General features: G+C 37.6%; 53 protein-coding genes and 1 other annotated feature (1 of these 54 cut by a window edge). Of the genes, 41 read left to right on the forward strand and 12 right to left on the reverse strand.

The window, feature by feature from the left end:
• The first annotated feature begins 57 nt into the window (after window positions 1-57).
• Window positions 58-303 (forward strand) — a binding site (T-box leader).
• 85 nt (window positions 304-388) lie between these two features.
• Window positions 389-1,612, forward strand: coding sequence for a tyrosine--tRNA ligase (tyrS, locus tag BHF68_RS07885; protein WP_069643106.1), 1,224 nt, complete (start codon window positions 389-391; stop codon window positions 1,610-1,612).
• Between the two features lie 85 nt (window positions 1,613-1,697).
• Here the strand turns inward: tyrS and BHF68_RS07890 are convergent, their stop codons facing one another.
• The gene (locus BHF68_RS07890; RefSeq protein WP_084019292.1) at window positions 1,698-2,417 is read right to left on the reverse strand and encodes a polysaccharide deacetylase family protein; all 720 of its coding nucleotides are present in this window, start codon (window positions 2,415-2,417) and stop codon (window positions 1,698-1,700) included.
• A complete protein-coding gene (locus tag BHF68_RS07895; RefSeq protein ID WP_069643108.1) occupies window positions 2,414-2,752 on the reverse strand; it encodes a hypothetical protein in 339 nt (112 codons plus the stop codon). The genes BHF68_RS07890 and BHF68_RS07895 overlap by 4 nt, the downstream gene beginning before the upstream one ends.
• Before the next feature lie 196 nt (window positions 2,753-2,948).
• Between BHF68_RS07895 and BHF68_RS07900 the strand changes: the two genes are divergently transcribed.
• The 14 genes from BHF68_RS07900 to BHF68_RS07970 all read left to right on the forward strand — a co-directional run bounded on the left by BHF68_RS07900 (window position 2,949) and on the right by BHF68_RS07970 (window position 16,717).
• Window positions 2,949-4,127: a sensor histidine kinase gene (locus BHF68_RS07900; protein ID WP_069643109.1), complete on the forward strand. Its 1,179-nt coding sequence runs from the start codon at window positions 2,949-2,951 to the stop codon at window positions 4,125-4,127.
• Entirely contained in the window at window positions 4,114-4,803 is a 690-nt protein-coding gene (locus BHF68_RS07905) for a response regulator transcription factor (protein ID WP_069643110.1), read from the forward strand. The genes BHF68_RS07900 and BHF68_RS07905 overlap by 14 nt, the downstream gene beginning before the upstream one ends.
• A 114-nt stretch (window positions 4,804-4,917) precedes the next feature.
• Window positions 4,918-6,900, forward strand: a complete 1,983-nt coding sequence (locus BHF68_RS07910; RefSeq protein WP_069643111.1) for a serine hydrolase domain-containing protein — start codon at window positions 4,918-4,920, stop codon at window positions 6,898-6,900.
• A 53-nt stretch (window positions 6,901-6,953) separates the two neighbouring features.
• Entirely contained in the window at window positions 6,954-8,156 is a 1,203-nt protein-coding gene (locus BHF68_RS07915; RefSeq protein ID WP_069643112.1) for a flavodoxin family protein, read from the forward strand.
• 170 nt (window positions 8,157-8,326) lie between these two features.
• Complete coding sequence (locus BHF68_RS07920) at window positions 8,327-8,797, forward strand: DUF2975 domain-containing protein (RefSeq protein ID WP_069643113.1); 471 nt, start codon at window positions 8,327-8,329, stop codon at window positions 8,795-8,797.
• A gap of 12 nt (window positions 8,798-8,809) precedes the next feature.
• Complete coding sequence (locus tag BHF68_RS07925) at window positions 8,810-9,022, forward strand: helix-turn-helix domain-containing protein (protein WP_069643114.1); 213 nt, start codon at window positions 8,810-8,812, stop codon at window positions 9,020-9,022.
• 98 nt (window positions 9,023-9,120) lie between these two features.
• Window positions 9,121-10,248 (forward strand): PQQ-dependent sugar dehydrogenase, encoded by a 1,128-nt coding sequence (locus BHF68_RS07930; RefSeq protein WP_176719901.1) that lies wholly within the window; start codon window positions 9,121-9,123, stop codon window positions 10,246-10,248.
• A gap of 338 nt (window positions 10,249-10,586) precedes the next feature.
• Window positions 10,587-11,906, forward strand: coding sequence for a GTPase HflX (gene hflX / locus BHF68_RS07935; protein ID WP_069643116.1), 1,320 nt, complete (start codon window positions 10,587-10,589; stop codon window positions 11,904-11,906).
• 81 nt (window positions 11,907-11,987) lie between these two features.
• Complete coding sequence (locus tag BHF68_RS07940) at window positions 11,988-12,860, forward strand: AraC family transcriptional regulator (RefSeq protein ID WP_069643117.1); 873 nt, start codon at window positions 11,988-11,990, stop codon at window positions 12,858-12,860.
• A 529-nt stretch (window positions 12,861-13,389) separates the two neighbouring features.
• The gene (locus tag BHF68_RS07950) at window positions 13,390-13,770 is read left to right on the forward strand and encodes a GntR family transcriptional regulator (RefSeq protein WP_069643119.1); all 381 of its coding nucleotides are present in this window, start codon (window positions 13,390-13,392) and stop codon (window positions 13,768-13,770) included.
• Window positions 13,763-14,653 carry an ATP-binding cassette domain-containing protein gene (locus BHF68_RS07955; RefSeq protein WP_069643120.1) on the forward strand — a complete coding sequence of 297 codons (891 nt, stop codon included), beginning with the start codon at window positions 13,763-13,765 and terminating at the stop codon, window positions 14,651-14,653. Before BHF68_RS07950 ends, BHF68_RS07955 begins: the two co-directional genes overlap by 8 nt.
• Complete coding sequence (locus tag BHF68_RS07960; RefSeq protein ID WP_069643121.1) at window positions 14,654-15,358, forward strand: hypothetical protein; 705 nt, start codon at window positions 14,654-14,656, stop codon at window positions 15,356-15,358. It begins immediately after the preceding gene.
• 75 nt (window positions 15,359-15,433) lie between these two features.
• Window positions 15,434-16,138: a DNA alkylation repair protein gene (locus BHF68_RS07965; protein ID WP_069643122.1), complete on the forward strand. Its 705-nt coding sequence runs from the start codon at window positions 15,434-15,436 to the stop codon at window positions 16,136-16,138.
• Window positions 16,139-16,186: 48 nt separating this feature from the next.
• Window positions 16,187-16,717 carry a methylated-DNA--[protein]-cysteine S-methyltransferase gene (locus BHF68_RS07970; protein WP_436796440.1) on the forward strand — a complete coding sequence of 177 codons (531 nt, stop codon included), beginning with the start codon at window positions 16,187-16,189 and terminating at the stop codon, window positions 16,715-16,717.
• Window positions 16,718-16,762: 45 nt separating this feature from the next.
• Here BHF68_RS07970 and BHF68_RS07975 read toward each other — a convergent pair whose 3' ends face one another.
• Window positions 16,763-17,785: a polysaccharide deacetylase family protein gene (locus BHF68_RS07975; RefSeq protein ID WP_245669649.1), complete on the reverse strand. Its 1,023-nt coding sequence runs from the start codon at window positions 17,783-17,785 to the stop codon at window positions 16,763-16,765.
• A 220-nt stretch (window positions 17,786-18,005) separates the two neighbouring features.
• Between BHF68_RS07975 and BHF68_RS07980 the strand changes: the two genes are divergently transcribed.
• Entirely contained in the window at window positions 18,006-19,508 is a 1,503-nt protein-coding gene (locus BHF68_RS07980; RefSeq protein ID WP_069643124.1) for a protein adenylyltransferase SelO, read from the forward strand.
• An 89-nt stretch (window positions 19,509-19,597) separates the two neighbouring features.
• Entirely contained in the window at window positions 19,598-21,250 is a 1,653-nt protein-coding gene (gene hcp / locus BHF68_RS07985) for a hydroxylamine reductase (RefSeq protein WP_069643125.1), read from the forward strand.
• Between the two features lie 102 nt (window positions 21,251-21,352).
• On the opposite strand, the gene ilvA is transcribed toward hcp, so the two are convergent.
• A complete protein-coding gene (gene ilvA / locus BHF68_RS07990) occupies window positions 21,353-22,555 on the reverse strand; it encodes a threonine ammonia-lyase (RefSeq protein ID WP_084019295.1) in 1,203 nt (400 codons plus the stop codon).
• Window positions 22,556-22,771: 216 nt separating this feature from the next.
• Between ilvA and BHF68_RS07995 the strand changes: the two genes are divergently transcribed.
• From BHF68_RS07995 to BHF68_RS08010, 4 genes are all read left to right on the forward strand, one after another.
• Window positions 22,772-23,215 (forward strand): MarR family winged helix-turn-helix transcriptional regulator, encoded by a 444-nt coding sequence (locus BHF68_RS07995; RefSeq protein ID WP_069643126.1) that lies wholly within the window; start codon window positions 22,772-22,774, stop codon window positions 23,213-23,215.
• 67 nt (window positions 23,216-23,282) lie between these two features.
• On the forward strand, window positions 23,283-24,647 hold the full coding sequence (locus BHF68_RS08000; RefSeq protein WP_069643127.1) for a citrate/2-methylcitrate synthase: 1,365 nt from the start codon (window positions 23,283-23,285) through the stop codon (window positions 24,645-24,647).
• 185 nt (window positions 24,648-24,832) lie between these two features.
• A complete protein-coding gene (locus BHF68_RS08005; protein ID WP_069643128.1) occupies window positions 24,833-25,666 on the forward strand; it encodes a histidine racemase CntK family protein in 834 nt (277 codons plus the stop codon).
• Window positions 25,667-25,683: 17 nt separating this feature from the next.
• Complete coding sequence (locus BHF68_RS08010) at window positions 25,684-27,549, forward strand: diguanylate cyclase domain-containing protein (protein WP_069643129.1); 1,866 nt, start codon at window positions 25,684-25,686, stop codon at window positions 27,547-27,549.
• An 18-nt stretch (window positions 27,550-27,567) separates the two neighbouring features.
• Here the strand turns inward: BHF68_RS08010 and BHF68_RS08015 are convergent, their stop codons facing one another.
• Together BHF68_RS08015 and BHF68_RS08020 are read right to left on the reverse strand one after the other, a co-directional pair.
• Entirely contained in the window at window positions 27,568-28,764 is a 1,197-nt protein-coding gene (locus BHF68_RS08015) for a chromate transporter (RefSeq protein ID WP_069643130.1), read from the reverse strand.
• A gap of 116 nt (window positions 28,765-28,880) precedes the next feature.
• Window positions 28,881-31,055, reverse strand: coding sequence for a sensor histidine kinase (locus BHF68_RS08020; protein WP_069643131.1), 2,175 nt, complete (start codon window positions 31,053-31,055; stop codon window positions 28,881-28,883).
• Window positions 31,056-31,264: 209 nt separating this feature from the next.
• Between BHF68_RS08020 and BHF68_RS08025 the strand changes: the two genes are divergently transcribed.
• The 4 genes from BHF68_RS08025 to BHF68_RS08040 all read left to right on the forward strand — a co-directional run bounded on the left by BHF68_RS08025 (window position 31,265) and on the right by BHF68_RS08040 (window position 34,801).
• A complete protein-coding gene (locus BHF68_RS08025) occupies window positions 31,265-31,711 on the forward strand; it encodes a hypothetical protein (protein ID WP_069643132.1) in 447 nt (148 codons plus the stop codon).
• Between the two features lie 50 nt (window positions 31,712-31,761).
• Entirely contained in the window at window positions 31,762-32,919 is a 1,158-nt protein-coding gene (locus tag BHF68_RS08030; RefSeq protein WP_069643133.1) for an ABC transporter permease, read from the forward strand.
• Entirely contained in the window at window positions 32,912-33,619 is a 708-nt protein-coding gene (locus BHF68_RS08035) for an ABC transporter ATP-binding protein (RefSeq protein ID WP_245669650.1), read from the forward strand. The genes BHF68_RS08030 and BHF68_RS08035 overlap by 8 nt, the downstream gene beginning before the upstream one ends.
• 105 nt (window positions 33,620-33,724) lie before the next feature.
• Window positions 33,725-34,801, forward strand: coding sequence for a YkvI family membrane protein (locus BHF68_RS08040; protein WP_069643134.1), 1,077 nt, complete (start codon window positions 33,725-33,727; stop codon window positions 34,799-34,801).
• On the opposite strand, the gene BHF68_RS08045 is transcribed toward BHF68_RS08040, so the two are convergent.
• Window positions 34,775-36,286, reverse strand: coding sequence for a hypothetical protein (locus BHF68_RS08045; RefSeq protein WP_069643135.1), 1,512 nt, complete (start codon window positions 36,284-36,286; stop codon window positions 34,775-34,777). The genes BHF68_RS08040 and BHF68_RS08045 overlap by 27 nt on opposite strands.
• A gap of 175 nt (window positions 36,287-36,461) precedes the next feature.
• On the opposite strand from BHF68_RS08045, the gene BHF68_RS08050 reads away from it, so the two are divergent.
• Complete coding sequence (locus BHF68_RS08050; protein WP_069643136.1) at window positions 36,462-37,181, forward strand: HAD family hydrolase; 720 nt, start codon at window positions 36,462-36,464, stop codon at window positions 37,179-37,181.
• A gap of 116 nt (window positions 37,182-37,297) precedes the next feature.
• Here the strand turns inward: BHF68_RS08050 and BHF68_RS08055 are convergent, their stop codons facing one another.
• Window positions 37,298-38,857, reverse strand: coding sequence for a bifunctional GNAT family N-acetyltransferase/carbon-nitrogen hydrolase family protein (locus BHF68_RS08055; RefSeq protein WP_069643137.1), 1,560 nt, complete (start codon window positions 38,855-38,857; stop codon window positions 37,298-37,300).
• Between the two features lie 162 nt (window positions 38,858-39,019).
• Window positions 39,020-39,202, reverse strand: a complete 183-nt coding sequence (locus BHF68_RS08060; protein WP_069643138.1) for a small acid-soluble spore protein H — start codon at window positions 39,200-39,202, stop codon at window positions 39,020-39,022.
• A 122-nt stretch (window positions 39,203-39,324) separates the two neighbouring features.
• On the opposite strand from BHF68_RS08060, the gene BHF68_RS08065 reads away from it, so the two are divergent.
• The 4 genes from BHF68_RS08065 (at window position 39,325) to BHF68_RS08080 (ending at window position 42,256) form a co-directional block, all read left to right on the forward strand.
• On the forward strand, window positions 39,325-39,717 hold the full coding sequence (locus BHF68_RS08065; protein ID WP_069643139.1) for a hypothetical protein: 393 nt from the start codon (window positions 39,325-39,327) through the stop codon (window positions 39,715-39,717).
• A 150-nt stretch (window positions 39,718-39,867) separates the two neighbouring features.
• Window positions 39,868-40,383 (forward strand): CBO0543 family protein, encoded by a 516-nt coding sequence (locus BHF68_RS08070; protein WP_069643140.1) that lies wholly within the window; start codon window positions 39,868-39,870, stop codon window positions 40,381-40,383.
• A 2-nt stretch (window positions 40,384-40,385) separates the two neighbouring features.
• Window positions 40,386-40,910, forward strand: a complete 525-nt coding sequence (locus BHF68_RS08075) for a CBO0543 family protein (RefSeq protein ID WP_069643141.1) — start codon at window positions 40,386-40,388, stop codon at window positions 40,908-40,910.
• Window positions 40,911-40,927: 17 nt separating this feature from the next.
• Window positions 40,928-42,256 (forward strand): M23 family metallopeptidase, encoded by a 1,329-nt coding sequence (locus BHF68_RS08080; protein ID WP_069643142.1) that lies wholly within the window; start codon window positions 40,928-40,930, stop codon window positions 42,254-42,256.
• On the opposite strand, the gene BHF68_RS08085 is transcribed toward BHF68_RS08080, so the two are convergent.
• The 3 genes from BHF68_RS08085 to BHF68_RS08095 form a co-directional block, all read right to left on the reverse strand.
• The gene (locus BHF68_RS08085; RefSeq protein WP_069643143.1) at window positions 42,231-43,409 is read right to left on the reverse strand and encodes an alpha/beta hydrolase family protein; all 1,179 of its coding nucleotides are present in this window, start codon (window positions 43,407-43,409) and stop codon (window positions 42,231-42,233) included. The genes BHF68_RS08080 and BHF68_RS08085 overlap by 26 nt on opposite strands.
• A 149-nt stretch (window positions 43,410-43,558) precedes the next feature.
• Complete coding sequence (locus BHF68_RS08090) at window positions 43,559-44,149, reverse strand: cupin domain-containing protein (protein ID WP_218070336.1); 591 nt, start codon at window positions 44,147-44,149, stop codon at window positions 43,559-43,561.
• A gap of 135 nt (window positions 44,150-44,284) precedes the next feature.
• Window positions 44,285-45,265 carry a hypothetical protein gene (locus BHF68_RS08095; RefSeq protein ID WP_176719903.1) on the reverse strand — a complete coding sequence of 327 codons (981 nt, stop codon included), beginning with the start codon at window positions 45,263-45,265 and terminating at the stop codon, window positions 44,285-44,287.
• Between the two features lie 204 nt (window positions 45,266-45,469).
• Between BHF68_RS08095 and BHF68_RS08100 the strand changes: the two genes are divergently transcribed.
• The 11 genes from BHF68_RS08100 to BHF68_RS08150 all read left to right on the forward strand — a co-directional run.
• Window positions 45,470-45,916, forward strand: a complete 447-nt coding sequence (locus BHF68_RS08100) for a MarR family winged helix-turn-helix transcriptional regulator (RefSeq protein WP_069643145.1) — start codon at window positions 45,470-45,472, stop codon at window positions 45,914-45,916.
• A 47-nt stretch (window positions 45,917-45,963) separates the two neighbouring features.
• On the forward strand, window positions 45,964-46,779 hold the full coding sequence (locus BHF68_RS08105; RefSeq protein WP_069643146.1) for a hypothetical protein: 816 nt from the start codon (window positions 45,964-45,966) through the stop codon (window positions 46,777-46,779).
• A gap of 158 nt (window positions 46,780-46,937) precedes the next feature.
• On the forward strand, window positions 46,938-47,507 hold the full coding sequence (locus BHF68_RS08110; RefSeq protein ID WP_069643147.1) for a TetR/AcrR family transcriptional regulator: 570 nt from the start codon (window positions 46,938-46,940) through the stop codon (window positions 47,505-47,507).
• 22 nt (window positions 47,508-47,529) lie between these two features.
• Window positions 47,530-48,462, forward strand: a complete 933-nt coding sequence (locus BHF68_RS08115) for an alpha/beta fold hydrolase (RefSeq protein WP_084019298.1) — start codon at window positions 47,530-47,532, stop codon at window positions 48,460-48,462.
• Window positions 48,463-48,557: 95 nt separating this feature from the next.
• The gene (locus BHF68_RS08120) at window positions 48,558-49,229 is read left to right on the forward strand and encodes a TetR/AcrR family transcriptional regulator (protein WP_069643148.1); all 672 of its coding nucleotides are present in this window, start codon (window positions 48,558-48,560) and stop codon (window positions 49,227-49,229) included.
• A 98-nt stretch (window positions 49,230-49,327) separates the two neighbouring features.
• On the forward strand, window positions 49,328-51,931 hold the full coding sequence (locus BHF68_RS08125) for a PEP/pyruvate-binding domain-containing protein (RefSeq protein WP_069643149.1): 2,604 nt from the start codon (window positions 49,328-49,330) through the stop codon (window positions 51,929-51,931).
• Window positions 51,928-53,112 carry an MFS transporter gene (locus BHF68_RS08130; RefSeq protein ID WP_084019299.1) on the forward strand — a complete coding sequence of 395 codons (1,185 nt, stop codon included), beginning with the start codon at window positions 51,928-51,930 and terminating at the stop codon, window positions 53,110-53,112. Before BHF68_RS08125 ends, BHF68_RS08130 begins: the two co-directional genes overlap by 4 nt.
• A gap of 114 nt (window positions 53,113-53,226) precedes the next feature.
• Window positions 53,227-54,468 carry an S-layer homology domain-containing protein gene (locus BHF68_RS08135; protein ID WP_069643150.1) on the forward strand — a complete coding sequence of 414 codons (1,242 nt, stop codon included), beginning with the start codon at window positions 53,227-53,229 and terminating at the stop codon, window positions 54,466-54,468.
• A gap of 90 nt (window positions 54,469-54,558) precedes the next feature.
• Window positions 54,559-55,722, forward strand: a complete 1,164-nt coding sequence (locus BHF68_RS08140) for an aldo/keto reductase (protein WP_069643151.1) — start codon at window positions 54,559-54,561, stop codon at window positions 55,720-55,722.
• Between the two features lie 131 nt (window positions 55,723-55,853).
• Complete coding sequence (locus BHF68_RS08145) at window positions 55,854-56,717, forward strand: NAD(P)-dependent oxidoreductase (protein WP_069643152.1); 864 nt, start codon at window positions 55,854-55,856, stop codon at window positions 56,715-56,717.
• A 276-nt stretch (window positions 56,718-56,993) separates the two neighbouring features.
• Window positions 56,994-57,671, forward strand: the 5' end (the start) of a protein-coding gene (locus BHF68_RS08150) for a hypothetical protein (protein ID WP_069643153.1). Its footprint extends 4,785 nt past the window's final position; 678 of the gene's 5,463 nt are visible here — the first part of the coding sequence; its start codon is at window positions 56,994-56,996; the stop codon falls past the right edge of the window.

A 57,671-nucleotide genomic window follows, 5' to 3' on the forward strand; every position in this document is an offset into this window, starting at 1 on the left:
TCTATAAAACCTTTACTTTTGTCGCAGTTTAAGTTAAACTATAGTTTAATTAAAATATTATAGACTATGATGGGAAGAGTAGGTCAAAGTCACGTCTTTAAGAGAGCTGCCGGTAGGTGAGAGGCTGCAGATGTGCTGATGCGAAATACATCCTGGAGTCTCAGCCTGAAATAGTAGTAGGGTTTGGCGGGGTACGCCCGATATAGCGTATTAAGTGTATTTACATTGTAATATACACTTAACGAGGGAAATTCTGTGAGGGATTTCCAATTTAGAGGTGGTACCGCAATTTCTGCCCTCTGTTCCTATTGATTAGGAACAGAGGGTTTTTTAATGTAAATTATATAAGCAAAGAACCAGAAAAAAATGAAAAGGAAGGGTTGTTGTAATGAAAATTTATGATGAACTAATAGCTCGTGGCTTAATAGCACAGGTAACAGACGAAGAAGAGATTAAGGAGCTTGTTAATACTGGTAAGGCAACATTTTATATTGGTTTTGACCCTACTGCTGATTCTCTACACGTTGGTCATTTTATGGCTTTATGCCTAATGAAGCGCCTGCAAATGGCAGGGAACAAACCAATAGTATTAATTGGAGGTGGGACTGGCTATATCGGTGATCCTTCTGGTCGAACCGATATGCGTAACATGATGACATCAGAAATAATCCAACATAACTGTGACTGCTTTAAGAAACAGATGGAAAGATTTATAGAGTTCGGTGAAGATAAAGCAGTTATGGTTAATAATGCAGACTGGCTCTTGAAGTTGAATTACATTGAATTGCTTCGTGAAGTAGGACCTCACTTCTCTATTAATAATATGTTGCGTGCTGAATGTTATAAGCAGAGAATGGAGAAGGGGTTATCATTCTTAGAGCTGAATTACATGATTATGCAATCCTATGACTTTTATTATCTATACCAGAATTATGGTTGTAATATGCAATTCGGCGGTGATGATCAGTGGTCTAATATGCTTGGAGGAACGGATTTGATTCGACGCAAATTAGGTGAAGATGCGTATGCTATGACAATCACCCTATTGTTGAATTCTGAAGGCAAGAAGATGGGCAAGACTGCTAAGGGAGCAGTATGGCTTGACCCTAACAAAACATCACCTTTTGAGTTTTATCAGTATTGGCGTAATGTAAGCGATGATGATGTTCTTAAGTGTATTCGCATGCTTACGTTCTTACCTCTAGAGCAAATTGACACAATGGATAAATGGGAAGGCAGTCAGCTAAATGAAGCTAAAGAAATTCTTGCCCATGAACTGACAAAAATGATTCATGGTGAAGAAGAGGCACAAAGGGCGAAGCAGGCATCCCACGCGCTATTTGCTAAAGGCTCTGATGACGCCAATATGCCGACAACAGAGATTGCATCTGAGCAATTAACGGATGGAGAGCTTAATATTGTAGATTTAATAGTCATATGTGGAATAGCTGCATCCAAGAGTGAAGTTAGACGCCTTATTAAGCAAGGTGGAATATATATTAATGACGAACAAGTAGAATCCTTTGATTACAATATTACTTCTGAGCATTTAACGGAAGGCGTTAAAATACGCAAAGGTAAGAAAACGTATCATAAAGCTTTATTGAAGTAAATAATATAATTAAATTATTGCTGCACCAGCATAAAGGTTTTAGAAAAGTAATAATGCGTAATGAATGCGTCCACTAGACTAATGTTTAGTGGATTTTTTTATTTGGATAATCTGCAACATATTCAAAGTGGATATAGTGGGAATATTTTGTCAAAGATTCGAAGGTGTACCCTCCTTCGATTAGATAATCTATTATTTCAGGTAAAGCTTCTGGTGTTGTTGTTTTAGCCCAACTATCATGAAATAAAATGTTAATGTTACTTCTATCTCCTATACGACTTATTACAGAGGTAACAATTTCATCCTTTGGCACGACCACTGCCCTAGCATCACCTGAATCGATATTCCAATCAAAGTATTGGTAGCCTCTACTCTTTAAATACTCTATAGCATCTAACATTATGGTTGGTGGCCCATACCTTTTATGGACACTGTTATTAGATCCACCTGGAAATCTAAAAATATCCATCTTAACTCCAGTAGTATCATAAATCAATATATCAAGGGCTTCAAAATTTTCAATAAATGAATCTAAGCTTGAATAATTAACAATATAAGAATGGTCAAATGTATGATTTCCAATCGCATGACCTTCGTCGATAATGCGTCTATAAACAAATTTACCGAATTCAGTATTATTGCCGTTCACAAAAAAAGTTGCATTAATATTATACCCCTCATTGTTGTAAGCTTTTAAGGTATCTAGGATGCGGACCGTATTATCACTGGGGCCGTCATCGAAGGTAAGGAAAACAACTTTTTCTTCAGTTGTATTTCCTGACCTAGGGGTCTTTCTAGTACCTATTGATGCTTTTTTCTTAAGGCGTAATTAGCCTCCTTCAAATGAGCGTTTTCATAAAGTATTTCTTCTATATTTAACCTTAACTCACCTATATATTTTTCTAAATGTGCGGTTTGATTCAGAAAGGTTTTATAGTCAGTACTTAGTATTTCGTTTTCTTCCCTTACCTCTACATAATCGGAAAAAAGATTTTCGTATTTTTCCTGCTGGCTATTATATAGTAAAAGGTTATACCATAAGGAAAAAACGAATATTACAATAAATGAAGAAATGGCAAGATTAAGCCAATTACAAAACATGTCATTAAATGTAAATTTTTCTCGAGAATTACCCAACATATAATTCCACCCTGCAAGTTTTTACTTTATAAATATTAAAGTGTTAGAGCAGGTATTACTCTAATTGCAAAAGAAAATTTATCATTAATTGCAAAAGAAAATTTATCATTGAGGATTTGTGAAAAGATGGTATTCTGTAATTACATAAAGAAGTGGAATATATAAGTGGCTTTATAAAGAACTATAGAGGTGTACTATGAATAAAAGAACTAAACGCACTTTAGATGCTTTGACTTTTATAATTATTGTCATCGTTTGCTTGATTACGGTTTTAGGTAATTATGAGAACAAGATGAGTATTCTTGCATTGTCTATTATTTTCATAGCGTTTTTTAGCTTTCGGACTTTTTTTCTGTTTGAAAGACAGGATTATAATAGATTTAAGATACCATCAATTCTTATTGAGCTAAGCTTGGTGCTTCTAATATTGTCTCTAGATACAACAAATGTATCTCAAATTTACTTAATTATACTCATTGTTGATGCAGTCTTTTCTTACTCTTTAAGATTCGGTATGTTTTTTGTTCTTATAGCCTACGTGTTTTTTTCCTTGAGAAATTTCTATCATTTTGATTTTGAAAATACTAGCACGTTTTTATTAACCACATTTGTTAATGGATTAGGATTTGTATTTCTCTTTTTTATAATCTTCTTTCTTAAACTACAAATTCAACAAAAACAGTTACTTGCTAAAACTATGAAAGAATTGGAGCATAAGAATAATAAACTGAGAGAAACATCCAAGGAATTAGAAGAAGTGATTATTATAAAAGAAAGAAATAGAATCGCTCATGAAATTCATGATACAGTCGGACATACACTAACTACAGTACTTATAGAAATGGAAGCTGGTAAAAGACTAATTGACGTTAATGGTGAGTTGGCTAAGGAAAAATTGTCGATGGCCCAAAGCCAGGTGAGAAAAGGATTAAATGATATTAGAACATCCGTAAGATCTATTAAAAACCACGATGATATACTCGATTTTCCAGGGGCAATTCGCAATTTAATAATAGAGACTGAAAAACATACTGGAATCAAGGTAGAACATGATATTTCCTTACATGATGAAATTCCTCCTACCTATAAAAAGATTCTTTTACGAGCTTTGCAGGAAGGTTTAACTAATGGAATCAAACATGGTAATAGTACTGCTTTTAAATTTCGTTTAACCAGAAACCAGGAAAGTGTAAGCTTTATGCTTAAAGATAATGGTGCTGGGACAGATAAAATAAATCTAGGGTTCGGTCTTCAAGCAATGAAGGAAAGGGTTAACGAATACAAAGGCAATTTTAAAGTAAGTTCATCTAAGGACGATGGTTTTTCTATAATGATAGAGTTACCTATAGAGGATGGTGCATATGCAAAACATTAAGGTGTTAATTGTTGATGACCAAAACCTTATGCGAGATGGTTTGAAAACGATAATAGATTTAGAGCCAGATATGGAAGTGGTGGGGACCTGTGAAAACGGTAGAATTGCAGTTGAAAAAGCTAAACTGCTTAGTCCTGATGTAATACTTATGGATATTAGAATGCCTGAAGTAACTGGCGTAGAGGCTACAAAGATAATAAAGAATAATTTTCCTGAAATTAAAATCATCATACTTACTACCTTTGATGATGATGAGTATATAATTGATGCTCTTTCCTATGGGGCCTGTGGATATCTATTAAAGGATATTGAAGGTGATAAACTAATTAACTCAATTAGAGATGCATACAAAGGAACACTACTGATGCCGGGGACAATTGCAGCTAAATTAGTAAACAGACTAAACGAAGCGAATATATCATCTATAGCATCGAATGATGTTAGTAAAACTGTAAATGACCAATACATTGCAAACGACCAATACTATGAAAAACTATCGGAAAGAGAAAAGGAAATTGCAAAGCTTATGGTAGAGGGACTAACTAATAAAGAGATTGCTTCTAAGCTGTTTATAACTCAAGGTACTGTTAAAAATTATATTAGTAGTATATATGGTAAGGTTGGTGTTAAAGACAGAACAAATGCAGTGTTATTTTTCAAAAATTATGGAATATAGTATGACCTGTGTCATCTAGTAATATTACTGTAGATACTAATAAAATGACTCCTTATTATGTATTATTATTGTAAACAAAGGAGTTGTTAGCTCCTGAAAGCGAGGAGATTGGAAATGAATAGATTAAGAAAATTGCTGTGTATTGTATTGGCTGTCAGTTTTGTAGTATTACCACCCTCTGGCATGCATTTTGCATTCGCTTCCGCAATAAACCTAGATGCTACAGATGTGGAGGCTTTTTTGGATACGGTTATCCGTCAACAAATGGAGGAGCATAATATCCCAAACCTGACTGCATCAGTAGTAGTAGACGGAGAAATTATTTTTGCAAAGGGTTATGGTTACGCTAATTATGAAACGGGCAAACCAGTAGACCCAGAACGAACACTTTTCAGAATTGGCTCATCAGCTAAGCTGTTCACTTGGACAGCTATTATGCAGCTTGCAGAGCAAGGAAAGGTGGATTTAGACACGGATGTTAATGAGTATTTAGATTTTGAGATACCCAATCATCTTGAATACAAAGGTAGAAAAGATGATGTCGAACCAATTACCATCAGACACCTTATGAATCACACACCTGGATTTGAGGATTATATGTCTGAGGTTTTTTCTATTTCCGAGGATAGCTTAATCCCTCTAGCTCAGCACGTGCGGGATAATAGACCTGCGAGGGTTTTCGTACCAGGAGAGGTTAGCGCATACTCGAACTATGGAACTGCATTAGCTGGTTATATTGTTGAATTGATTTCTGGAGTTCCTTATGCACAATATATCGAAGAAAATATCTATAGACCACTTAATATGAAAAATAGTACCTTCCGTCAACCAATCCCAGATGAGTTGACAGAGAATATGTCTAAACCTTATCGTTATCTAAATGGAGAATTTGTAGAGGGTAAGTTTGAGTTTATGACAGAGCCATCAGGAAGCATGAGTAGTAGTGCAGTTGATATGGCTAAGTTTATGCTAGCATATCTACAAGGGGGACAATATACGGATGCTAGTATTCTAATGCCAGAAACCGTTCACAAAATGTTTTCCGAGCAATTCACCCATCACCCGCAATTAGACGGCATGGCCCATGGGTTTATTAAAGCGACTTTTAATGGTAGAGAGACATTTCACCATCCAGGGGGGACGATGTTATATGATACGGGCCTTTATCTAATACCTGATAAAAATATAGGTTTTTTTATATCTCATAGCGGTGGGAATGTGCCCATAAATATAGAAATCTTCCAGGGATTTTTGAAACGTTACTTGTCGGCAGAGGCACCAGCCATACTAGAGCCGCCAGTAGGTATGGAAGAAAGGTCTCGAGCATTTGTTGGAGAGTATTATCAGAATCGGCGTTCTTTTACTAATGTCGATGCATTTTTAAGCTTGATGTTTGGTAGGATTTTAGTAGAGACAGATGAGAATGGATATTTATTAGTTGCAAATTCAGGAGAAACCCATAGATTTGTAGAAATAGAATCTGGGGTATATTCAAATCTGCAAGGTAGCAGTAGCTTTGGTGATTTTAGAACGATTGCCTTTGGAATAGATTCCTTAGGTAAAACTATGCTTATGACTGATGGTCCGATGAGCTATTCAAAGGCTGCATGGTATGAGACTAGCGGTTTGAATTTATTGATGCTTATAGCAGCAGTTTTATTCATTATTGCTAGTCTGCTATATTGGGTTATTAGGTCTATTATTAATAAAATACGTAGAGGTAAAACTCAAAACGCTGAAGCAGAGGCTGAGGCAGAGGCCGGGGCTCATGAAGGGGCAAAATGGGCGAAAAGAGTTGCCGTGCTTTTAGGTGTACTCACACTAATATTTATGCTTGGATTTCTTGTTGAAGGTGAGATTGATCCTGTATATGGTTTGCCCGCCCAGGCGTACACTCCAGTCTCAACATTTACTCTGATGCTAGATTTGATAGTGTCATATGCTATAGTTATTACGACACTAGGAGTTTTAGTATTTTCAGTGATTTCTTGGATTAAGGGATACTGGAAGCTAGCTGGCAGAATTCATTATACTCTGTTTGCGCTGTTTGCATTAGTTTTGTCGTGGATATTTTACTTCTGGAACGCAATTTTATAAAGCGAGGTTTATTTTCGAGGCTTGAAACTGAAGATAGAAGGGGTAATGTGTAAATGAAAACTGTATTTGATTTAAGGGCAAATAAAGATAGTGAGTTGATTGATGCCATCAATAATTTTTATGCTGACCCAGTGAAGGTTGTTGCTCTTGAGAAGCAAGCAATTAACGCCTGCACTGGTTGTTGGTGCTGCTGGCTTAAAACGCCTGGCAGATGTACCATGAAAGACCAGATGACAGAGTATTATTACGACTACGTAAACAGTGAGACTGTAATTATTTTAATGGATACATCTCAGGGATTTATTAATCATCAAGCTAAAGCTTTTATCGACCGAACAATACCCCACTATCATCCGTATATCGAGATTATCGGTGGAGAATGTCATCATGTTGCTAGATATAAGAGCTATCCAGATATGTTGTTCTACTATGATTCTACTGGCTTAACGAATCAAGAGGAGCAGATTATAGAGGATTACCTGTATCGAACAGCCTATCAATTTAAATCGAAAGCGTTTCGCATAGTTAGAGAAGATGGTTTTCAATTACGCCAGCTTGAGTCTCGGAAGCCTAAAAGACAGACGGTCGCATTTGCTACTACAGAACCGATGGAAAAGCTCGTTATATATAATGGGTCACCAAGAAAGTCTGGCAGTAACTCGGCAACGATTCTGAAAAAGATTGCAGAAGAACTTGGTGATAGAGTTGAGATTCGTGATTTGAAGCAGCGGGATAATTGGCAGATGTGGGCGGAGAATTTTAATAGCGACAGGCATGTAATGTTTTTCATGCCCCTATATGTTCACGCAATGCCATCTCATGTTATGAATTTTATTGAACAAATTGGAGCATCAGCAGGTACTATAAGCTTTTTCGTTCAGTCTGGTTTCCCTGAAAGCAGTCAATCATATTACTTAGAGGCATATTTTGAACAATTGGCTCTTAGGCTAGGGAGAACTTACTTGGGAACAGCCATCAAAGGCGGGGTGGAAGGGTTACTTATGAGGCCGCCTCAAAATCAACAAAAAATGATTGCGCCAATAGTACGGGCAATTGCTAATCTAGTATCTGAGGGTGCTTTCAAAACAGCAGATGTTAGTCAGATGGCGAAACCAATCCGACTGGACAAAGGTATGAATAATATTTATAGGGTGTTAATCAATTTTGGAGTCATAAATTATTTTTTCTGGAACTTACAATTAAAGAAAAACGGTGCGTATGAAAAACGTTTTGATCGTCCGTATAAGATAGTATAGGTACTTGTGTACTTGTACTATTTTTTTGAAGTTTTACACAAATTTCAACTCTGGATGCTAGCTTGCATTTCCGTTAAACAGAAAATTATTATTTATAATAAATAAATATTTATTGAAAAACGATAAATATCATGTTAATATGATATTAATCAGGATTAAGGAGTGATATCATGGTAAAGAATAAATCGTTTTTCAATATGATGAGAGTAATTCTAAATATCTCAATAATAGTATTAGCAATGACAGTTGTTGGTGCGATTCTAACGGCATTATTTTCGGAGATAGACAATTTATCACGTATTAGCAATGTAGTAATGAGTATTATAGGTGGAGCATTAATACTTTATATACTTATATCGTTAAAAAGTATAGTTAAAACAGTGGAAGAACGAAATCCATTTATTGCTTCCAATATAAAAAAGTTTAAGCATATTGCTTACAGCATTTTTGCAATTGCATTCCTATATACGATTGCAACATATCCTCAGTCTAATTCAGGTATAGAATTAATTGCTACACCATACGGTTCGATAAAAATATCAGTATTTATTTTTATCGTATTAGGTTTCCTGGCCCTTTTATTGGCAGAAATCTTTTCTCAGGCTATCAAGATTAAAGATGAAAATGATATGACGATATAAGGGGTGTAAGAGATGGCTATCAGAGTTAATCTAGATGTCATGATGGCAAAAAGAAAAATATCCTCTACAGAATTAGCTGAGGCTATTGGAATAACTAACGCGAATTTATCTATATTAAAAACAGGAAAAGCGAAGGCGGTGCGTTTTTCAACACTGGATGCTATTTGTCGTGTGCTAAAGTGTCAGCCTGGAGATTTGTTAGAATTTTGTGAGGAAGATGAATAGAGTCTGTACAACACGTAAAGATTAGCTGATAATGCTAAGTAACGATAAAATAGCAATAGATACAGAGCTTATTCAGAAGACGTATGGAGGTGCTTAACATGAATAAGAAATGGCTATTGCTATTTTTATTAATTCCGGCATTATTACTAGCGTTTTGGCAAGTGGGTATTATCAATCATAACGATGATGAAGCTGATAACGATATGAACGGCACGTCATCAACGGATATAGTCAGTAAAGAATATGAAATAGAAGTATTAGCTGAAGGATTGGAGATACCGTGGGAGATTGTTCCCCTACCTGACGGAAGGGTAATTATAACTGAGCGTCCTGGTCGCATAGTAATGTTAGGGGTAGGCGAGATAGCAACTATACAGAATGTAGAACATATAGGTGAAGGTGGATTATTAGGGATGGTGCTAAGCCCTAATTTCAGCGAAAATAATTACGTATATATCTATTATACTTACAGGGAAGGTAGTCAAATTTATAATAGAGTTTCTCGCTTAACGCTATTAGAAGAAACTTTATTTGAAGAAACAGTTATAATAGATGAAATACCTGGAGCTAGAGTTCATAATGGTGGAAGAATTAAGTTCGGGCCAGATGATAAGCTATATGTTACTACGGGTGATGCACAGCAGCCTTCTTTGTCTCAAGACCTAGAATCGTTGGCAGGCAAGATTTTAAGACTAAATGAAGATGGTAGCATACCTGAAGATAACCCACTCCCTGACAGCCCTATTTACGCATATGGTTTAAGAAACCCTCAAGGGTTGGCATGGCAGCCAGAATCAGGGCAGTTATTTGCGAGTGATCATGGTCCTACAATGCAGGATGAAATAAATATAATTACTCCAGGGGCAAATTATGGTTGGCCTATTGTTTCCTGTAGCGATTGGGATAATGAATATGAGTATCCCTTTATTTGTTATTTGGACTTTACGCTAGCACCTTCAGGCATGGATTTTTACAAGACTGCTGCAGGAGAAACTATGCATTCGTTATATGTTGCTGGTCTAAGGGGCAACATGATTATGCGTATTAATATAGATAGCCAAACAAGCTCGCGTAGTCAAACTCCGATATTACAGGATTGGGGACGGTTACGTACTGTTGTTTACCACGAGGGGGCACTCTATATAGCTACCAATAACAGAGATGGTCGAGGAGTGCCGAGTGATAATAATGACAAGGTTTTAAAGGTTACACGTATAAACGAGTAGTTGCAATTGCCAAACAATGTATGTTACTATGAAAACATCTTAATGAACGGAGGGTTTCTTAAAATGTGGATTTATTTGATGAGATTTCGTTTTGCAACTATTTGTGACTAACTGAATAGTGAGGCTCTGTCTGTGTACAGAGAAAACGGGATTCGTCTGCCTATTTTTAAGAATACCTATTAACGATAAAATAATACCAAATTAGCGTTAAAGAGGGGGCACAAATCTACCCTCTTTTTTGTGTACAAAAAAATAGTCAAACGTTTTCTTGTGTTATCTCTGCGGCTGATAACAGTAGAGCCTTCGTTTTTAAATTCGAATTAACGGGGGAATAAAATATGGAACAATTATTAAAACAAACACAAAAACAAACCGCGATGGTAGCGGGTGTTAACCTAAAGAATAAAGAAAGCATGGAAAACTTTGAAAATTCAATAGAAGAACTAATCAACTTAGCAGATGCATGCGATATCAGTGTCGTTGGTCAGATAACGCAAAGAGCAGAAAAAGTGAATATTGCTCATTATCTAGGCAAAGGGAAAATTGATGAACTGATAGCCTTAATTGCAGAAAAAAACACAGATATGGTCATCTTCAACGATGAGTTATCTGGCTCGCAAATACGCAATCTAGAAGAAATGTTAGACTGTAGAGTCATAGACCGTACCGTTCTAATACTCGATATTTTTGCCCAACGAGCAAAAACAAAGGAAGCAAAACTGCAGGTAGAAGTAGCAAAGTTACAATATATGCTGCCACGACTAACTGGTCAAGGAGAAGCATTAAGTCGTCAAGGTGGTGGCTCTGGTTTGAAAAACAGAGGTGCTGGCGAGACGAAGCTAGAGCTGGATCGAAGAAAGATTGGCGAACAGATAAATATCCTTAACAAAGAATTGGAGCAGCTGGTGTCTAGGCGAAAAAACCAGCGTGCAAAGCGTGCGAAAAGGGAAATACCTGTGGTTGCATTAGTGGGATATACGAATGCTGGGAAGTCAACGGTTATGAATGCGATGATTGATTTGTTTCATCCGTCAACTGATAAAACATCAACCGATAAAAAAGTGTTCGAAAAGAATATGTTGTTTGCAACCTTGGAAACATCAGTTAGAAGTATAAAGTTACCAGATAATAAAAAGTTTTTATTAACTGATACTGTAGGCTTTATTAGCAAATTGCCACATAATCTTGTTAAGGCATTTCGTTCGACTTTAGAAGAAGTTGCAGAAGCTGATTTACTAATTCACGTGGTTGATTTCTCAAATCCTAACTACGAGCAGCAGATTCAAGTGACAAATACGACATTGAAGGACATAGGGATTGACGATATTCCAATGATTTACGCATGCAACAAAACAGATTTACTAGATGATAACATTTCAACTATCAATATAGATATCAACACAGAAAATTCAGACCAAATCTATATTTCCGCTAAATATAAAAAAGGAGTTTCAGAGCTAGTAGATGCTATTAAAGAAAAAGTATTTACGGATTATATTGATTGTAGGTTGTTAATACCCCATGACAAAGGGAACATCGTATCTTACCTGAACGAACATGCACATATAAAAGAAACCAAGTATGAGAATGAAGGTACACTCATTTCGTTGGAATGTAAACAAGCCGACTATCAACGATACCAACAGTATTTAGTTTGAGTCATCCTACAAAATCTGGCAATAAAAGTCGGATAATTCATTTTTGTTTCTGCTACGCTATAGATATGAGGAGGTCAGAGGATGGATTCACTGAAAAGAATGAATGAAGCGCTTAGCTATATTGAAGAAAAGCTCACAGACGAAATAGACTTAAAAGAAGTTGCTAGAATTGCCTTTTGCTCAGAGTATCATTTTCAGAGAATGTTCTCGTTTCTAGCGGGGGTTACACTATCGGAGTATATTAGGCGCAGACGACTTACCCTAGCTGCATTTGAGCTTATGGAAGATAACATAAGAGTGATTGATGTTGCTGTAAAATATGGGTATCGCTCAGCGGACTCTTTTACAAGGGCTTTTCAAGAGCTACATGGGATTGTACCTTCTAAGGCTAGAAGCGAGGGGCAATTGCTAAAAGCGTATCCAAAAATGACCTTCCAATTATCTATTAAAGGTGGTAGCGAGATGAACTATCGAATTGTAGAAAAAGAAGCATTTAGTATTGTTGGAATTATGAAAAGGGTACCTATTATTTTCAATGGAGTTAACCCAGAAATTGCTGAGATGTGGAAAAGCTTAAATAATGAAACCATAAGTAAACTAAAAGAATTATCAAACATAGAACCGATTGGTATGCTTAGCGCATCTACTAACTTTTCCGAAGGTAGAATGGAAGAGAAGGGAGAACTGGACCATTACATTGGTGTAGCAACAACGAATGAATGTCCAGATGATTTAGTAGAGTTGAAAGTAGCAGCTTCAACATGGGTAGTTTTCGAAGCCGTAGGTCCTTTTCCAGAGACACTTCAAGATGTCTGGGGACGTATCTATTCTGAATGGTTTCCAGCATCAAATTATGAAATAGCAGTAGGACCAGAAATCTTATGGAATGAGAATAAAGATTTAACAGCACCAAACTTCAAAAGTGAAATATGGATTCCAGTTATTAAAAGATAGTTAAGTTTTACATCTTTAATTGATTTTCAAAGCTTTAAAGACATACAATAAACAACTGAAGTGTTACACAGGAGGTATTATTATGAGAAGCTGGATGAACGAAATATTTGAGTCTACAAAGCAATATACTATGTTAGATTTTAGCTTTTTGAAAATTTGTCTAATTTCTTTGGGTATACTCTTGGGAGTCTATTTTTCAGAACTCTTTTTGTCTTATATTTTTATAGTGTGGACTATAGCCATAGTTTCATATGTTTTCATAATGTATAAAACATTTGGAAAATATCTTAGGAGCAATAGTTCAAGATAACAACTTAACTTAATCTTACGTTGTATATGTTAACAAGAGGCAATTCCTATTTTGATTAGGGTTGCCTTTTTCATTTTGTAGAAAATGACTTTATGACTGTCTTTTTATTGACAAATAACTGCGCGTCTTATATAGTTATATACACAACTATATAACTATATAAGAATGCAACTATACAGTGATTCAACTATATAACAATGAGCGGAGGTGACTCGAACATTGAGTAAATCTTTAGATGATAAAAAGCCAATATTTATTCAAATAAAAGAAGTTATAGAAGACCAGATCATTAATGAACAACTAAAAGAACACGATCAAATCCCATCAACGAACCAACTCGTTCAGTTTTATAAGGTGAATCACATCACTGTTTCGAAGGGAATTAACCTCCTTGTGGAAGAAGAGGTTGTTTACAAAAAGAGGGGTGTTGGAATGTATGTGGCAGAAGGGGCAAAAGAAAAATTGGTGCTACAACGAAGAGAAGGTTTTGCTGAGGAATTTGTTCTACCAATGTTAAAAGAAGCGAAAAAACTGAAATTGTCAGACGACGAAATCGTGAGAATAATGAAGAAGTTGAAGGGGAGTGTGAAAGTTGACTAGGAAAGTGGAGGCAAAGAATGTAAGTGTTTCTTATAAAGAATTTGAAGCATTGAGTGATATTAACTTTTCGTTAGAAAACGGTAAAATTTATGGGTTAATCGGTAGAAATGGTGCTGGGAAAACGAGTCTACTATCTGTAGTAGCTGGATACCGAAATGTGACTAGTGGAGAAATGCAAATAGATGGAGAAAGTGTTTTTGAAAATGAGAAAGCAATGTCTCAAATTACATTCGTTCATCAAACAGACTATAAGGACGAATATGATACAATAAATGAGTTTTTTGAACTGGCAGAGCGCTATCGTCATACCTTTGATCGAAAATATGCAGAGCAATTAGTAGAATTATTTCAACTTCCAAAAGACAAAGCATTAAGAAAGTTTTCTACGGGAATGCAGTCGGCTTTTAATGTAACAATCGGGCTAGCGAATAGAACTCCAATCACCATATTCGATGAGGCATACCAAGGTATGGATGCACCAACGCGAGAAATTTTTTACAAAGAAATACTAGAAGAGCAAGCACGTTACCCTCGACTTTTCATTTTAGCTACTCACCTAGTATCTGAAATGGAGTACTTGTTTGACGAGGTTATTATTATTCATAAAGGAAAACTATTAGTTCAAGAGGAAATGGATTCTTTCATACAAAAAGGGTTCTCTTTGACAGGTGCTATTAGTGATGTAGACGAAGTAATCTCTGGACTTGACGCATTAGCTGGACTTAACGTATTAAGTGAACAACAGCTTGGGGGAACAAAGTCAGTGATGGTGTACGGAAAATTACCGAAAGAAAAAGAAGATGATGTTAAACGAAAAGGTTTAGAAATAGGAAATGTTTCACTTCATGATTTGTTTATTCAATTAACAAAGGGGGGAGAGTAAATGAACGAAATGGGCAAAAAGGTAACTGTTGACCTATATTTGGTGCAAATGAAATGGGTGGCGTGGTACTTGCCAATTGTTTATGTTATTTACTTTGCAGTTGTTTGGTTCCTAGGATTAGAGATGAGATCGATGTCGCTACTCACATTCACTTTTCAAACAGCAACGATGTTTATGCTCATTTGTGGAATTCTTTCCAGCTTAGCTTTTCTACCAATGTATGTGAAGCATGGTGTTACTAGAAAATCGTACTTTCAAGGTGCAATTCTTTCATCAATCGGATTAGCAATAAGTATCATTGGAATTACTGCTGTTGTGACATGGGTAATAAGTTTATTTGAAATAGCAATATTCGCGGAGGTTGAGTTATCGTCACTCGGAGTGAATAGTTGGCTATTAACTACTCTCTCATATATCATTGTAGTCATGATATATTTTCTAGTTGGATGGCTTGTTGGATTAGGTTTTTATCGATATGGAGGTGCTGGAGGATTTGCTTCAATATTGATTGCCATCGTCATAGTATCTCTAAGTGATTTATTATGGGCTTTTGGTACACCTAAACCAATTATGGTAGGGTTCCTTAACTTAAATATTGCTACGCCTAATCTTGCCGTTGCGTTTGTAGGATCCATCGTTTTAGCAGCGATATCTATGATGTTAGTTCACAAACTAGTAAAAGACACACCGATTAAAATCGAGTAACTCTAAACTAGCGAATGATAGTTTTTAAACTCACTAACACATAAATGGAATAAAATGAAAAGGAGGGGAAAATATATGCTAACAGCAGAAGGGTTCATTAAAGAACTACAAAAGCACTATGATGAGAAGGAATTGGTTAAAATTGACCGTTTCTTCAAGGGGAATGATTATGAAACCAAAGCATTAGGAGTGCGTTTCGGAAACGTATTTGCAATTGCTAAAACCTATAAAAATCTTACAATTGAAGAAATTGAAAAGCTTTTAGACAGTAACTATTATGAAGTGCGGATGGGTGCTGTGACAATTATGCGTCATAAAGCTCGTCAGAAGCAAACAACAGAAGAAGTAAAAGAACAACTGTATCATCTCTACTTTCGTCGTCATGATCGGATTAATAATTGGGACCTGGTTGATGCTGCCGCAGCCGATGTAATAGGTGGGTATCTTTACGAGAAAGATCGTAGCCCCCTTTATCAATTGGCGCAATCTGAAAATGTTTGGGAACGAAGAACTGCCATTGTGAGCACACATTACTTTATAAAGCAAGGTGATGTTCAAGAAACTTTTGCACTAGCAGAAATACTACGTAACGATGACAATGAATACATCAACAAAGCCGTAGGAAGTTGGGTGCGAGAAGCTGGGAAAAAAGATGAAAAAGCCCTATTAAAGTTTCTAGAATCCTACGCATCTAGCTTGCCAAGAGTTACCCTGCGCTTTGCAGTTGAAAAGCTTAGTGCCGAACAGAAAAAATATTATATGAGCAAGAAAGAAAATTAATGCGCCTGACTTTATTCTAATCCAATGCAGAGGATGAAAATAATGAAAATACAGTATTTATACAAATACAATGCACATATTGGGACACTAACTATAACCAGTGATGGTGAACACATCATTGGATTATGGTTGAATGATATAGATCTTAAAGAAAGTACAGAAATAAAAGAGGTGGGCCCAACCGAAATAGCAGTTTTCAAGGAAGCTAAAAGCTGGCTCGATCTTTATTTTGATGGCAAAGTTCCAGGGTTTATGCCACCAATACTTACTAATGGAACAGCGTTTCGCCAGTCTGTATGGAAGATTCTTTGTGAAATTCCGTATGGGGAAGTAATAACATATGGAGATATAGCTAAGAAGATTGCGTTACAACTTGGCAAACAACGAATGTCCGCGCAAGCCGTTGGAGGCGCAGTTGGGAGTAATCCTATCTCAATCCTAATTCCGTGTCACCGAGTGGTTGGGGCCAGTGGTAATCTGACGGGCTACGTTGGCGGATTAGATAAAAAAGCACGTCTACTAGAATTAGAAGGTTTAGATATGAATAGATTTTTCATACCAAACTCCCCTAAACGTTGATTAGGGGAGTTTTTAAAATAATATCAATTGTTTTGGGCGGTGTTACTATTGCTGACTGTCTAATAACGTTTGTACGGTTACAAATCTATAACCCTGCGCTCTAAGCTCATCAATTATCCTTGGAAGGGCTTCGACTGTACCATCTAATATATTCGCATGTGGATTATAATTATGCTGCAGGATAATCCCACCAGGTGATATGTCGCGACGGACGATTTTTAATATTTCATCTGCAGATAAGCCACTCCAATCAAGTGTATCCACTGACCAAAAGATATTTCTCATTCCGAGTTCATTTAAAATAGCTATATCAGCTTTTGTAGTGATTCCATACGGAGCTCGGAATATATCTGGTCTTCTACCCACAACTCTTTGTAGCTCTTGTTGCGTAGAAACTATTTCATTCCTTACTGCTGATGACCACTGGTTTCGAAGATTAGGGTGGCTCCAAGTATGGTTTGCAATTCCATGACCTTCATTCACAATACGTCTCATCATATCTGGATGAGCATTAATTTGCTGCCCTACGACAAAAAATGTTGCAGGCACACCTTTTTCTTTTAAAATATCCAATATCATAGGTGTATAGTGGTCGTCTGGTCCGTCATCAAATGTTAAAGCAACGAGCTTTTCGTTTGTCCTAGCCCGAATAATTTGGTTTCTTTGAACTGGTAGGTTAGTCGTGATAAAGGTACGTCTCAGTGTTTGGTCATACCTTACATCCATGCCTAACTTTCTTGCAACATCTACTAAGGGGACAAATGGTTCTCCACCAAAATCTAGGGTATGAGTTGCAAGGGTACCCCTTGTCCATTGACCAGTTGCCCGGTTCAAGTCATCAGTATAATTTTTGCCAATCAGCAAAGCAAAATATTTGTCTTTTGCTCTAAATACGACTGATTGATATTGTTCGTTCCAATCTACATAAGTACCGGTATGTTTGAAGAATAATGCAGGCACTAATAAGTTATCATCACGCATGATATATCTTGTGTTGAATGATTGTCCATCTATAAAAATTGGCGCTTCGGCAAGCCTCGATTCCTGTGCGCTTGTTGAGGGATTCAATATTAGTAGACAAACAGATAAAGTAAATAACAACACGAGTAAAGTTTTTAGTTTTTTAATTTTTTCTCATCTCCTTTTTAAAGTCTACAATCTTATATCCAGTAACATTATCATTCCCTAAACATTTAAATATTTAAAATCCAATAATTGCTTCCAGTGCATTTCTTAATTTTGTAAAAGCTATAACTAAGTGTAAAGTTAAATACAGGAGGTGCTGTAAATGTCTAAGGATAATAAATGTCCACCAATTGGTTGGAATTTTGATAACAGCTATGCCGAATTGCCAGAAACATTCTATAGCAAAGTAAAGCCTACTCCAGTGCGGTCTCCACAGCTTGTAATATTAAATGATTCATTAGCTATTTCTCTGGGACTTGACATTCAGGGGCTAAAGAGTAATGAAGGTATTGAAGTATTAGCTGGAAATAAACTTCTCGAAGGATTTTTTCCACTAGCGCAAGCATATGCAGGGCATCAATTTGGTCATTTTACGATGCTTGGAGACGGTCGTGCGATTCTTCTAGGGGAACAATTAAATGCTAAAGGAGAACGTTTTGATATTCAACTAAAAGGTCCAGGAAGAACACCATACTCACGTGGAGGAGATGGACGGGCTGGGCTTGGACCAATGCTACGTGAATATATAATCAGTGAAGCAATGAATGCTTTAGGGATACCTACAACCCGTAGTTTAACTGTTGTGACAACGGGTGAGTCAGTCGTTCGAGAAACGCTCCAGCCGGGAGCCATACTTACGCGTACTGCATCGAGCCATATACGTGTTGGAACGTTTCAATATATTGCAAACTGGGGTAGCGTTGAAGAACTTAAACAGTTGGCTGATTACACAATCAATAGGCATTTTCCAAATATTAAAGATAGCGATGATAAATACCTAGGATTACTGAGAGAAGTAAGTAAGCGCCAAGCTGAATTAATTGCAAAATGGCAGCTTGTTGGATTTATTCATGGAGTAATGAACACTGATAACATGGCAATTGGTGGAGAAACGATTGATTATGGACCGTGTGCATTCATGGACACTTATGACACGAAAACGGTGTTCAGCTCAATCGATAGACATGGACGCTACGCCTATGAAAATCAGCCTAAGATAGGTGCTTGGAACTTGGCACGGTTTGCCGAAACGCTGTTGCCATTATTACATCAGGAAGAATCTCAAGCCATCACTATTGCACAACAGGAGCTTGAAAAGTTTATGCCACAATATGAAAGTATTTGGCTTAAAGGAATGCGAGCGAAATTAGGATTATTCGGTGAAGTGCCAGAAGATGAGGCTTTGATAAATAGTCTCTTAAGCATTATGGAAAAGCACAAAGCAGACTATACTAATACGTTTCGCACATTAACTTTAAATTCTAAGGATAAGAAAGATATTACGGACATGAACAACAAGTATGGGATTTTTAAAGCTACTGAATTTATTCAGTGGCAGGAAAAGTGGATGGGAAGAAAAGCTAGGCAACAAGAAAAAATGGAATCTTCGTATCAATTAATGAAAAGCTCTAACCCTGCAGTTATTCCACGAAACCATAGAGTCGAAGAAGCATTAGAAGCTGCAGTAGGCGAGCAGGACTATCGTGTAATGGAAGAACTTCTCGAAGTGCTTAAAGACCCCTATGCTTATACTTCAGACCAAATTCCGTATTCTGCCTTACCTTCTGAATCAAGTCAACCCTATAAAACGTTTTGTGGTACATAATGCTGGAATATACATACTAATTTTTAAAATGGAAAAAATATTTTAGAAATACAGCATTATACTAAATTTTTATTAAAGGGGCGAAAATTTTGGAACATTCAATGTTTTGTTATCAATGTGAACAGGCTATGGGTGGTAAAGGCTGTACTAAGTATGGTGTATGTGGTAAATCTCCAGAAATATCAAATTTGCAAGACTTAATTATTTATCAGCTGAAGGGGATAGCTTGCTATGCAAAACCTTTACTTGAAAAAGGGGAGCACATCGATAAGGAAATCGTTAAGTTTGTCGAGAATGCATTGTTTACGACACTGACAAATGTAAACTTTGATCTCGATTTTCACTTAGAAATGTTAAAAGAATCGCAGCAAGTAAAGGAAACGTTAAGAAACAAAGCACCTCATGGTAACTACCCCGAAGCTGCAACGTATAATCTCAGTGCGACAAAGGAAGAGATGATTAGAGATGCAGTAATAGCAGGTGTTATGTATGAGGTTGACCTTGACCCTGATATTCGCTCATTACGCTCAACTGTCCTTTATGGTTTGAAGGGTATAAGCGCATATGGCCACCAAGCTAGATATATTGGTCATCATAGTGATCAAGTAGACCAGTTTTATTTTATAGCGCTTGAAGCAATAAATAATAACAATTTGACATTAGAAGAATTAATACAGATGGCTATGAGAGCTGGAGATATGAGTGTAGAGGTCATGAGTGTACTGGATGAGGCTAACACAACAAGATATGAAAACCCTTCTCCACAAAAGGTAAATGTAAATATCAAGAAGGGCCCGTTTATTATTGTTTCGGGACATGATTTGCGAGATTTAGAATTATTGCTTCAACAAACTGAAGGAAAAGGCATAAACATCTATACTCACGGTGAAATGCTGCCTGCACATGGTTATCCAGGGCTAAGAAAATATAAGCATCTGATTGGAAACTTCGGATCAGCTTGGCAAAATCAGCAGCAAGAATTCGATGGAATACCGGGTTGTATCCTGATGACAACCAACTGTCTGATGAAACCGAGGGATACATATAAAGATCGTTTGTATGTGACAAATGTTGTAGGTTGGGATGGTATTAAGAAAATTGAACTAAAAGAGGATAACACTAAAGATTTTACAGAAATTATTGATAAGGCCATTGAACTCGGCGGCTTTGAGAAAAATGAGAAGGAAAAAGAAATTCTAGTCGGATTTGGCCACCATGAAACCCTATCTCACGCGGATACTATTATAAAGGCAGTTAAGGATGGGAAAATCCGTCACTTCTTCGTGATAGGAGGCTGTGATGGTGCTAAACCAGGTAGAAACTACTTTACGGAATTTGCTGAAAAAGTACCAGATGATTGTGTTATTCTTACGCTAGCTTGCGGCAAGTATCGTTTTAACAAGCTTGAATTTGGTACAGTAGCTGGCCTGCCAAGACTTTTAGATATTGGACAATGTAATGATGCCTATTCAGCGGTTCGAATTGCTACTGCCTTAGCAGATGCCTTTGAGACAGATGTAAACTCACTACCGCTTACTATCGTACTTTCATGGTATGAGCAGAAGGCTGTAGCTGACTTATTAGCGTTACTATCATTAGGGATCAAAGGCATGTACCTAGGGCCAACATTACCTGCATTTATTTCACCGAATGTATTACAATACCTAGTTGATACCTTTGATATTAAGCCAATTAGTACAGCAGACGACGATTTAAGAAATTCATTACAACAAGCTAACTAGCAAAGCAAGCAAGACAAGCAAATTAGTCAAGTAAATTAGTCAAATAAATTATAGCAATTAAGAAACGCCCTCCAGAGTTCAAGTTTGGAGGGCGTTCACTAATTATTCAATAGTTACCTTATAGCCATTTTGTTCAAGCGCTTGAACAAGCTCCTTACCATGCTTAGGACTACTTACTTCAAAATTCACATGTAGAATTGCTTCGTTGATATTTAAATCTGCATCAAGTCTGTCGTGCTGAACCATTATAATATTTGCTCCACACTTAGAAGCGATAGAAGCAAATTTCTCCAGGCTGCCAGGTTTGTCAAGCATAACTGTTCGTAGCTTCAGTTGTCTGCCACGAGAGACTAGGCCTTTCTCGACAATTTTGTGAATAAAGCTAACGTCGATATTACCACCAGAAAGTACACAGGCAGCCTTTTTATCTGCTAAATCTAAGCGATTGCTCAGGACAGCAGCTAAGGAAGCAGCACCTGCCGGCTCAACAACCTGTTTGTCACGTTCTAATAATAAGAGAATCGCAGCAGCAATCTCTCCGTCTGTGACTGTCACCATTTCGTCTACGTATTTCTGGATGAGGGACACTGTCATTGTGCCAGGAATTTTAACAGCAATTCCGTCAGCGATTGTTGCTGCTTTTTCTGTTGTGACATACTCTGAGCTAGAAAAGCTACGTACAATTGCATCGGCCCCTGTTGATTGCACACCAATAATTTTCACATGTGGCTTTAGCTGCTTTATATAATACGCTACGCCTGCTAGAAGGCCTCCGCCACCAGCAGGTAGGATTACGATATCTACATCAGGCAGGTCCCTTAGAATTTCAAAACCAATAGTAGCTTGTCCAGCAATTACATCCTCGTCGTCAAAAGGGTGAATAAACACAGCGCCACTCTCAGCCTGTAAATCCATTGCTTTTTTATAAGCATCATCGTAGCAATCACCATGCAATACAATTTCTGCACCATATTCTTCGGTAGCAGCAACCTTCGCTATAGGGGTACTCTTTGGCATTACAATGGTAGATTTTATGCCTAGTGAGGACGCAGCGAAAGCTACTCCCTGAGCGTGATTTCCAGCGCTTGAAGCAATAACTGCTGGCGGTGCACCCTTCTTGATTAAAGTAACAATTTTATTATGAGCACCACGTACCTTAAATGATCCTGTTTTTTGCTGGTTCTCATATTTTAGATAAATCGAACTACCAACCATTTGCGAAAATGTCTCTGAGAATTTCAATGGGGTGTTATGGATTATGTCCTTAAGATTCATATAGGCTTGTTCGATTTTTTCAATATCCAATTCAGATTCCTCCTAAATAATTATCTTATAAATGTACCATAAATCGTAAAAAGTATAAACAAACATGATTGGCGCATTACTAATACTTGACATTCTTATAGATATAGGACAAAATAGTTCTATAGCGAACAGTTCTGCAGTGAACAGTTCAAAAGCGAACAATTCCGAAGTGAACAATTACTAAGCCTAACAAAAAGATATGAGGGTTGCTTTATTATGGATAGTGCATTTGAAATTCTATTTAGTGGGCAACAATATAAGAGATTGTATGAAAAAAAATGCCACTTGATTTTTGAGAAGTATGGTCTTACTAAGGTTGAGATTGAAATTTTGTTATTTTTGGAAAACAATAAACAGTACGATACGGCAAAAGATGTAGTCGATTTGAAGTTTTTTGCCAAATCCCATGTGTCCAAAGCTATTTCTTCTCTTATTACTAGGGGATTATTGTATTCAGAAGCTGATGAGTTCGATAGAAGATGTGTTCATTTGAAAATATCTGACGAGGCAAAACCAGTAATTGGAGAAGCTAAGAAGATGCGAGAAGAGCTATTAACCATAATCTACAATGGTATTTCAGATGAAGAAAAGGAAGTTATGTTTAACATCGCTGACAAGATACTAGGCAATATAAAAGAAGCAATCGAAAAGGAAGATTGAGAAGCAACGAAAAGGAAATGATGCTCGCCTCCAGTGGAGCATAATCTAATATATGAGGAGGAATACAATGGTAAATGTAAGCCAGGAAACGATTAAAAAATACTCAGAAAAGTACAGTTCAGTTTGCGTTGATAAGAATCAGATTGACCCGAGTCTTTATGAAGAGTATGGGGTAAAGCGCGGTCTTAGAGATAAAAGTGGAAAAGGTGTCCTTTCAGGAATTACCAATATTTCTGATGTAATTGCTTATGAAAAAATTGATGGGGAAAGCGTGCCATGTGAAGGAAGACTTATTTATCGAGGATATAATGTCATTGACTTGGTAAATGGGTTTCCAAAGGATAAATGCCAAGGGTTTGAAGAAAGCGCATATTTACTCTTATTTGGTTCCCTTCCTACTGAGGCACAGCTGGCAGAATTTAAAGAAATTTTAGCGGGATGCATGAACTTGCCGAAAAACTTTGTAAAAGACGTCATTATGAAGGCGCCAAGTAATGATATTATGAATTCTATGACAAAGAGTGTTCTTACATTAGCCTCATACGATGAAAAAGCATCTGATTTATCATTGGACAATGTATTGCGCCAATGTCTGTCCCTAATCGGAAGATTTCCGATGCTAGCAGTCTATGGCTATCATGCGTACAACCATTACGATTGTGGTGAGAGCTTCTACATACATAGGCCTGACGAGAATCTTTCCACAGCAGAAAACATTCTTAGGATGTTACGACCAGACAAAAGCTATACTGAGCTTGAAGCTAGGGTGCTAGATATTGCCTTAGTTCTACACATGGAGCATGGCGGTGGAAATAACTCGACATTTACAACAAGGGTCGTATCTTCATCTGGTTCTGATACATATTCAACGATTGCCGCAGCACTATCGTCATTAAAGGGACCGAAGCATGGTGGAGCGAATATTAAGGTCGTTGAGATGATGGATGATATTAAAGCTAATGTTGCAGATATACATGATGAAGCTGAGGTAGAGCGATATCTGTCTAAAATCCTTAATCGGCAAGCATTTGATCAAAGAGGTTTAATATATGGCATGGGACATGCTGTCTACTCCATTTCTGATCCTAGGGAAGTTATTTTCAGGAGTTTTGTAGAGAAATTAGCTGAGGAGAAAGATAGACAATCAGACTTTGCATTGTACTCTATGATAGAACGACTAGCACCAGAAGTCATAGCCAGAGAACGTCGTATTTATAAAGGTGTTAGTGCTAACGTTGATTTCTACAGCGGCTTCGTATACAGTATGTTGGATATTCCGTTACAGCTTTATACTCCAATTTTCGCTATGGCGAGAATTGTTGGCTGGAGTGCGCACCGTTTAGAGGAACTAATCAATGTTGACAAAATCATGAGACCAGCCTATAAAAGTATCGTTAGTGAAAAAGATTATATAGAAATGACAAATAGATAGTACACAAAGTGCGAATTCCTAGAGTGTAGGGAATCGCACTTTTTTGGTGTTGAAGATTTATAAGAATATAGGTATTGGAATGGTTTTCTGTTAATGAATAAAAGTCTAATCAGTGGCATTAGCTAGCATGATTATATATAATGACAGTAATCAAGCTAAGTAAATAAGTTTGGGGGAAGTCAGAATTGAAGCTGAATTTTATTAAGGTTAATCCGACGGAAAATATGACGATTTTTATTACAACTCCTGTGCCACGCAACTTATATAAAGAAGTAGCTAAGAGTGTTATGAACTATGCTAGTCTGCATGCGGAGCAGGTGGGCTTTGTAGAAGCCTGTAATGGTGGAGGTATTAAGCTCCACATGATGGGTGGTGAATTTTGCGCGAACGCGACAATAGGTTTAGCTGCCACGTTAGTAAACCTTGGACATCCTATAGTTGAACGGGGACATGGTTCATGTTACATGCTGGATTTAGAAGTATCAGGTGTGGTTACTTCAATTACTTGCTGTGTAGAGAAATTAGCGGAAAGCAATAGGTATATATCGACAATCCAAATGCCCCTACATAATGAAGTGCTTCCTTATAACATGGAAATAAGCGGCAAAACATATTCAGGCACTCTAGTAAAGTTTCCAGGGATCATGCATTTGATAGTTGACACTCGTGAAATAGCAAATGAAAATAAAGAAGAATTTTTTCACAAGGTTAAAGATAGCTTTAAAGACGAAAACTATGAGGCGTTAGGAATTATGTATTATGATAAGGTTGAGAATTATATGGAACCATTAGTGTATGTCAAAGCAACAGATAGCCTTCACTGGGAGAGGGGCTGTGGTTCGGGTACAGCCGCTGTAGGAGCTGCGATGTCTGAGCTTAATAAAGAATCTGTAAATCTAGATATTTCACAACCTGGTGGCAGTATTAGGGTAACGACTGTAGTTGAGGATAATAAAATAAAAGAGATTCTACTTTCTAGTAAAGTACAAATAGTTGCAGAAGGAACGGTATATTTATAGTTTAGGAGAGGGAGCTTATGAGAAAAGTTGCTAAGGTTTTACTTTTTCTTATATTTTTTTCGGGGGTTGCTTCAGTACCAGGTGTCCATGCTGATGAATCCCAGCTTAGCGTTGACCAAGGTAAGCTCCATATTCAAGACATTGCAAATAATCAAGTGCTCTCTTTATCAGGTGAATGGGAATTCTACTGGAATCAGCTGCTACGTCCGTCTGATTTTTCCGATGCAACAGTTGAATTTGTAGACTACTATCCATTGCCACAGCTTTGGATGGGAGAAACTAAACGTAATCAATCCATTCAGTCTATAGGTGCAGCAACTTATAGGATGGAGCTATCTATTAGTCAGGAGGAAATCGGTACATTACAAGGCTTTGCGATTAGGATGCCATTTGTGTATTCTGCCTATGAGTTATGGTTTAATGGTGAGCTAATAGCACGGAATGGGAATGTTGGTCTTAATAAAGATAGTGAAAGAGCTGTTCGTGAGCCTAAAGTTATTTCAATAGCTCCTCAAGCAGGAAACAATGAAATCGTACTACAAATCAGTAATCATCGATTTTATCGCGGTGGAATTAATCAAGAGATTAAATTTGGGTCTGCAGAAATACTTTATCAAAGCAGAGAAAATCAATTAGTAAAAGATATTTTCATGGCTGGTAGCTTCTTAATAGTTGGTGTGTTTTTCTGCTTACTTTATTTAATACGTAGAAGAGAGATAGCTATTTTATACTTTTCTTTCCTGTGCTTGTTGTTTTTACTACGCACACTTATTAGTAATGAAATATATATCAACCAGCTTATCGCTGGCTTTAACTGGGAAATAGGGAATCGTATTGAAGCTAGTATAACATTCCTAGGCGTACCGCTGATGGTAATATTATTAGGAGAGTTGTACAAAAACCAATTTTCTTTAAGGTTTTTGCAAGCTTGGAAGTGGGGTCTTTTATTTGGTGTTATAACTGTTTTACTGTTGCCACATACAATTTATGACCGCTTATTGGTCTATGTATATGCAGCTCTAATTGTTTATGGAGCGTATATATTAGTAGCTTTTATTCGTTATTATGATAAGTCATTGCGTGAATTCTACGTGCTTGTTATTGGGAAGACAGTTCTATTTCTGTTCGCAATTCATGATATTGTAGTTACTTATAGTAATCTAGAAGCAAGCTTGAAGATTCAGATTGGCATGTATATCTTTATATTTTCACTTGGCTATGCACTGGTGCTGTTTTTGTATAGAAACTTTGAAACGATCGAGATGTTAAAAAATGAAAATGAGAGTATGTTAAAAGAAATATCTACAATGAATCAGGAGTTGGAAAAACTAGTCGATAAACGCACTCAACAATTAGAGGATACAAACAAGCGGCTATTAGAATTATCTATGGTTGATTGTTTGACACAAGTGCCTAATCGACTGCAATTTAACCAGAAGTTAGAAGAATTTTTATTTGCAGCCAAGAATGAATCTAAACCTTTGTCAATCCTATTTATCGATATAGATTTTTTCAAAAACTATAACGATTATTACGGCCATCTTCAAGGCGACCAGGCACTTAAGGATGTAGCGAAGGTCCTGCAAGAATATGTTCTGCAAGAAGATGCTTTTTTAGCACGTTACGGCGGTGAAGAGTTTGTTGTATTATGCTTGAATAAAGATTCAGCACAGACATTTCAATTAGCAGAAAAGCTTAGAAAAGCAGTTGAAAAGCTAAAGATACCTCACAAAAGCTCTACTATTTCTAAATATATTACAATAAGTGTCGGTGCGATTTCTGTTCATCCAGAAAACCGACAACCGACAGCTTTATTAGACATAGCGGATCAAGCTCTGTATGGTGCTAAGAATGAGGGGCGTAATCGCAGTGTAATGAATTAGCGTTATGTGAATGGGGGTTTACAAAAGCAAGGTTAGTAAAAATCCACCTAATGCACCTGTTAAAACAATCACCCACGGTGGTAATTTCCAAAAAACTAGCATGCTAAACAGAACTGCAGCAAAAGCAAAGTCCACAGCCGACAAAATCGAATTCGTCCAGATTGGGTGATACAGTGCTGCAATTAAGATACCTACGACAGCAGCGTTAACGCCGATTAAAGCGCCCTTTATGTTTGGATTACGGCGCAATGCATCCCAAAAAGGCAAAGTTCCTAAAATCAGCAGAAAAGCAGGCAAGAAAATAGCGACAGTTGCCAGTAATCCACCCTGCCAGCCATTAATAACAGCACCGATGTAAGCGGCAAAAGTAAACAAAGGACCTGGAACGGCTTGCGCGGCTCCGTAACCAGCTATGAATTGTTCTTGACTTAGCCATCCTGTAGGAACAAACTCTCTTTCAAGTAATGGTAACACTACATGACCTCCACCGAAAACCAGTGAACCCGCACGATAAAAGCTATCAAACATAGCAACCCAATACATACCTGTTGCTTCCCTCAATATGGGCAGAACAATTAGCAATCCGAAAAATAGGGTTAAACAAATAATAGCAACCCGTTTGGAAATAGGGAATTTTACTTCGTCTGATGTATCATCTAATGTATGATGCTTATATATAAGAAATCCTAAAAATCCAGCTAATATAATAACTCCAACTTGAGTGAAAGCAGTTTGCCATAGTAATGTTGTGACAACAGCAAATAAAGCTATGGTTTTTCTTTTGACGTCGGGAGTCAAATTCTTTGCCATCCCTAAAATAGCGTGTGCTACCACAACAACGGCTACTATTTTCAACCCATGTATCCAGCCCGCGTCTGTATATCCAAAGCTGTGTAGTAATAAAGCGAATAGTATTAACACTATAACGGATGGAAGTGTGAACCCGAGAAAAGAAACGATTCCACCCAAAATACCAGCCCTCATAACCCCAATTCCAATTCCTACTTGGCTACTAGAGGGTCCTGGCAGGAAATGACACAATGCTACTAAATCTGCATAGGCTTTTTCGTCCATCCATCTTCTTCTGCGAATATACTCCTCGTGAAAGTAGCCCAAATGGGCAATTGGGCCACCGAAAGAGGTAAGCCCAAGTTTAGTTGAAACTATAAGGATTTCTAATAGCGATTTGAATGTATTTTGCTGTTCTCCTGCCATTTCCCCACCGTCACTTCATAATAAAATTGATTGTAAATTGATATTGTAACTATAGCAAATATACAACCTACAAGCAATTTAGACGGACAGAATTTACAGAATCTTAACATAACACGCTATTCATAAGTTTGCAGCAACGGCAAAGAGATATAGAATGTAGTCTCTATACTTGGCGTACTGGTAACCCAGATGCGTCCATTGTGATATTCGATTATTTCCTTGGTAATTGATAATCCTAACCCACTTCCGCTGTTGGTTCTAGATTTAGAGCCAGTAAAGAATCGATTGAATACCTGCGGTAAATCATCTGCTGTTATACCAACTCCATTATCGGTGATTTTGAATATTATTTCACTTGGGTTGTCAGCAGGTAGGCAATCATAGTCTAACGAAATTGTACCTTCTGCAGGTGTAAATTTAATTGCGTTATAAATGATGTTGGCGAATGCTCGGTCAATACGCTCGATGTCAACTTCAATAGATAGAGTTTTAAGTATGCATGGGCTATCATTCTTTTCAAAGATAAATTGAATTTGTGCACTTTTTACGTCCTGCAAGTATTTTTTGTAGACGAATTGTAAAAGGTGCTCAACAGATACAGTACTTACTTGCAGCTTTAACTTTCTAGCTTCGAGCTGCGTTAAATCGAACAGGTCTTCAGTTAAATGGTTTAGACCTTGGATTCGCTCTTTTATTCTTTGCAAATAACGCTTTTGCTGCTCAGGAGTGTCGATTGTCCCATCTAAAATAGCGTTTGCATACCCAAGCACAGAGGCCATTGGACTCTTTAAATCATGGGAGATATTAGTCAATAGCTCACTGCGGGATTGCTCCATATTTGATATATCGGTATAGGCTTGTTCAAGTTTTTTATTTGATGTTTCTAAGGCGAGTGTTCTTTCATTCACCTTATCTTCTAAGCTTTCGTTTAACTGTTTAAGATTTTCCGTCATTTCCTCGATTCGTGTGAAAGCTTTAGTAAACTTTCTAGACAAGATAATAGACTGCGACAAAACAAACACTAGAAAACCCCAGGAAGATAAGCTAGCTGCAATAATACTCTTACTTTGGAAAATTAGTGAGTTTTCATAAAGAATATCGTTTATGATAGTGCTGACGAAAAACAGAACAGCTAATCCTATGGCAATTGCACCATCTCGTCTGCGTGTGCATGCTAATATTAAGGCATAAAGCAAATATAGTATTAGAAAGATTGCGATTATCTGATAGTAGATATTAAATTGTGAATAGATTCTTACAGGTGTTAGGACAACAAGTGCACTAAAAAAAATACTAATGACAATGGAAAGTTGGATTACTTTCAGTGATATTTCCTGCGGTAGGATTGATCTAAGGTAGAGGATGAATATTGGTGTGCCAAGATAAAAGGTTAGGTACTCAATCGTAAGTGCAAGCTCCCAATTGAAGTTTGGAAACAGTTGAAAAATAAATGCTGTACCTACAAGTAACGCTCTAATACCTACAATAATGGAAAAGACTCCGAAATATAAATTAGAAGCCTCTTTTTTTCTATAAAAATAGAAAATCAAATGATAGATTCCAACAACAAATAGACTGCCAAAAACTATTAAGTCAAAGGCTATCTGCCAATTACTGAACGTAGTAATAAAATCTTCCGTGCCGAGACTGATATTTTTAAGAATACCGCCAGTGGAATGATGGAAGTTAGATGCTTGAATGACAATATCTAAACTATCATTATTGGTGTCAAATGTAACGAATTTCGGTTCTGTATGTGGTATGGTAGCATCAGATTCCATACCCACTATGCCATTAGAAGCAATTAATTCGTTATTTATCCATAGCGTATAAGCGGTAGATAATTTAGGTATGTGTAATGCTAAATGATTTGTTATTTGCTGCGATATAAGTTCTTGTTTTTCTGGTGAATATTCTTGTCGCTTTGATTGCTGCTCCAATACGACTATTAATCTATAAGTGGCATAGCCAGCTTGAGGCCATGCAGATGGGACATTAATATAATTTTTGTTATTTAAGAGGCCGTGTCTTTGGCTTGGGAGGCTTTCTGTGCTTCTAGTTTCTGAAAACACAGATGGCTCAATTAGTTGCTCCCAATAGAACTCCCACGTGCCTTCCAAATTAACCCTTACATACTCATCTAAATCCCAGTTTGAAAGATCAATAACCCCATTAATAGCAATGGGTGGTCGTTCGTTAATAGACTGCTGAGCACAGCCTATTAACAGCATAAAGATAATAGCCAGTAGTGATAATTTAAAAATGAAAGATTTATAAGTTTTATTATTCATAGTAGCCTCTTAGGTTTGATTTTATGTTTAATAATACTAGCTTAAGTATACTAGCCTTTATATCTTCTACATAGCAGCTAATTAATCCTGCTAACACAAGGGGAGGAAACTGTTTGTGAAGATATTGTGACAGTGTTGATGAGGTAATTGTTTAAGATATATTGCTATGCTAAAATCGCATTATGATATAGGAAAGGTGATACGATTATATGAAAAAGAGTGGAATAAATTTTTTGCTGTTAGTTTTAAGTGTGGCTTTGATTACTAGTGGCTGTGGAGGCAGTGCACAAACATTGAATACGATAGGTGTAAATGCGTTAGCTGCAGACCCGAGTGCTTTCACAGGTGAGATTGCAGTAGCAGGTGTTGTGCAATTTGTTGATTCAGAAAACTATATTTTGCGAATTATCGATGAAGAAGAATATGCTAGTTGCGGATTAACTCCATGTGGCGGGGCTGGAATTATACCTTTGTATTTACCGATTGACAGTAAGCCATTTGGGGAGACTCCATCAGGATATACTTATACTGGTCAACTGCCGCAATTAGAAGATTTTGTAACAGTCATTGGTTCGATTGAACAAGCAGATGGGAGTTTAATCTTCGAAGTCGACCGTATTTTGAAAGGGTCAAATGTTTTGATTTCCAAGCAATAAGTAAGTAATAACATAAAGGATAAGTAATAGCATAAAAATGGGGGAAAGCCGTGAATATTTTCAGACTTATAGTTAGCAATTTATTAGCGAAAAAGGCCCGCTTCATTTTTACTTTAATGGGGATAACATTAGGGATAACCTCCCTTGTTATCCTCATTACTTTAGGGAGTGGACTTAGGGATCAAATACACCAGCAGGCCTCAGATTTTGGTGCGAATTTAATAATTACACCTAAGGGTTGGTGTGCTTTTGAACAATCGAAAGTTTTAAGTGGGACTCAACTCCCAGATGCAATACTCCCAGATGATGTTGAAAAAATCGATGGCATCGAAGGAATTAGGGTTATGCCTTACCTTACAGTTGGATCAGCAATAAATAATGAACCAGTGTCGGTAACGGGAGTACGGATTGATGAAATAGTTAAATCTAAGGGTTGGACAGTAAAAGAAGGACGTACTGAAGCTGAAGGCAATGAAGTTATAGCTGGAGCAGCAATAGCAGAATCTTTTGAATTATCAATAGGACAAACCTTCAGATTTAGAGGTGTAGAGTTTACCTTGATAGGCATTCTAGAAGCGACGGGGACAAGCGATGATGGTGTATTATTTGTACCATTAGAAGCAGCCCAGGAAGCCTATGCAACTGAAGGAAGGGTATCATATATTGCCGTTCAAGTAGAAGATATTAATAAAGTAGACCATTACGCACAAGAAATAGCTAAGCGAGCAAACGTAGCCGTTATTACTGACCGTCAGTTGTTAAATTCTGTTCTAAACGTAATTAATACTGTTAATGCAACGCTTCAGGTTGTTGCTGCGGTAGCAGTGTTAACCGCAGCCTTTGGAATTATTAATACAATGCTAACAGCAACCTATGAACGAAAGAAAGAGATCGGGATTTTGAAGGCAACTGGAGCTTCAAATATTAATATATTCAGAATCTTTTTAGGTGAGTCTGCTTTTTATGGATTGCTTGGAGGTGCGATTGGCTTAATAGTAGGGTCATTAGCTGCTATGTTTATCACCCCATATATTGCTCAGAATGAATTTGCAGCATTCATAGGAAATGCTAATATCCAATCGTTTTTAGCAATCACTGATATGGTTAAGATCCTAGTTGGCTCAATAGTATTAGCGATAGTAGCGGGGTTATATCCTGCTTGGCGGGCTGCAAGATTAACTCCAGTGGAGGCGATTAATCATGAATAAAAGCGTTGAAATGAATAAAATCGTTGAAGAGAATAACATCATTGAAGTGAAAAATGTGCACAAAAGCTATGGATCAGGAAGCGCCGCGACACACGCCTTAAGAGGTATAGACTTAAAAATAAACAGTGGTACATTTAATTGTATTGTTGGTCCATCAGGACATGGTAAGAGTACACTTTTACAAATAATAGGTGGCTTAGACAAGCCTACTTCAGGTCAAGTTAATGTAATGGGAGAACAAATCAATGCTTTATCTGATCAGAAGCTAGCTAATTTTCGCTCACTAAAACTAGGCTTTGTATTTCAATTCTTTAATTTACTTAAAGGCCTTACAGTACTTGAAAATATTCAAATCCCGCTAATGTTCGCTAAGATTCCAGCAAAACAGCAGGAACAAAGGGCCAAAGAACTACTTCAGCTAGTCGATTTAAGTGAAAAGGCACAGGCCAAGGCATTTGAACTGAGCGGAGGTCAAAAGCAACGGGTAGCTATTGCAAGAGCACTGGCAAACAATCCTGAGTTACTGCTCATGGATGAACCAACCGGTAATTTAGACTCAGAGTCAGAGGCGGAAGTGCTAAAAATTATTCATGAACTTCATAGAAACGGCAAAACAATTGTGATGGTAACGCACAGCAAAGAAATCGCCGACCAAGGTGAACGAATTATCACTATTAAAGATGGTATGGTTTGTGAATAGAATTTGCAAGCGTGCATGGCTTGTGTAATATCTGAACAAGATATCGAATACCCTTTTATGACAGGATGATTTAAGTAAACTGCTGCCATAAGGGTGATGTCTACTATGAACAGAAATGAAGTAACTATATTTAAAGTTGCGGCGACATATATTGGTACAATTGTTGGCGCTGGATTTGCTACAGGTCAAGAGATGCTACAATTTTTTATAAAATTTGGCATCCTTGGCCTGTTCGGCATTTTAATAACTATTGTCCTCTTCATATTTTTTGGTGAGGTTATTATGATGCTAGGCAAGCGTTACAACGCAAAGTCCCATTTAGAAATAATTCAAAAATCGGGTGGAAAAACCTTTGGGAAAGCTATGGACATATTAATCATTATCTTTCTGTTTGGCGGTTTAACAGCAATGATAGCAGGTACTGGAGCATTGTTTGAACAACAGTTTAACATGCCCATACTCTTAGGTAATATAACAATGGCCCTCATTACTGCTATTACTGTTTTAAGGGGAATAGAAGGTGTAGTTAATTCCATGGGCTATGTGGTTCCTTTTTTATTGTTTACTGTCCTAGGTACATGTGCAATATCGATTATAAATAATCCGCCAGAATTATTAACGATGGAAATGTTTATAGGTGGTAGTGAGTTTATATCTAATTGGGTATTGGCGGCCATTTTGTTTGTGTCCTACAACATGGTGATTGTAGTTGCCGTCTTAGGTCCATTGGGTGCTAAGGTTACGGATTTACGGACTATTAGGAAAGGTGCTTTACTAGGAGGACTTAGTTTAGGTATTGGGTCAATTATGATATATCTAACGCTCACGAGTCAGGTTAAAAACGTGTATATGTTAGAGGTACCAATGATTTATATTGCGCGCGAAATTTCTCCAGTTATACTTATTCTGTACACCGGCGTTTTAATTGCTGCTATTTATACTACGGCTGTTGGATCTTTGTTTGGATTTGTTTCAAGATTTACGAATCTTAATAAAACGCCAGCGTCTAGTTGGTCACTTGTTTTTATTACAACAATATTTGCTTTGCTTGCCAGTCAGTTTGGATTTTCCAATCTCGTAAAATATCTATATCCTATGATAGGGTTTGCTGGAATTGCGCTACTATTAAGCTTGCTCTACGCAGTTATACGTGATTTATGGTCGCAGGGTACGTCTTGCTGAATTACGTCTTACCCAAACCTCTAATCCGTCAAATGGGTTAGCTGTTCCTAAGAAGAGGTCGTTATTTTTTGAAAGGAAGAGCATTCGCACACCGTAGTTATGAGGATTACCAAGACCGTTTAAGGAAACTGGTACCCAAGTTATACCGTCCATAGATTTCCATAGGTCAAAGCCAAATGTTCGTCTTCCTAATCGTAATATTATGTCGGCAAGTCTCTCGAGGATATCCTCTGAATTAAACTGTGAGAATTGAGGATATGCTTGAAGATGGTACTTAACAAAATCATTAATTGCTGTCTGATAGGATTTATTGTTTTTGCTAATGGTTGCTTGACTTCCTAATATTTCTGGTAGTAAAGGAAGTAAGTAAGGGATTAATATGGACCAGCTAAATGTACCAAGATATAGTTCGTCACCTTGAGCTTGTATTTGCCAGCAGTAAGCGTTACTAAGATTCCCAAATCCCGAACGAAAACCACTTAAAGGTTTGCCACGTGTACCTGTTTTGGGGTTTGTTGGTACTACTGGATTGCCTCCAACTACAAGCTCCCAGTTATCTTCTTTATCAACCCTAATTACATCAAAGCCCTTAGGTGGTACTATTGTTTGTTCAGGATTTATACTAAGGACAGCGGCTTCAATTGCTGTGCCAATATAGATATGATTCTTAAAGACAGCAATAGACCAAGGATGTTCATTTCTGGCGTCTCCAGCACCTTTGTCCACAACTAATTTCCACTTATTTTTTTTGGGTTCTGCTCCTAAAGTTCGCCATAATTCAAAGCCAGTACCCCGAGCTGTACCAACATATAGATGATTGTTAAAGCTTAGTAATAGATCAACATTACCTCTAGGATTCTTACCTGACTCGCCATTGACGGGAACACGCTTCCAACCATCTCGTTCAGGATCAAAGCTACTGTATAGCTGGATATCTGCTTGCCCCATTAATGGTAGTGCACCCATGTATAGCTTTCCATTGTGAACTGCCATGTAACGAGTAGAATAACCAGCGATATCTGTATCTAATAGCTGCCAATTAACTCCGTCAGTTGACTTGAGCATAAATAGCTGTGGTGTTAGAGTGAGGGCGCCTGCATAGATAGCAGTTTCATTATGAGGATTAGTATAGGTAATCATGAAGCGGAAGCCTAGATTTTCAATGTTTTCGGGGCTACGATAGACACGTTCCCAGTTTCCAACGCTATCTGTTCGACGACGCCAGATTTCACCTGCATTTACAGGGTTTTTAGGAGTTAAAGCTTTAGGGGGAGTGACAGGACCTAAGACTTCATTTTCAAAAATAGAATAGGGGATATTTCTAGCCGTTCCTACATAAATGTAGTCACCTAGCTCTGTCATTGACCAAGCATAGTTGTTCTGCATTGCGTTATCAGGGTTAGTAGTGTCAAAACCATTCACGGGGGTAATGTTTCTAAACCCATTGGATTTTGGGTTAAAAGTAAGGTTGGAATTTGTACTCATATTATACTGACTCCTTTTTAATTTCTATAATATTAGGCCAAAAACCTGAATGTGATAAAATAATTGCAAAGTTTGGAAGTCAATATTATGTTTTAAACTTGGTTAAGTTGTCCTGCAGATAACTTTGCTATAATATGTAGTTGGACTACATACTACAAAAAAGCGAGGTTAGAACATGAAGAAGGCGATATTGTTTGACTTGGATGGCACGTTATTACCTATGGATACAGATAGATTTATCAAAAATTACATGAGAGAACTTGCGAAGAAGGTAGCTCATATCGTTGATCCAGAAGAATTTTCAAAGGCTCTTTGGGCAGGCACCTCAGCAATGATTAAAAATAGAGATGATTCTATAACTAATGAACAGGTTTTTGAAGAGTCTTTCTTGCCTTTAATTAAATTAGAAAAACAGGCGATTTGGCCAACACTCGATGAGTTCTATGCAAATACTTTTCCAACATTGTCACACTTGAGTTCACCGACACCAATAGCAAAGCAGGTTATTGAAGCTGCACTTAAACAAGGATACAAGGTAGCTGTAGCAACGAATCCTGTGTTTCCGAAGGTAGCTATTTATGAGCGGATCAAATGGGCGGGGCTTGATGATTCAGTGTTTTCACATATTACAGTGTATGAGAATTCGTATTTTACTAAACCTCATCCACAGTATTATCAGCATATAAGCAATCAACTGCAGGTTAATCCGGAAAATTGCATTATGGTAGGTAATGACAAGCAGGAAGATATGGCGGCTTCGGCTATTGGTATGAAAACATACTTGGTAGAGGACTGGCTAATCGACCGTGGAGAGTCTTTGTACAACATAGATGGACAAGGGACTCTTGCACATTTATATGAACAATTAGTAAATCGTAGTGGTCTTTTTAAATAAAGATAATTTAGTTAAGATTTATTTTGGTGGATATAAAAAACAGAAGGGGATTGCGCACTAGGAAAGCGTCTCCCTTCTGTTTCTATATATTGCTTGCTTAATTGCACTCACTGTTTTTATTTTTCTTTCCCTTTGGCTTTAGGGAAAACTTCTATTCGATACAAATCAGATCTTCGATCCTTAAGCATTGTAACTGTACCCGCCTTGCGACTTCGACGTAACAATTCTGTATCGACATCTCCGACGACGACAGTTTCAACATTTGCTGTACATTCACCGAGAACTCCATCCCTTGGAAACGTAAAGTCTGATGGTGTGAATATGCCAGACTGACCGTATTGAATATCCATATTTTCAGCATGAGATAAATTGCCAACGGTTCCTGCGATTACTGTATAAACTTGGTTTTCAATCGCCCTAGCCTGGGCACAATAACGGACACGTAAATAACCTTGGCGATCATCTGTACAATATGGAGTGAAAATAATGTTCGCTCCTTGCTCAGTTACAATTCTACTCAATTCTGGAAACTCAATATCATAACAGATAAGAATAGCAATTTTCCCACAGTCTGTATCGAAGACTTTTATCTCACTCCCTTGGGAGACACCCCACCATCTTCTTTCGTTCGGGGTAATATGAATTTTGTATTGTTTATCTATAGTTCCATCGCGTCGGAAGAGATAGGAGATGTTATAGACATTACCATCTTCTTCTACGAAATGGGAACCTCCAATTATGTTTACGTTATATTTAACTGCTAGTTCATTGAATAGCCTTATATAGTCTTCTGTATATTCAGTTAATCTGCGAATCGCTTTGCTAGGGCTTTTTTCTTCAATATAGGATAATAGCTGTGTTGTTAATAGCTCTGGGAATACAACAAAATCTGATTGATAGCTTGCTCCCACGTCGACATAATATTCGCACTGGGTAGCAAACTCATCAAAGCTGTATATTCGCTTCATCATATATTGGATAACTGTTATTCTTATAGGAAACGATGTTTTAAAATGCTTCTTTGACTTCGGTCGATAATCAACATTGTTCCACTCCATGAGGATACCGTATTTTAAGGACGCTTTATCGTCATCTAAGTATTCAGTATTGATACGCATGACGACAAATTCATTCACAAGCTGAAAGGTTAGCACAGGGTCGTAAATATTTTGCTTGCTCACCTCTTGTACATATTCCTTCGGAGTTAGCGTGTCAGCGTATTGATGGTAGTTTGGAATGCGGCCGCAAATTATAATACTTTTTAAGTTAAGTCTGGCAGTTAATTGTTTGCGAGCGTCATATAAGCGCTTCCCAATCTTCATGCGACGATAATCAGGATGTACCATTACTTCAATCCCGTATAGGTTATAACCGTCGGGGTCATGGTTTGTGATATAGCCGTCATCGGTGATTTCATCAAAGGTATGCTGATCATCATATTCGTCGAAGTTAATAATTAGGCTTGAACATGAGCCGATAATTTTTCCTTCGAACTCTACGCAAAACTGTCCTTCTGGAAACACATTGATATGACTTTCTAAATGCTCTCGCTTCCACGGCTCCATTTTCGGGAAACAAAGTTTCTGCAAAGCTAGAATTTCTTCTATGTCTTGTTCGCGAATGTTTCTAACGATAATTTTTTTCTCGAACCGCGTAAGATTTAATGAAGACTTCATAAGACCTCGTCCTTTCCTGTCCGATAGATTACATCTATAAATAGCATAACATAAGAGCATAGCCAACGCTAAAAATAAGAGCACCTCCACAGTTGATATGCTCTCCACTAGGTAGCTAGACTGTGTATTGAGGTGCTTTGGTTTTGTAAATAGTATTTTTTATTACTGTTGTTCTTCTAATTCATTTACAGAAACACTTTGCTTGAATTGTGGGTTATCCAGGGCGTGAATTGTTGCGGTACCATTACTTTGGTCGACATGTTCAATATAAATAGCACTTCCGTTGTAAGTAACATTCACCATGTTAGGCGAAGACGCGATTTGTTGAGCGCGTTGGGAATCCATATATAGCACCTCCTTTAACAGGGATATATATAATATTTGTTTAACCCGTGTGTTTTATCACAGCATAATGCATTTTAACATGGTATAATTATCTGAGTTTATTAAGAAAGTAGGAGTTATATTTGCGTGCACTTTATTATTTTTTCTTATTTGTTGGTTCGATTGTATTATTGATATCAACCTTTTCATTTGTCTTACCAATACATCCTAATCAGCTCGCAATCATACATACATTAGCCAGATGGATTTTATACGGTTTCGTACTTGAATATCTTGTTGGATTATTACTCGCTGCTAATAAAGTTTATTATGCGAAAAAAGAATGGATTTCACTTGTGGCAATCTTGATTTCTGTATCACTGGAATCATTAGCAGGGTTTCTTGGAGTTGTAAAGTTAGCAAAATTAGCAAAGTTATTGAAAGCGATGAAGGGCCTTAAAGCATACAAGTCATTAAAAGTAGTTAAGTTTATAAAAACAATTAAGCTTGGCAAGAAAACTAGAAAAGCTATGTAACAAGTATTTATATAGATTAACAAACTTAATGCGCATCCACTTTTAATTGACACTAATTTGCAATTATAAGTGGGTGCCTTTTTGTATCATAATTCATGCAATCCTGGGAAAATTAACACTAACTATAAATAACCCAAAGGATTGTGACAGATGCTTAAAAACAAAGAAAATACCATTCAGTATATCGTGCTTGCTATTATAGCAATTGCGCTACCATTATCATTATTAAAGAAGCCTCGAAAAGATTGGATTATTGTATTTTTCCTGAAGGGGTTTATTTCAAGCATAATAGCCTTAGTTGCAGTGTCGCATAAGTGGATGGAATTCCCTAGGAGATTGCTTCAAGACATTTATGAGAGCAGCATACTTTTTGATTATATTGTGTTTCCAGCCTTATGCGTTTGGTACAACCAGACAACTTATAATTCAAAGCTAAAGGGAATAATACTTCAAGCTTTTGTGCTATACAGTTTACCAATGACTGTATTAGAATGGTGGTTAGAAAAAAACACAAACTTAATTAAATACAATAAATGGACATGGATGCATACATACTTATCGTTAGCAATCACTTTTTTATTTGTAAGAGGTTTTATGGCTGTTGTCAGAAGGTTTAGTGACAATCGAGAAACCAGCGAGCAAGTAAACGCTAAGGGAAGTCGATAATCATGCACGTTGCTACCACTACAATTGCCGTTATCGCAGCCTATTTCTATGGTGATTGGAGGAATTGGGAGAGGTATCATGCCACTATCTTGTTTTTTGCGGTGGGCAATTTACTTTACAATTTTCTAGCTGCAAATTATTTATTATGGTACTTCACTCCAGATTTACTTCCAAGTCACAGTCATACAGAAATGTTATACACCTTTATTGTATTTCCTGCAACGATTCTAATGTTCCTTAATAATTACCCAACTGATACGATTGGCAAAATATATAGAAACTTAAAATGGATTGCAATCTATGGTGTGTGGGAATATGTATTTTATATAACTGGAAGAATCGAATATCAGTATGGGTGGACGTTATGGTGGTCAATTGCCTTTCTTTGTGTTATGTTTCCTTTATTGGCATTGCATCCGAAGCGGCCATTGCTAACATATGCTTTATCTACAGTTGTTGTAGTTTTTGTGTTATGGTATTTTGACGTTCCTGTTCACCTACCTATTGAACTAAGGAGACAATATTAAACTGTTAGGAGCTATTTATGAACAGAAAAATTTATATCCCAATCTTAATCGTAATTTTTTCAGCTGCAATTTTCTATAGCTATGAAGGTTTTAGTGATATCTATGATGATAGATTATTCCCTAAGATAGAAATAACAGCGTTGGAAGATGATATATCATACGTTGAGCTGGATAAAAGCTGGAGCTACCAGCGAATTAACCGACGCTGGACTGAGGAAGTTAATTTCCCTAATACAGAAAACGTCCCTGGGTCAACAGGTGTTGAAGATGTTTTAGACGTAGCGCCAGTTTTCTCATATAACAAGTCAATAGAAGTATCTGCTGATAAGGTACCTGACAGGTCGGTTCTAATAATTAGAGAGCAGACAACCGAGACTGTCAAATTTCAGGATATAGTTAACATTCAAGAGCTTCCGCACCCAGAGATGAATGGTGTATTTGAATATATACTTACTATGGAGTGGACTGATGAAACAAAACAATATCGAGGACAAAAAACAATCAGCTTTCCAATTGTATTAGATTTTCCTGAGAACTATCAATTTTCAAGGGAGGAGATAATTCAAGGAGATATACTTGAGATTACTGTTTATTATGCAGGTAATCCGCAGGATGTATTTGTAGAGCAGTCAATTTTTGAAGAATTTCGTTGGTTCTCCCAAGAGGGATTACTTAGGGGGTATATACCAACAAACTACAGTACAGAGCCAGGTGTATATCAGATAAGATATGGCAGTAAAAGCGCAGGTACAGAGTACGTCAAAGACATAGAGGTAATTGCTCATGAATACCGTGTGCAGAATTTATATATAGATGAGAACATCGAGCAGCAAACCCGTAATGAAAAGGCGTACGCAGAGTTTGCAAAGTATTTTAATCCTGTGCGCCTTCAGTCCGCGCCAGTTCGATATTACACAGACTCCTTTATTATACCGAGTAAGGGACGCTTGACGACAGAATTTGGCCAGACCCGCTATGTTAATGATGCACCTACATCATATAGGCATTCAGGATTAGATATAGCAGCTCCAACTGGCACGGATATACTAGCGACCAATTCTGGCAAGGTTGTATTGGCTATGCCTTTAATCTTAACAGGCAACACCATTGTAATCGACCATGGGGAAGGACTGTTCAGTGTATATTTTCATAATCACGAGAATTTTGTGGAAGTAGGGGAAATGGTTGAGCGTGGACAATTAATCGGTTCGGTTGGAACAACGGGTTTTTCCACGGGTCCACACTTGCATTTTACCATGTCCTATTACAATATGAATTTAGAACCAGGATTTTTCCTTGTTGGACAACCTATAACATTTGCTAATCACCGCGAGTTCTTGCAGTAATAGCATTCTGTGAGACGTCTTCTAGCCAAGCTGCTATAACGTCCAGCGCTAGCCCAATGTTTCCTACTTGGCAGTGGTTATGGGCGTGCTCCTCACGGGTGAATATATGGTCAGCCACTGAGCGGGCGCCAGTTAAGGCTTCGATTTGCATGCGGTGGAGCTTCAGATGCATGTTAAATTGGCCGAAGTGATCCTCGGCACCTGTTAGCAGCAACACGTCCTGTGTCACCCGTTCTGAATGGAGGTTAGTAGCATTCATGTCTAGAAATAGCTTGGATGCTGCGGCTGGTGAATCTTTGCCGCTGATGTGCAGCAAGTTATGAATGGCCCAGCGCTCTTGTTGGCTGAGGCGAGCCTTGAGCCAGCTGATACGGTCGAAAAAACCTGGAAATTTAAACAAAAATCTAACTAGTGCGACTAATGGGGTAGGCACTGCAGCTAAGAAATCGTAGCCCACACCCATGATAATTACCCGTGCGATGCGGGATTCAAATGCGGCAGCTCGGACGCAGAGCCACGCACCCATGGAGATGCCCAAGATAGTCACGTTCTTACAATCGTAATAATCAAGTACAGCAGATGTTGGTTTTTCCCATTCGTGGTTCCAATAGAGTCGGTGATGTTTGAGTGCACCGCCTTGTCCAGGACCTTCAAACATAATTACATCGTAGCCGCGCTCAGCGAAATACCAGGCCATAGAGTAGAATTCCTCCATAAAGGAGTCAAAGCCGCCATGAATAAGGATTGTGCCGCGACACTCTTCCTTTTGGGACGGGAGACGCAGGGTCGGTAAAGCGCCGCTGTTGTAAGGTACATCTACACGTTGAACAGGGTCTGCATTGACCACTTTATTGTAGAATAGGTCAATAAAGCGGTTGTATAGATTAAGTTTGTCAGGGTCGTGTGGCGGGACAAAAAATTCGGCACCACGGATGTGAAAGGCAGCGTTAATGTAACGATCCTCGGCAAGAGCCCGTTCCCCCTCCTGTAGCATTATATTCTTAAAGTTGTCTACTCCTTCAATACGTGCGGCTGCGGCTTTTAGGTCTTCGAGACGACAGTAGCCTAGTGAGTGCCAGCGGTTAAGTTGGTAGTTGACGATTTTTGAACGATGAAAGTCGTGGTAGCCCACAGGAAGAGTAAAACGGCTCATTAGTTTCCCACCTTTTCGCATAGCAACTGGATTACAGGTAATTTGATGATATCATCTGCTTTATGTACTGGTCAAACCAATTTGTAACCTTTTCAAAACAAACTTCCGCCACCATGTATTGGGAGACGGAAGTTTGTTAAATTGCGCTATTATCTGTGATGCTTCTCAGCGTCTCTCTTAGTCTTGTGAACAGTACCCCTAGGATGTTCAGGAGGTGCATAAATAGAGTAAAGCTTAAGTGGCCTACGCCCTGTATTAGTTAAATTATGCCATTTGCCAGCTGGGATGAAAATGGCATAATCATCGGAGACTTTTCTGTAATAATCTAGCTGATGCTTCTTATCGCCCATCTGAACGATTCCTTCACCTTCCTCAATGCGTATAAATTGATCATGGTCGTGATGAATCTCTAATCCAATATCATCACCGACATCAATGCTCATCAATGTAAGCTGTAGGTATTCTCCTGTCCACAGAGCAGTACGGAAATTATCGTTCTGCTTCGTAGCTTTTTCAATGTTAACTACATATGGCTCTGGGCCATAATCCTTCAGCTTCATACGGTGTTGATCATGATGGTGCTCGCGATGGGGATTGTGATGGTGCTCTGCCTCCGCATAGTCAGTGGATTCTTGCCCTGGATGGTAGTATGGGTGTACTGCATATTGATTAGAAGCTTGTGCTGGATATGCCGACGGATTAATGTAAGGGCACGGATAAGGTTTATAATAATGATACATGTTACTCATTCCTTTCATAGGCTGTCATAGTATCTTATTATATTTGACAAAGAAAGGTGCCTAAAATCTCATGGCATAAGGCAGCGCATGTATTCTCTGTAATTATCAAACATTAAGTAAAGCATTAAGCATATGCTACGACAATAACTTTAAAAGATTCCTGTGCCATTGGGCAATTTCTGGCTGGTCAATATTTATCAGTAGATTAGATATAACGTCTTCAAAGGTTTTATTATCATTAGTAACGCTATTAAACTCACTTTCAATATTGGCTATAATTTCATCGACATTTTTAACGGAATTTTCAAATTCTAACTTAATCTCATTTTCCCATCTGGTTTTATTATTAGCAATTTCTAAGTAGAATTTATTAAACTCCTCTGCTGATATATCTCCATTAATAAAGCGTTCATTGAAGTCTTCATCAAAATACCTCTTAGCTAGCGCACTAAAACTTACCTCACCTGGATTAAGTGCATTAGAATAGGATGCAAATGGCTTTATGCCGCTGTTATCTATAACGTTATATCCTTTTTCACGCAGAATATCATTTTCCGCAAATTGTTTGATTTTATTAATAAAAGCCGTTGCCTCTTCTTCGTTGTCGAAGTAATTTTCTGCAATATGTTGAGCGTTTTTCAAGGCTGTCTCTCTGTAAATTGCGCGTTCCTCGATGGTAGCATTCGGCATTGAAACCGTAGAACGGATAGCTTTACCTAGCTCGCTTGCGTACAAAGACGGGTTAACACTCTTGCCGTCTAAAGCGTTTGCAACTATATATTCCAAACTGCCTTGTTGAAAAGTGTAGTGCACACCTTTGATTTGAAAATCATTTTCTAAGGGATGGATGTCTTGGAAGTTAGCTAAAGCATCATCCAACTCAATTTTTCTTTGTGTCGCAGCTTCTTTACTCATATTAGCACGGAAATCGTAAAAGAGTTGTCGTGCATTATTACTAATACGAATTTTAACAAATAGCTCATTGTTGTCAGAGCTAGTCTGTTGACTAGGATTTTCGTTGTTTCTGCTAGTCGAATTTTCTACATTGCTTGATGGATTAGATAGATATGTATAGTTACGACTGCTGGTTAAAGAGATATTCATATTTATGCCCATTCCCTTCTTTATAGCTATACTTTTAGTTTAGCTAAGATTGGCTATTTAAGAATATATTACCGCGAAAATTTACACTTGTGTTTACTTATGCGACAAACAAAATCTTCTTGACATATATGCAACCAGTTGCATATATTGATAATAGTAAATCAAATACAATACAAATGCAAGTCATATGTCAATCACAAGTATGGAGGTTAAATGATGGATAAAAAGGATAAAGAGCAATATATTTTTGGCATGATTTTTCTTTTTGCCAATCAAATACAAGCCATAGCAGACCGTGAGGGTGGAGATATTACCCTCAAGCAGTGGTTTCTGTTAATGGTAATATACAACATGGAAAGTAAATCGCCTACCATTAATCTAGTTGCGGATTTCATGGGATACTCCAGACAAAACGCTAAAAAAATGCTAGTAATTTTGGAACGAAAAGGTTATGTCAAAATGTATCCTTCACACACAGATGCTAGAGCAATGAATGTGGTTTTGACTCAAAAGAGCTTGGATTATTTTGCCGAAACAGAAGAGTTTGGCAATAAACTGCTTAAGGAGATTTTTCGTGGAATTGACCAAGAACAAATTAATATGTTGTACGATACGTTCAAAATCTTAGAGGGGAATATACATATACTAAACCAGGCTAAGTAAGGTCAGTAGCTATTTGAGCTATTAAAAATTTTTTAGGAGAGTTACTAATGAATAATGAAATCAAAAAACTCATAATTGTGGTGCTAACAACTATATTTTCGTTAGCCATTCATGCAATGGCGCCTATTACGGTCGATATTACAGAAGATATGTTGTCTGTTGTAGCTAGTAAGCTGACTTTTATTGGAACGGCTACACTGTTCTTTCTCGTTACATACTACATTATTGCCAGCGTATTCCTAAAATATGAAAGTAGGCTCCAGGGCAGTAAACTTAATAGAGCATTAATCTTTGGTGGTTTAGTAGGGGGAATCTGGTGGGTTGGCATGCTAGAAGCAGTCTTTGCCCTAAACAGTACTTATATTAATGAGTTTATCTTGGGGTTACTAGATTTCCTGCCAATAGTATTGCTATGTGTTTTAGTGGCAGTTTTTCTAGTAAAAGAAGAGAGACATGAACATAGGTCAGCCAGTGTAAATTCCAGTGTAATGATAGACGTGGGTATTTTTACATTAATAATTACCGTAGGTAGATTTTTTAGATATGTGAGTAATGTGGGTGGCTATAGTGTAGACAGCATGACACCATTAATGCTCTGGACGATAGCCTTTGCATTGATTATAGGGCTTAACTTTGCATTCTTGAAATCTGCAGCCATCAGTGTTTCAGTGATAAAGTCGGCTCTGATTTTCACTTTGATTCTCTTTGGTCTACACTATACGATGTTTGTTATATTTATACCGCTTGTTTTTAAAGGGATGTTATTTGACCTTACTATGGTATTACTCTATGATTTGTTCCTAGTATTTGTGGCTAGTACTGTTTGCTTTATGGCAATGAAAAAACGAGGGAAAAGATTATGAAAGTTGGATTTTCTGACCTGAATAAAATTTTAATAAGCAAGTTATGAATTTTTTTGTGGAGGACTAGAACCTATTGAAGTGAATAAAAATTTATGATATACTGAACACGTTCAAAACTGATTCAATGATTCTAAGACATTAAAGAAGAGGTGCAGGTAATGGTAGATATTGATGCTAGAGATCGGATAATAAAAGCAGCAATAGATATACTGGCTGAAGTGGACGATGTAGACAAGATTACAGTAAGGCAAATAGCCGAACGAGCAAATGTAGGAGTTGGACTGATTAATTATCACTTCAATTCCAAAAATAAATTATTAAGTATTGCTGTCTCTGACTATATGGCTAGCATGGCAGTTAGCCTTGTGACCTCAGGGAATGACTCTGAGACAGAACCGATTGAAAAACTGAAGCTAATGTTAAAAGAATTATATAATTTTGCACAACAAAATGAAAAAATAATAAGGTTTACAATAACGCAAAATTTGCTTAACGGTGAAATGCAGACACCAGTTTTCCTTATTCCTGTGCTTAAAGAAATTTTTGCGGAGCAGAAGGATGAAATTCAATTGAGAATTATTGCGTTACAGATTTTGCTTCCAATACAAGTTACAAGTCTTAACCCTAAAGAGTTTTATGTATACAGTGGGATAGATTTACATGAAGAAAGTCAAAGGAATAGATATATAGACACATTAGTCGATAATATTGTGTTCTGTAACGATTAGTATTGAGAGGTGTGATGAAACAATGAGGAAAACAATTATCCTAGGAACGGTGTTTGCACTAATTTTAGTGTCAGCTATTGTATATGTACAATATTACAAGGAAATAGCTACTGCATATCAAAGGGTATCCGATGGAAGTAATATACTAGTTACAAAAAACGGTGAAATAGAGTACTCGATAGAGGGCGAAGGAATTCCTGTCTTAATGATTCATGGCGCAGGTGGAGGTTATGATCAGGGACTTTTAATGGGTCAGACGTTTCTTGGTGAAGGATATAAGCTCATAGCAGTTTCTAGATTTGGTTATCTAGGCTCTCCGTTTGCAGATGAGTCTACGGTGGAAAACCAAGCCAAGCTTTACGCAGATCTTCTTGAACATCTATCCATAGATAGAGTGACAATCCTGGGAGTTTCTGCTGGCGGACCATCTGCGCTGCAATTTGCCTATGACTATCCAGATAAGAGCGCGGCATTAATCCTTGTATCAGCAGTATCTATGTTCATGGGTGATGAAATTCCAATTAGTACGAAGATAGTAAACGGTATCCAAAAATCCGACTTTGCTTACTGGTTAGTTATAAAAACCTTTCGAAACATTTTCCTGGACTTAATTGGTGTCTCCCAGGAGGTATATTCTAACCTTAATCATAACGACAAAGAATTTGTAGATAAAATGCTAGAATATATGCATCCAATGAGTCCACGAAGACCAGGTAATATTCATGAAGCAAATATTAGACCTATGTCTGGCGAGGCTATGGGTGAGTTATCAGTTCCAACAATGATATTACATGCTAAAGACGATACTTTAGTAACCTTTGAACATGCAGAGTTTTACCATAAACATATTGACCATTCTGAACTAGCAGCTTTTGATAGTGGGGGCCATGGTATGGCTTCAGAGTTGAAGTCAATTAGAAAATATATAAAGGACTTTTTAGAAAAAACATATTAATGCAAAAAACCTATTGACAGTTAAAATAAACCATTGTATTATTAAATCAACAAACCGACCGTCGGTATGACGAGAAAGGTGGCAACAAAGAAAATATGAATATTGATAAAAAACAAGAGCTTCTAACTGCTGCTTTAGAGCTGTTTTATGAAAAAGGATATGAGAAAACGACGATAAATGACATCATAAATAAAGTAGGAGTATCAAAGGGTGCTTTCTATCATTACTTCCAATCTAAGGAGGAAGTTATAGAAACAATCTCAAGTAATTATGCTGAAAAGCTAGCAAATGTAGCTATGCAAGTGCTTAACAAAGCAGAGCTTAATGCTCTGGAGAAGCTGAACTTATTGATTGAGCAGGGTCAAAAAATGAAAAACAGGGAAAAGGAAAACAGAAAAAAGATAAAACAAGCGTTAATAAGTGATGAAAATTTAAAATTACAAAAAAAGTTAATGCAAAAAATATCGATGGAATTTATACCTTTTTATGAGCAGATCATATCAGAGGGTATTGAACAAGGTATATTCGCTAGTACTAACAAAAAAGAGATGGCAGAGCTTTTTATTAACACAGGGCACAATTTAAATAGTTCAACAGATGATTTGGAAAACCTATACATTAATGGCACAATCGATGCGACGCAATATAAACAAAGATTAGATGAGAAACTAGACTTCTACGAAGAAATATTTACTAGAATCCTAAAAATACAGCGAGGCTCTATTCAACTTAAGCAAGCTTACTTGGAAAGATTAAAGGTTAAATAGATATAGTTGGGCTGAGAGAAAGGAAACAAATTTTTTTAAACCCAACAGACCGACGGTCGGTATAAGGGTGTATAATTTAAGGAAAGGAGAAATGGAAAATGGAATTTAAGTATGTAAAGCAATTAAAGGATGTAACAAAGAGGGATTTTTTATTAGTAGGAGGTAAGGCTGCAAATCTAGGCGAGATGTTGCAGGCAGATTTACCAGTACCAGGAGGGTTTGTGGTATTGACGAACGCCTATAAGCGGTTCGTAGAAGCTAACAAGCTGGAAGCGGAAATTAATAGACTCATAGAGGTAGCAAAGACAGATGATTTCCAAGCAACTAATGTAGCTTCAGAAAAAGTGAAGGAGGCCTTCGAAAAGGGAGAAATACCTGCTGACGTGCAGGCGGAGGTCGAAGCAATATACTCGAATATAGGCAATCCAGAAGTAGCTATTCGTTCATCGGCAACGGCTGAAGATTTACCTGGAATATCATTTGCTGGACAATATAATACCTATTTGAATGTTAGAGGCAAGGAACAGGTATATCTGTATTTGAAGAAATGCTGGGCATCTCTCTGGAATACGAGAGCAGTATCCTACAGAATTAAACAAAACATAGGTAATGATGGCTTGGCCCACGGCGTAGCAGTACAAAAGTTAATAAGTGCTGACAGGTCAGGAATTTTGTTCACCGCAAACCCTGTAAACGGCCGCAGAGATCAAATTCTAATAAATTCATCCTGGGGTTTAGGGGAAGCGGTAGTTGGTGGCGACGTAACTCCAGACCAATGGGTTGTTGATAAAGAGACATGTAATGTAATTGAAGAAACAATCGCTGAAAAAAAAGTAATGACAGTAAAACGGGAACATGGAATTGAGCTTGTAGATATTCCTGAAAAAAGGCAGAAGCAGAGCTCGTTAAAGGATAGTGAGGTTCAAGAGTTATGCAAGCTAGCAATAGCGGCCGAAAAATATTTCCAAGAGCCTCAAGACATTGAGTGGGCATACATGGGTGGAACCCTATATTTAGTGCAAACAAGACCTATAACCTCACTGTTCCCAGTACCTGAGCAACGGGCAGATCGCCGTGGACTACGTATCTATATTAACGCAAATCTGTATTCACAAGCGATGAAAGAGCCGTTCACTCCTATGGGTGGATATGTAATCAAGTCAATGTTAGAGGGCCTAGTAAATCGCTATGGCAGAAAAAACTATAAGGGTGATCGTCTATGGTGGTATAAAAACGTTGGAGGAAGAATCTACGTTGATATGACTGAGATACTAGCAACAGAAAAAGGCGTCAACAAACTAAAGAACAATCCAAGTGATAAAGACCCCGTTACGACGAAGGCACTTTTACAAGTTTTAGCAAGGAATGAGCAGCAGGTAAAAGACAGTGCGCAAGGCTTCAGTACTCTTGGGAAACTAAACTGGCGAGTAATGAAGCTACTAGCGAGCTCTATGAGGAGATTCTTCCACGGAGTAGTTTCACCTCAAAAAGCGAGAATAAAAGCTGTAAATACAGGTGAACAGATTATCCAGCAGCTAAAAACTGAGAGTAAAAAGCTTAAGAGTATGGAAGAAAAGCTACGGTTTATTGAAAGCAAAAGTACAGATCTGTTTGTAGAAGGATTCGGGATTGTGCTCTACGTGGCAGTTTCCTCTACTTATATTGATAAAGCCAAAAAGATTATGGAGAAATATTTAGGTGACACCAAGAACCTATATGATGTAGAAAAGTCAGTGCCGTATAGTGTGACTACAGAAATGGGTATGGAACTATTGGAAATTGCCAAGAAACTCGACCGACAAAAGAAGCGGGCAACAACTGATGAGTTTGAAGTGGAAAGATTTTTAGATAAATACGGACATAGGGCTTCTATAGAATTGGATGTTGGAGCGGTTACATGGAAGGAAGAGCCTCAATATGTACTCGACTTAATAAACTCCTATATTGACAGCAAGACATACAATCGCGGGATTGAGAACTTCGTAAAGGGTAAAGTCGAGGCTGAGGCAGCCATTCAGAACATTAAAAAGCGTTTGATAGATAAAGGCTATAATAAAAAAGCTAAAGAAGTAGAAAAAATGCTCGTTAACTTCCGAGAAATGTTTGGTATTCGCGAACAATCAAAGTTTTTCGTTAGACAGTTTTTAACGATTTTCAAACGAGTACTGACTGAAGTTGGTGAAGAACTAGTAAGTCAGGGACGTCTAAAGCAAGCATCTGATATATTCTACGTTACAGTCGAAGATATTCGCTCCGATAAAGATTTAAAGCTGTTGGTATATGCTAATAAAGAAGAGTACCAGAGAGAATTTAATCGCAATGCGCCAAAGGTGTTAACTAGTACAGGTGAAAGCGTATTTGCACCTATCGAGGAGTCGGACGGCAATTCTTTATCTGGAGTAGCTGTATCTCCAGGTGTATATGAGGGCAAAGTTCGAGTGCTTCATCATCCTGAGGAAGGACACAAAGTTGAAAAAGGAGAAATATTAGTAACAATAGGCACAAATCCTTCTTGGACTCCGCTGTTCTTAAAGCTAGGAGCACTTATTATGGAGACTGGTGGTCCCATATCCCACGGCTCCGTAGTTGCCCGTGAATATGGTGTGCCTGCAGTAGCAGGTGTAGCTAATGCTGCTACAGTTCTAAAGGATGGCCAACTAGTAAGGGTGAATGGAGAAACTGGTAGAGTTGATATCCTATGAACAAAAAGAATGTAGTCATTTTATTTATTTGTATTTGCATTGCCATGCTAGGCTACGGAATTGGCATGCCAGTACTGCCCTTTTATATTGAGCAATTAGGTGGAGGTGGCTTGCAGCTTGGATTGTTAATTGCAGCATACGGAGTTATGCAGCTAATCTTTGCACCAGTTTGGGGAAGTCTATCAGATCGATATGGTAGAAAACCAATTTTGATGGTTGGTATGACCGGTTTAGGATTAGGGATGCTGCTGTTTGGACTATCACACTCATTATGGATGTTATACATGGCGCAGCTTATATCTGGGGCTCTAGCATGTGCAATGTTTCCTGTTGCAATGGCCTATATAAGTGATAGCACCTCTGAGGAGAATAGAAGTGGGGCAATGGGTAAGATTGGAGCTGCGGCAGGACTTGGAATCGTAATTGGCCCAGGGATTGGTGGGTTATTGGCAACCAATTCATTATCCACACCGTTTTTTGTCGCAGCAAGTGTATGCTTTTTCACAGTTCTAGTTATTATGATTGGTTTACCAGAAACATTAACGAAAGCAAGTAGGAATGAATCGGTTGATAAAATTGAGTTTTTACAAATTAGGGGACTTTGGCAAGCATTATATACGCCTATAGCTTTTGGCTTGTTCGCTATCTTTGCCGTCTATTTCGGCAAAACAAACTTCTCTAGCATTTATGGTTTATATGCATTAGAGCGTTTCGGCTATGGACCACAAGAGGTTGGGTCAATCCTGATGATTATGAGTTTAGTATACTTAATTGCCCAAGGGTTTATTGTTGGACCACTCACGAAAAAGTACGGTGAGCAAAAAGTAATTAAATGGGCTCTTCTAGGGAATGCTATCGGTTTTATATTGATGCTAATTGCAGATGCATTTATCTGGATTGTACTTACAATAAGCTTTTTCATACTACTAAATGCACTGCTGAAACCAGCGGCCCTAGCATTTATATCTAAGAATTCAACAATGAAACAAGGTAAAGCAATGGGCTTTGCCGAGTCATATATGAGTGTGGGAAGGATTATAGGCCCTATTTGGGCAGGTGCCATATTTGATGTTAATATGAGCTTTCCATTCATCAGTGGGGCATTGTTTTTCTTATTGATGTTTCTGATTAGCTTGTCCTATAGTGATGAGACGGATAAAAGGAATGGATTGACCTGCTGAGCTAATAAAATTAGTCTGCTAACGTCTCCAGTATTTACCTCGAATTTTGCATAGAAAGTTATGCTATGATTTATCTAGTGAGGTTTACATAACATATACAGGAGATGAGAATTAGTGAGTAAATTTCTTAGATACATCATAGCGGTGACTATTATTATGTCGTTACTTCCATTAAATATATATGCGGAGACCTTTTCACCTACACCGCAGGAGGATCGCATAAACGGAAGAAATAATAATGCGTATATGCCTAGCACTACGGGACCTACTTTAGCACAACAAGAAGCTTTTGTTAACCAAATAGCCAAGTACGCAGTCGACGCTAACGAGCAATGGGGTATTCCTGCTAGTGCTATCATTGGTATGGCAATTTTGGAAAGTGGCTATGGAACTACTAGAATTGCCCATTTTGCAAATAATATTTTTGGAATCAAAGTCTGGGGATTCAATCCAGCAAATGCTTGGCAGTTGCAGGGACAACCAGACGAAGATTTTGCTAGGGAAATACCTGTTATCGCAAACCTAGGAAATGACCGTATTATTTTTGATGAAACACAGAGAAGAGATAACTGGTATAGAATGTTTAGTAGCTATGAAGATGCCGTTAATTTTTTGGCAGGTACTCTCTTATTAAATAATAGATATGGATTTGCTAGAGATAATTATCAGAAGAACATTAAATCTGGGTGGAGTCTAGAAGATGCGTCGAAACAGTTTTTGTTTGAAGTTGCTAACGCAGGCTATAATCACTTAGGTGGCGACTATTATAGACGTACAATCGGAAATCTTATGGATCGTTGGGATTTGTACCAATATGATGCTGGCTATCATTTAAGAGATATAAGAGGCCATAAAGCAGAGACATCCATCCGCTTTGCTTCAGAAAATCAGTGGATGACAGGTCATAATGATGGCACATTTAAACCAGACAGTCCGCTAACAAGGGCAGAAGCCGCAACAGTTATAATAAACTATTTAGACTTAGTCCCAACAGATGAGCTTATTTCATTTACAGATGTATCTTTAGACCATTGGGGTATAGAATCTATTAAAATAGTTGCTCAAAATGGTATTATGATTGGTACATCAGAAAAGACTTTCTCTCCATCCACAGTGCTTACGCGTGCACAAGTGGCGCAGATTTTATATAATGCAGGGCTATATAATGAAACCTTAAATAAAGATAATAGTAATTTCATTGATGTGCCTGATGATTTTTGGGGATTAACTGCTATTGAAACAATGCGTAATGCAGGATTTGTAAATGGCTATGGAGATGGAACTTTTCGTCCAAATCAGCCAATCACTAGAGCCGAAATGGCAATTATCTTAAAAAATGTTTACGAGAATTACTAAATACAAAGTCAATTTAAGCAAAAAACCTTGAGATTTTTTTCAAGGTTTTTTAGTGATATACTTAGTTTATACTAAGCGGGTGGTGTTTTTATGAAGTACCGAGTGAATCCGAAAAACGGTGACGAGCTTTCAATTCTTGGCTTTGGATGTATGCGCTTTGCAAAAAATGAACAGGAAGTAGAAGAGCAGATTATTTATGCTATTGAAAATGGTGTAAATTACTTTGACACAGCCTATGTGTATCCAAAGAGCGAAGCAACCCTAGGGAAGGTCCTAGCAAAAGGTTACAGGCAGCGAGTAAAGCTAGCTACTAAATTACCCCACTATCTTATTAAAAAACAAGCGGACTTCGATAAAATCTTTCACGAGCAATTAAAGAGATTACAGACTAACTATATAGACTATTATTTTATTCACATGCTTCCTGATGTAGTTGTCTGGGAGCGCCTTGTAAAGCTAGGCATCCTAGAATGGATTGAAGAAAAGAAGCAAACGGGGCAAATAGTTAACATAGGATTTTCCTATCATGGTGGGAAAGATGACTTTGTTGAAGTTGTTGACGCATACAACTGGGAGTTCTGCATGATTCAATACAATTACCTCGATGAGAATAATCAGGCAGGTAAAAGCGGACTTCAACACGCTGCATCCAAGGGACTACCCGTTATGATTATGGAACCCTTACGGGGCGGCAAGCTAGTGACCAATTTGCCAAAAGAAGTTTACAAAATTTTTGACAATGCCCATGTGAAACGTACTCCAGCGGAGTGGTCATTCCGTTGGATATGGAATCATCCTGAAGTTACTTTGGTATTGTCGGGTATGAACTCCATGGAAATGGTGAAAGAAAATATTCGAGTGGCCTCTGAAGCAGAAGCCAACTCATTTAGCGATATGGATTATGAGTTGTTTGATAAAGTGCGAAGGATATTAGACGAGAAAATAAAGATACCCTGTACGGGCTGCAATTACTGCATACCCTGTCCAGCGGGTGTCGATATCCCTACTTGTTTTTCTGCATATAACGACACCGAGATTGAAGGCAAATGGACAGCAGTTGGGAAATATCTCATGCAGACAGGCATGAAAACCAAGGCCAGCAACGCCTCGTTATGTACAAAGTGTGGGAAATGCGAGAAATACTGCCCGCAAAATATCGCGATTAGAGAAGAACTTACTAACGTAACAAAAACAATGGAAGGTTTTCATTACAAGCCAGCTAGATTTCTAATTAAGCGTTTTATGAGATTATAGGTTAAGTTCTTTTAAGAAGGACAACTACTAGAATTATAAAGAAAGTATTAGTATGAAGGAATTCCTATTAAAATATAGAATAAATAACATCAGAGGAATTTAAGTGATAGGATAATAAAAGGAGGCTAACAATGAAGAAGATTGGTTTTATTGGTGTAGGAGTTATGGGGAAATCAATGGTACGCAATTTGATGAAAAATGGCTTTGAAGTGACGATTTACACCCGTACCAAGAGTAAGGTTGAAGATGTAATCAGTGAAGGCGCTATTTGGTGCGATGATGTAGCCGCCTGCTCTAAAGGTCAAGATGCAATAATTACGATTGTAGGCTATCCAAAGGATATTGACGAAGTGTATTTCGGCGAAGAGGGCATTTTGAACAGTGCAAAGTCAGGTGCATATGTTATTGATATGACCACAACCAGTCCGAAGCAGTCAATCAGCATCTATAATAAAGCGAAGGAAAAAGGCTTGTTTGCACTTGATGCACCAGTGTCTGGTGGTGATGTCGGTGCGAAGAATGGGACACTTTCGATTATGGTAGGTGGAGATAAGGAAGCTTTCGAGGCGTGCAAGCCTATATTTAAAAGTCTAGGCAAAAATATTATCTATGAAGGTGCGGCAGGCGCAGGCCAACATACGAAAATGGCGAATCAAATTGCGATTGCAGGGGCAATTGCTGGAGTTGTTGAAGCAATGAGCTATGCAAAAAGCGTCGGACTAGATGTACAGACAATGCTTGACAGTATTAGCCAGGGTGCGGCTGGAAGCTGGCAGATGACCAATATGGCACCGCGAATTCTAAAGGGAGATTTAGATCCAGGGTTTTTCTTGAAGCATTTCATTAAAGACATGGGAATAGCCGTAGATGAAGCAGATGATGTAGAGCTTAACTTAGAAGTACTTAAGAATGTATTGAATATGTATAAAAAGCTTGAGGAACAAGGTCTAGGCGACCTAGGTACACAGGCACTAATTAAATATTACGAGCGTTAGAACAATCATATCGCAGCAGATAACAAACAAAAATTCGTTATTCTGCTGTGTTTTTTGTCTTTTTAAGCAAATTATTTGTAGAAAATTGTTAGAATTACTCGAATCATAAAGAAAATTTAATGTTGTCTTTAAGATTTCTTAAGGTTCAAAAGACTAATAACATAGTAAAATGTAACTAAGAATAAATTATATGTTCCAAATCATACACTGTTATTAAGTTGAAAATATACTACGGATTGTTAGAGATATTCTGTTGTTAGTAGCGGAGGTGAGTATATGGGCTTTGCGCAGTTAGAGCAAGACACAGAATTTAAAAAAGAAATACCAAATTCACATGGCAATATTGAACGGGAAAATTCCTCTGTCCATAGCGCTCTAACCGAAGCAAGTACTATGGGTAACTCCCGCATGATTAAGACTCTCGAAGCCATAGAAGATCAAGATAGTGGACAAACACAAGTGGATGAAACACCACAGAAAACAGGAATTCTAAACTGGGGCAAACAAAAGGCCACAAGTGTTAAAAAGTATTTTCAACAAACTGTTCAAAGATTTGGGAACTATCTTGAGGAAAGAAAGGCAAAAAAACAAGCTAAAAAACGTTTATCTGATATAAATGTGGAGATGCTAGCAGAGAGTTCGGCTTTAACTTCCGACGAAAGAACTGAGGCGACTGATCGACTAAAAGCCTTACGTCAAACAGATAACGAACAAGCAGAAAGAGCTGGAGAAACTCAAGAATCTAGGTTTAACAAACTAGAGGCTGGAGGCTTTGCTTTTCTTATCGAAGACCAAAAGTATAATGAAAACGGTGAAGTAGAAACTGAAGAAATTCAGCCTGAAGCCGTCAGTGTTACCGGCACACCTGTTGCTGGGGAGGGAAGCGAAGAAAGTGGAGACCTTATTTTAGAGGATAAGAAATATAAGCTTGATGAGCAAGGGTTAATCGTTGAA

This window comes from Desulfuribacillus alkaliarsenatis, assembly GCF_001730225.1.
In the GTDB taxonomy this organism is placed as follows: Bacteria; Bacillota; Bacilli; order Desulfuribacillales; family Desulfuribacillaceae; genus Desulfuribacillus; species Desulfuribacillus alkaliarsenatis.

What these genes read in the sequence shown, in the direction of transcription:
- tyrS (WP_069643106.1), top strand. Translation starts at nt 389, where the DNA reads ATGAAAATTTATGATGAACTAATAGCTCGTGGCTTAATAGCACAGGTA.
- BHF68_RS07895 (WP_069643108.1), bottom strand. Translation starts at nt 2,752, where the DNA reads ATGTTGGGTAATTCTCGAGAAAAATTTACATTTAATGACATGTTTTGT.
- BHF68_RS07900 (WP_069643109.1), top strand. Translation starts at nt 2,949, where the DNA reads ATGAATAAAAGAACTAAACGCACTTTAGATGCTTTGACTTTTATAATT.
- BHF68_RS07905 (WP_069643110.1), top strand. Translation starts at nt 4,114, where the DNA reads ATGCAAAACATTAAGGTGTTAATTGTTGATGACCAAAACCTTATGCGA.
- BHF68_RS07910 (WP_069643111.1), top strand. Translation starts at nt 4,918, where the DNA reads ATGAATAGATTAAGAAAATTGCTGTGTATTGTATTGGCTGTCAGTTTT.
- BHF68_RS07915 (WP_069643112.1), top strand. Translation starts at nt 6,954, where the DNA reads ATGAAAACTGTATTTGATTTAAGGGCAAATAAAGATAGTGAGTTGATT.
- BHF68_RS07920 (WP_069643113.1), top strand. Translation starts at nt 8,327, where the DNA reads ATGGTAAAGAATAAATCGTTTTTCAATATGATGAGAGTAATTCTAAAT.
- BHF68_RS07925 (WP_069643114.1), top strand. Translation starts at nt 8,810, where the DNA reads ATGGCTATCAGAGTTAATCTAGATGTCATGATGGCAAAAAGAAAAATA.
- BHF68_RS07930 (WP_176719901.1), top strand. Translation starts at nt 9,121, where the DNA reads ATGAATAAGAAATGGCTATTGCTATTTTTATTAATTCCGGCATTATTA.
- hflX (WP_069643116.1), top strand. Translation starts at nt 10,587, where the DNA reads ATGGAACAATTATTAAAACAAACACAAAAACAAACCGCGATGGTAGCG.
- BHF68_RS07940 (WP_069643117.1), top strand. Translation starts at nt 11,988, where the DNA reads ATGGATTCACTGAAAAGAATGAATGAAGCGCTTAGCTATATTGAAGAA.
- BHF68_RS07960 (WP_069643121.1), top strand. Translation starts at nt 14,654, where the DNA reads ATGAACGAAATGGGCAAAAAGGTAACTGTTGACCTATATTTGGTGCAA.
- BHF68_RS07965 (WP_069643122.1), top strand. Translation starts at nt 15,434, where the DNA reads ATGCTAACAGCAGAAGGGTTCATTAAAGAACTACAAAAGCACTATGAT.
- BHF68_RS07980 (WP_069643124.1), top strand. Translation starts at nt 18,006, where the DNA reads ATGTCTAAGGATAATAAATGTCCACCAATTGGTTGGAATTTTGATAAC.
- BHF68_RS07995 (WP_069643126.1), top strand. Translation starts at nt 22,772, where the DNA reads ATGGATAGTGCATTTGAAATTCTATTTAGTGGGCAACAATATAAGAGA.
- BHF68_RS08000 (WP_069643127.1), top strand. Translation starts at nt 23,283, where the DNA reads ATGGTAAATGTAAGCCAGGAAACGATTAAAAAATACTCAGAAAAGTAC.
- BHF68_RS08010 (WP_069643129.1), top strand. Translation starts at nt 25,684, where the DNA reads ATGAGAAAAGTTGCTAAGGTTTTACTTTTTCTTATATTTTTTTCGGGG.
- BHF68_RS08015 (WP_069643130.1), bottom strand. Translation starts at nt 28,764, where the DNA reads ATGGCAGGAGAACAGCAAAATACATTCAAATCGCTATTAGAAATCCTT.
- BHF68_RS08020 (WP_069643131.1), bottom strand. Translation starts at nt 31,055, where the DNA reads ATGAATAATAAAACTTATAAATCTTTCATTTTTAAATTATCACTACTG.
- BHF68_RS08025 (WP_069643132.1), top strand. Translation starts at nt 31,265, where the DNA reads ATGAAAAAGAGTGGAATAAATTTTTTGCTGTTAGTTTTAAGTGTGGCT.
- BHF68_RS08035 (WP_245669650.1), top strand. Translation starts at nt 32,912, where the DNA reads ATGAATAAAAGCGTTGAAATGAATAAAATCGTTGAAGAGAATAACATC.
- BHF68_RS08040 (WP_069643134.1), top strand. Translation starts at nt 33,725, where the DNA reads ATGAACAGAAATGAAGTAACTATATTTAAAGTTGCGGCGACATATATT.
- BHF68_RS08045 (WP_069643135.1), bottom strand. Translation starts at nt 36,286, where the DNA reads ATGAGTACAAATTCCAACCTTACTTTTAACCCAAAATCCAATGGGTTT.
- BHF68_RS08050 (WP_069643136.1), top strand. Translation starts at nt 36,462, where the DNA reads ATGAAGAAGGCGATATTGTTTGACTTGGATGGCACGTTATTACCTATG.
- BHF68_RS08055 (WP_069643137.1), bottom strand. Translation starts at nt 38,857, where the DNA reads ATGAAGTCTTCATTAAATCTTACGCGGTTCGAGAAAAAAATTATCGTT.
- BHF68_RS08060 (WP_069643138.1), bottom strand. Translation starts at nt 39,202, where the DNA reads ATGGATTCCCAACGCGCTCAACAAATCGCGTCTTCGCCTAACATGGTG.
- BHF68_RS08070 (WP_069643140.1), top strand. Translation starts at nt 39,868, where the DNA reads ATGCTTAAAAACAAAGAAAATACCATTCAGTATATCGTGCTTGCTATT.
- BHF68_RS08075 (WP_069643141.1), top strand. Translation starts at nt 40,386, where the DNA reads ATGCACGTTGCTACCACTACAATTGCCGTTATCGCAGCCTATTTCTAT.
- BHF68_RS08080 (WP_069643142.1), top strand. Translation starts at nt 40,928, where the DNA reads ATGAACAGAAAAATTTATATCCCAATCTTAATCGTAATTTTTTCAGCT.
- BHF68_RS08085 (WP_069643143.1), bottom strand. Translation starts at nt 43,409, where the DNA reads ATGAGCCGTTTTACTCTTCCTGTGGGCTACCACGACTTTCATCGTTCA.
- BHF68_RS08090 (WP_218070336.1), bottom strand. Translation starts at nt 44,149, where the DNA reads ATGTATCATTATTATAAACCTTATCCGTGCCCTTACATTAATCCGTCG.
- BHF68_RS08095 (WP_176719903.1), bottom strand. Translation starts at nt 45,265, where the DNA reads ATGGGCATAAATATGAATATCTCTTTAACCAGCAGTCGTAACTATACA.
- BHF68_RS08100 (WP_069643145.1), top strand. Translation starts at nt 45,470, where the DNA reads ATGGATAAAAAGGATAAAGAGCAATATATTTTTGGCATGATTTTTCTT.
- BHF68_RS08105 (WP_069643146.1), top strand. Translation starts at nt 45,964, where the DNA reads ATGAATAATGAAATCAAAAAACTCATAATTGTGGTGCTAACAACTATA.
- BHF68_RS08110 (WP_069643147.1), top strand. Translation starts at nt 46,938, where the DNA reads ATGGTAGATATTGATGCTAGAGATCGGATAATAAAAGCAGCAATAGAT.
- BHF68_RS08115 (WP_084019298.1), top strand. Translation starts at nt 47,530, where the DNA reads ATGAGGAAAACAATTATCCTAGGAACGGTGTTTGCACTAATTTTAGTG.
- BHF68_RS08120 (WP_069643148.1), top strand. Translation starts at nt 48,558, where the DNA reads ATGAATATTGATAAAAAACAAGAGCTTCTAACTGCTGCTTTAGAGCTG.
- BHF68_RS08125 (WP_069643149.1), top strand. Translation starts at nt 49,328, where the DNA reads ATGGAATTTAAGTATGTAAAGCAATTAAAGGATGTAACAAAGAGGGAT.
- BHF68_RS08130 (WP_084019299.1), top strand. Translation starts at nt 51,928, where the DNA reads ATGAACAAAAAGAATGTAGTCATTTTATTTATTTGTATTTGCATTGCC.
- BHF68_RS08140 (WP_069643151.1), top strand. Translation starts at nt 54,559, where the DNA reads ATGAAGTACCGAGTGAATCCGAAAAACGGTGACGAGCTTTCAATTCTT.
- BHF68_RS08145 (WP_069643152.1), top strand. Translation starts at nt 55,854, where the DNA reads ATGAAGAAGATTGGTTTTATTGGTGTAGGAGTTATGGGGAAATCAATG.